We start from the raw sequence: 57,225 nt of genomic DNA on the forward strand, positions 1-57,225 counted from the left end.
ATAATTCCCAGTTATCCGAGCTCTTACCTCGGTAGTATTGCGCGCATCTTACAACATAAAGGGGAGCTCTCCAACCGGATTTTGATGATGTGGTCGTCACAGATCGCCTTCCTTGTACCGCTTCGTCGGAGAACCTCATCGACGGCGGCGGATGATGGTCGGCGATGGCGCCGCCGTCGGAGCGGATTTCGCGACGACGGATCTACCCGGATGCGGGCACGGTAGTGGCGTCGCCATGGATGAAGATCCGGGTCGCCCGATCCGTGCGCCCCATCCGGAGAAGGACGAGCCCGCTCTCCCTGTCGGATCGACCCAGCGTGGTCACTCCATAGCCATATCCCCGCGAAGACGCCTGGGGCTCCCGATCGCTCGGCAACGCCGTCCTCCGGTTCGGCCCGTCGAACTGCCCGTTGCCCGCGGCACGGTTCGCGTCGGGTTCACCCCGCACCGGACGGCGGGAACTCTGACCCGGGTTCGCATGGCGTCGCGGTCGTGGACATCTGAGCATTCCGACGTCCGGGCTCGTCGGGTTCCCCGACTTGCGGAGACTCGTGGAATTCGGATCCTGGTTCGCCGATGGATACATGTTGATGCCGGTCGGGGTGCGACGTAGGGTCGGGGCATGCAGACCAGACAGCTCTCCGTCACAGAACGCCTGCGCGAACTGATCATGGCGGGCGAATTCGAGCCCGGGTTCCACCTCCAGGAGATCCCGCTCGCCAAGTCGCTCGACGTGTCGCGCACCCCGGTGCGGGCGGCGCTGATCGCCCTCGCCCAGGAGGGGCTGCTGACCTATCGGCCGCAGCGCGGTTATCTGGTGCGCAAGGCGTCGCTCGACGAGATCCTCGACGCCTATACGGTGCGCGGCAGCCTGGAGAGCACCGCCTGCCGGCTGCTGGCCGGGAAGGGAGCCGACGCCGAAACGCTGAAGATCCTGAAAGGCTGCCTCGAGGAGGGCGACCGCATCCTCGCCGCCGGAAAATTGACCGACGAGGGCTTCCAGCCCTGGCGCGAGATGAACAACCTGCTGCATCAGACCATTCTGACCGCTACCGGCAACGACCTGCTGATCGATCTCACCGCCCGCACCCTCAACATCCCGCTGACCTCGTCGCGGGTGGTGCACTGGATCGACTTCACCGCCATGCGCCGCTCGCACGACCACCACTGGGTGATCGTCGAAGCGATCGAACGGCGTCAGGCGTCGCGCGCCGAAGCGATGATGACCGAGCACATCCTCGTGTCGAGCGACGTCATCCGTCGCAACTTCGGCCGGCCCTAGCGCCGCATCGCTTCTTCGGCTGCTCGTGGCCCCGCCACGCTCCCTTTCGCGCCGACCTCATCCGACGCCGCCGCATCGCGTGCCGTCGCACGTGCCGCAACGCCTGCCGAGGCACGGCGATGGCGATGCTTGCGTGAACGCAAATGTATACATGACGACTTGATACGGCGTGATTTTCACGTTAAGGAGGGTTCCAAAGAGGGAAAAGAATACATTCATACCGAGAGTGAGGAGAGCGCCCGATGTTGATCAAGCAGATCCACCACGTCGCCTACCGCTGCAACGACGCCGCCGAGACCGTCGCCTTCTATCGCGACAATCTCGGCATGGCGTTCCTCGCGGCGCTGTCGGAGGACCGGGTACCGTCGACCGGCGAGGCCGATCCCTACATGCATCTGTTCCTCGACGCCGGGAACGGCAACATCCTCGCCTTCTTCGAGATCCCGAACTCGCCGCCGATGGGGCGCGACCCCAACACCCCGGCCTGGGTCCAGCACATCGCCTTTCTGGTCGAGAACGAGGAGGCGCTGACGAAGGCCAAGGCCGATCTCGAGGCCAAGGGCATCGAGGTGATCGGACCGACCAATCACGAGATCCTCAAGTCGATCTACTTCTTCGATCCCAACGGCCACCGCCTCGAACTGACGGCCGCCTCCGGCACGCCGGAGATGATGGGCGAGCTCCATTCCGTCGCCGACGCCATGCTCGCCGACTGGAGCCGAACCAAGTCGACCCAGCGCCACGCGGCGTGGATCCACGAGAAGCAGTTCGCCGGCAACTGAAGGTGACGTGAACGATGAAGATCGGCATCCTGATGCTCGGGTTGGCGCAGGCCCTCCGCCTGCTCCGTCTGACCAACGCGACGTTCCGCGAACGCTTCCGTGAGAAGAACCTGGTGGTGCAGTTCAAGGTGCTCGACTGCGGCACCGCGCGCTCCATCACGTTCCACGACGGACGCGTCTCGTCGCGGGCCGGGGTCCATCCGGCCCCCGATGTCGTGCTGTCGTTCAAGAACGCCCGGGTCGCGGCGAAGCTGATGTCGCTGAAACCGGACCATCGATTCAACATCGACGCGATGAAGAACTTCACCATCGGTCTCGATGGTCCGGACGAGCTGACGGTGTGGTTCGCCGAGACCCTCAGCATGGTCAAGGCGTTCGGCTGGCGCTTCGGCACCCGGTTGAAGGGCGGCGTCACCCGCTACACCGGCAATACCAACGGCGGGCCGGTCTTCGTCTACGTCAAGGGCGGCCGTATCGTCCGCATCACGCCGATCGAATTCGACGCCGAGGACGGCGAGACCTGGAAGATCCGGGCGCGCGGCAAGAGCTTCTCGCCGCCGCGCATGGCCACGGTCTCGCCGCACACCCTCGCCTCGAAGTCGCTGGTCTATTCCAAGGACCGGCTGCTCTACCCGATGAAGCGGGTCGACTTCGATCCCCACGGCGAGCGCAACCCGCAGAACCGCGGCATCTCCGGTTACGAGCGGATCAGTTGGGACGAGGCGGCGGAGATCATCGCCGGCGAGATCCGGCGAGTGAAGCGCGACTACGGCCCGGGAGCGCTGGCCTTCAGTCACAGCGCCCACCAGAGCTGGGGCAACGTCAACTACCACCTGTCCTCGGGCTTCCGCTTCTTCAATCTCGTCGGCTTCACCAAGGTCCACTCCAACCCGTCGAGCTGGGAGGGCTGGTACTGGGGCGCCACCCATCACTGGGGCCACACCATGCGCCTCGGCAACGGCGAGGTGTTCGGCCAGGTCGAGGACTGCCTGCAGAACAGCGAGATGATCGTCTTCTGGTCGAGCGACCCGGAGGCCTGCAACGGCGTCTATGCCGGGTTCGAGGGCACCGTCCGTCGCCAGTGGGCGAAGGACCTCGGCATGACCTTCGTCCACATCGACCCCTACCACAACGAGACCGCCGCCTGGCTCGGCGGCAAGTGGATCGCGCCGCGGCCCGGCACCGACCCGGCGCTCGCCCAGGCGATCTGCCACGTCTGGATCAGCGAGGGCCTCTACGACAAGTGGTACGTCGAGAACCGCACCACGGGCTTCGACGAATGGGCCGACCACGTCATGGGCCGCAGCGACGGCGTGCCCAAAACGCCGGAATGGGCCGAGGCCGAGACCGAGGTCCCGGCGCGCGACATCCGGGCGCTGGCCCGCGAATGGGGGAGGAAGAAGACCTATCTCGGCGCCGGCGCCTTCGGCAACGGCTTCGGCGGCGCCTGCCGCACCGCCACCGGCGCTCAGTGGGCGCGGATGATGGTGATCCTGATGGCGATGCAGGGCTACGGCCGCCCGGGTGTCAACATGGGCAATCTACAGAGCGGCGCCCCGATCGACTTCAATTTCTGGTTCCCCGGCTATGCCGAGGGCGGCATCTCCGGCGATCTCCAGTTCACCGCCGACGGGCCGATCACCTATCAGCGCATCCCGCACATCATGACCATGAACAACGTGCGGCAACAGATCCCGCGCATCAACTTCCCCGAGGCGATCACCGAGGGTCAGGCGAGCGGCTATCCGACCGACGTCGCGGCCATCAACAGTCAGTTCGTGCCCTACCGCTATCCCTCGCCCGGCCACTCGCCGGTCAGGATGATGTACAAGTTCGGCGCCTCGCAGTTCGGCACGATGAACAATTCCAACCGCTGGATCCGCGCCTACCAGTCGCCGAACCTCGAATTCGTCGTCAACCAGTCGATCTGGAACGAGGGCGAGGTCAAGTTCGCCGATCTCATCCTGCCGGCGTGCACCACCTTCGAGCGCTGGGACATCGGCGAATGGGGGTCGGGCGGCGGCTACGCGCCGCAGTACTACACCCAGAACAACCACCGCGTCGTCGTCCTCCAGCACAAGTGCATCGAGCCGCTGGGGGAATCGAAGTCCGACTATCAGATCTACGTCGAGATCGCCAAGAAGCTCGGCCTGTCGGCGCTGTTCACCGAGGGCATGACCGAACTCGACTGGTGCCAGCGGATCTGGGAAGGCTCCGACCTGTCGCAGCACATCTCGTGGAAGAAGCTCCTGAAGCGCGGTTATTTCGTCGTGCCGACGGAGAAGGAGCACCTGCGCGTGGAGACCGCCTATCGCTGGTACTACGAGGGCCGGCGCAAGACGGTGCCCGAGCTGCAGCCGCTGCCGGCCGACTACTCCGAGAAGTTCCTCGAGGGCCTACAGCCGCAGAGCGGCAAGTTCGAATTCGTTCCGGAGAGCCTGAAGAAGGCCGGCGATCCCGATCGCCCGCCGGTCAACGTCTACATGCCCAGTTGGGAAGGGACGAAGAGCCACGATCTCCTCGCCAAATACCCGCTGCAACTCCTGTCGGCGCATCCGCGCTACAGCTTCCATTCGCAGGCGGACGGCAAGGACGGCATCATCAACGACATCGAGTGGCATCGCCGCGAGATCGACGGCTATCGCTACCTCATCTGCTACGTCAATCCGGCCGACGCGGCCGACCGCGGCATCCGCACCGACGACATCATCCGCCTCCACAACGACCGCGGCGAGGTGCTGTTCGCGGCCTACGTCACCGAGCGTATCCGGCGCGGCGTCATCCGCACCTACGAGTCCTCGGCACTCTACGAGCCGATCGGCCGGCCGGGCCACTCACCCGACCGCGGCGGCTGCGTCAACTTGTTGACCAACCACCGCTCGCAGATCCGCGGCGGCAGCTCGATGGCGCCCAACGCCTGTCTCGTCGAGATGGAGCGTTGGCGGGAGCCGGTCGCAACCGCGCCCGTGGCGGCCGAAATGGCCATGGCCGAGGCCTGAGGGAGTCCGGATCATGCTGAAGTGGAACATGATCGTCGACGTCGAGAAGTGCATGAACTGTCACAACTGCTTTCTCGCGACCAAAGACGAGTATGTCGGCAACGACTTCCCAGGCTACAGCGCGCCCCAGCCGCTGCACGGCCACAAATGGCTGCATCTCGTCCAGCATCAGCGCGGTCAGGCGCCGATGGTCGAATCCCATTCGATGCCGGTGATGTGCAACCAGTGCGCCAACGCCCCCTGCATCAAGGCGGCGCGTGACGGCGCCGTCTACGAGCGGCCCGACGGCATCGTCGTCATCGACCCGGTCAAGGCGAAGGGTCAGAAGCAGATCGTCCAGTCCTGCCCCTACGGGGCGATCGACTGGAACGAAGAGCTGCAATTGCCGCAGAAGTGGTGCTTCGACGCCCATCTCCTCGACGACGGATGGACCCGCACCCGCGCCGAACAGGCCTGCCCGACCGGCGCGCTGCGCTCGATCCGAGTGGCGGACGACGAGATGCGGGCGATCGCCACCCGCGACGGTCTCGAGGGGCTGCGCCCGGAGCTCGGAACCCGGCCGCGAGTGCACTACCGCAATCTTCAACTGATGCGGTCGGTCTTCGTCGGCGGCACGGTGGTGAGCCGCGCCGACGGGCTCGAGGATTGCTTCGCCGGCGTCACCGCGCGGCTGTCGAAGAACGGCGCGGTGGTCGCCGAGACGACCACCGACACCTTCGGCGAGTTCAAGTTCGATCGGCTGGAACGGGGCAGCGGCGCCCACGACCTCGAACTCGACGCCGGAGGCGCGCGTCGCAGCCGCCATCCGATCGTCGTCGACGACAGCCGCTACCTCGGCATCTTCGCGCTGTGACCCGTCCACGCACCCGGAGCGGATCCCGATGACCGATCCCACGACCGACGTCGACTGCGAGTGGGTCCACATCCAGTTCGACGAGAATCCGGCCTTCACCGAGACCTACGGCTTCTCGGGGAGCCAGGGCGCCGTCCATCTCGAGGGCATCCGCATGCGGTCGAGGGGCGTGGCGTCGCGCACGCTCCTGGTCTTCATGCATCCCGCCTCGACGCTGCAGCTCCTGCCGCTGCCGCGCCATCTCGCCGCCATCGGCTTCCATGTCCTGTGCGCCGGCAGCCGCTACGCCCGCAACGACACGGCGGCGATCCTGGAGAAGGTGCTGCTCGACCTCGGCGCCTACATCCGCCACGCCAGGACGGTGTGGGGCTACGACCACGTCGTGCTCGCCGGCTGGAGCGGCGGTGGCTCGCTGGCGCTATTCTATCAGTCGCAGGCGGAACGGCCGACGATCACCGCCACCCCGGCCGGCGACCCGGTCGACATCGTCGGTGCCGGACTGATCCCGGCCGACGCGGTGATCTTCCAGGCTGCGCATCTGTCGCGCGCCCGTATGCTCGCCGAGATGATCGACCCATCGGTGGTCGACGAGGCCGATCCCGACCGACGCACCCTCGAACTCGACATCTACGACCCGCGCAATCCCAACCGACCGCCCTACTCGGCCGACTTTCTCGCCGAATTCCGCGCCGCGCAGCTGCGGCGGGTGCGCAGGATCACGGCGGGCGTCGAGGAGCGCCTCGCCGATCTCCGGCGACGCGGCACCGGCGAGTTGGAACGCGGTCTCCTCACCCATCGCACCATGGCCGACCCGCGCTTTCTCGACCTGACGATCGATCCCAACGGCCGCCCGCCGAACTGGTGCTACATGGGTCGACCGGAGACGGTGAACAACGGGCCGGTCGGGCTAGCTCGCTTCTCGACTCTGCGCGCCTGGCTGTCGCAGTGGTCGATCGATCACAGCCGCATGGACGGCGAGGCCTGCGCCGCGGCGATCTCGGTCCCGTTGCTGACGATCGAGAACCAGGCCGACGACGTGGTGCCGCAACCGCACACCGGGATCGTCCACCGGGTGGCAGGAAGCCGCGACAAGACCTTCGCGGTCATCGACGGCGCCAACCACTACTACGCCGGCCAACCGCGCCAGATGACCGAGGCGAGCGATCTCGTGCGCCGTTGGCTCGAGCAACGAGGCTTCGGCGGCGCCTGAGGCGGCGGTCGCACCGAGGTTCGGAAGTCGAAAACACAAGAAGCACGACGGAGGAAACGATGAACTACAGGGCAATCATCCCCTTGGCGATCGGCACCTATCTGGCGACCCAGGGTGTTCCGGCCCAGGCCGGCTCCGATGCGGTGCGCATCGGTCTGCTCGGCGACTTCTCCCAGGTCGCCGCCGACGTCGGCGGCAAGGGCGCGCTGCTCGCCGCCGAAATGGCGGTCGAGGACTACGGCGGCAAGGCCGGCGGCAAGCCGGTGAAGATCCTCTCCGCCGACATGCAGAACAAGCCGGAGATCGCGCTGCAGATCGCCCGCAAGTGGTTCGAGGTCGACGACGTCGACACCATCGTCGATCTGCCCTCCTCCGCCGTGGCTTTGGCGGTCAACGAGCTCGCCCGCGACAAGAAGAAGATCCTGCTGATCACCGAGGCGACCACCACCGACCTCACCGGAAAGGCCTGTTCGCCCTACACCGTGCACTGGGCCGACGACGTCGCGGCGCTCTCCGCCGGCACCGCCAAGGCGCTGGTCAAGGCCGGCAAGACCAACTGGTACTTCATCTCGGTCGACTACACCTTCGGACAGGCGCTGGAGAAGGCGGCCTCTTCGGTGGTCGTCCAGAACGGCGGCAAGGTCCTCGGCGGCGTCAAGCACCCGATGAACACCGCCGATTTCTCCAGCTATCTCCTCCAGGCGCAGGCCTCCAAGGCCCAGGTGGTGGCACTCGCCAACGTCGGCACCGACACCACCACGGCGATCAAGCAGGCGGTCGAGTTCGGTCTGCCCGCCGGCGGCCAGAACGTCGCCGGTCTCCTCGTCTACATCTCCGACGTCCACGCCCTCGGCCTCGCCGCGGCGCACGGTCTGGTGCTCACCGAGAGCTACTACTGGGACGACACCGACAAGGGCCGTGCCTTCGCCAAGCGCTTCTTCGACAAGTTCGGCAAGATGCCGACCAAGGCACAGGCCGCGACCTACGCGTCGATCACCCACTATCTGAAGTCCGTCGACGCCGCCGGCACCGATCGGTCCGAGGAGGTGATGAAGCAGATCAAGACCCTGCCGGGCGACATGTTCGGCAAGCCGGCCCACGTCCGCGCCGACGGGCGGGTGATGTACGACCTGTCGCTGTGGGAGGTGAAGACGCCGCAGGAATCGAAGTCGCCCTGGGACTACTACAAGCTCGTCGGCCGCATTCCCGCCGAAGAGGCGTTCAAGCCGCTGTCGCCGAGCGAGTGCTCCTTCCTCGCCGCGAAGTGATGCGGGAGCCGGCGGAACCGACCGGTCGCCGCAAATGACGACGCGCGGGGTGGCGAGAGGCGGCGCGAACCGTCGCCTCGCCACCTCGTCGTCTTGTCACGCCCGCCGTTTCCTGAGCGGGATCGGGCGCTCGTCGCCGGCGCCCGCCGCCTCGCCGCCATCGAGGCCCTCCGGCGCCCAGATCGAGAAGTACCACATCATCAGATCGCGCTGATGGGCGACCTCGAGGCGCTGAAAGGCGCGGTTGCGGTAGGTCTTGACCGTCTCCTCGCTGACGCCGAGCTGGCCGGCGATGCGGGCGAAGGGCAGGCCGAAGAGGATGCGGGCGCAGACCTCGGTCTCGCGCCGCGACAACAGCTCGGTCGCCAGGATGCCGCGCTCGATGCACTCGACCGAGGCGAGCGCATGCTCCGGACGGAAGCGGCGCACCTCTTCGTGCTTGGCGATCGCCGAGATCAGGTCGCCGGAGAGCCCCGCCAGATTGCCGAGTTCGTCGCCGTTGAAGACGCCGCGCCGCGACGACCGCAGAACGCTCAGCCAATAGGTCGCCTGCCCCCGCCGCCCGCAGATGCCGACCCGTTCGGCGATGTCGGGATAGAGCATGCTGCGCAGGTCGCCCGGCATCTTGCGCAGATCGGCGCGGACGACGGCGCTGCGGTCGGGTTCGTCGACGGACCGGACTTCGCGGATGCCGGGATCGCGGCGCCAGTAGTCGCGGCCGGCGAAGCACGACGCCCGGTCGCGCGCCAACCGACCGTCGGCGACATCGGCGGACCCGAGCCCGCGCAACGTGTCCGGCTCCAGCCGATAGACGGCGCAGAGATCCGATCCGCTGACCTGTTCGAGCAGCGCCAGGAGATCGCTGTAGAAGTCGTCCCGACCGATGGCGTCGATCACCGATCTCGGGCGGAGCATCGTCGGGAAACCGTCCCCGGCAGCCGGAAGGGCCGTCGTCATCTTCGCGTTCCTCCGCCTCGCTTCGTTCTCGTCGGCCGCGCGCCTCCGTCAGGATCCGCAGGACGGAGACCGTGACCCGGTCAGGGCGGCGCGCACCCGTCCGCCGGCCGCCGCTCCGGGAATGACGGTGCCATCACATGCGATCGACAGCAACTCGTCGAGGTCGACGCCGGTCGAAATGCCCATGCGCTCGAACAGGAAGACGACGTCCTCGGTGGCGACGTTGCCGGTGGCGCCGGGAGCGAAGGGGCAACCACCGAGCCCGGCGAAGGCGGCGTCGAAGACGCGCACCCCCCGCGTCCAGGCGGCGTGGACGTCGGCGAGACCGAGGCCATAGGTGTCGTGGGCGTGGAAGGCCCAGCGCTCGACCGCGGGGAAGGCGGCGCGGACGCGATCGAAGAGCCCTGCGACATGATCCGGTGTCGCCCGGCCGGTGGTGTCGCACAGGCAGATCTCGGCCGTCGACCGCACCGCCACCAACGGCCCGAGCAGGTCGAGGACGGCGCTCTCGGCGACCCGTCCGTCGAACGGGCAGTCGAAGGCGGTCGCCAGATTGAGGCGGATGTCGACGCCCGGCGGACAGACTTCGATCAGCCGGATGTATTCCGCCACCGATTCCAGCGGGTGACGACGGACGTTGCTGCGGTTGTGCGCCTCCGACACCGAGACGACGAAGGCGAGGAAGTCGACGCCGGCCGTGAGCGCCGTCGCGCCCCAGCGGGCGTTGGGCACCAGGAACTGGGCGCGCAGACCCGGGATCGACCGGCTGGCGGCGAGCACCTCGGTGGCGTCGCCGAGCTGTGGCACGGCGGACGGGCTGACGAAGGAGCCGGCCTCGATGCGGCCGAGCCCCGCGGCGGCGAGGCGGCGGACGAAGTCGATCTTGGTCGCGGTCGGGATGAACGGGCCGATGCCCTGGAAGCCGTCGCGCGGCCCGACCTCTACCAGAGTGACGCGATCTCCGCTCGGCGTGGTCATGCGATCGTTCCTTCGTTGCGCAGGGCCGAGATCTCGGCGGGAGAGAGGCCGAGGAGCTCGGTGAGGACCTCGTCGGTATGGGCCCCGATCGCCGGGCCGGTCCAGCGGATGCTCCCGGGCCCCTCCGGCACGTGCGGGACGATGCCGGGGTGGAGGAGCGGCCCGAGCAGCGGATCGACCACCTCGCGCACCATGCCGCGGCGGCGGAACTGCGGATCGGTGGCGCAATCGGCCGCGGTATAGACCCGCGTCGCAGGGATGTCCTCGGCGGCGAGGAGACGCGTCACTTCGTCGGCCGGCAGGCTCCGCGTCCATGTCCCGATGATCGCGTCCAGTTCGCCGGCGTTGGCGACGCGCCCCCGATTGCCGCGGAAACGCTCCTCGGCGAGGAGGTCGGGCCGGCCGATCAGCCGTGCCAGCCGGGCGAACAACGGATCGGAATTGGCGGCGATGAGGATCCACACCCCGTCGGCCGAGAGGTAGGCGTTCGACGGCGCCGCCGTCGGGATGGCCGAACCGGTCGGCTGACGGATGGTGCCGAGACGTCCGTATTCGGCGAGCATGCCCTCCATCAGGCTCAGCACCGACTCGGTCAACGCCACGTCGAGGCTGCGGCCGCGACCGTCGCCGCCCATGCGGTCGCGCTGCCACAGGGCGCAGACGACGCCGAAAGCGGCGTAAAGGCCGGCGAGACTGTCGCCGATCGACACGCCGACCCGCACCGGCGGCAGATCGGACACCCCCGGCGGATGATCGGTGAGATGTCGCAGTCCGCCCATCGCCTCGCCGATCACCCCGAAGGCGGCGCGATCGCGATAGGGACCATCGAGACCGAAACCGGAGACGTGGGCGATGATCAGATCCGAGCGGGCGGCCCGCAGGTCGTCGTCCCCCAGACCGAGACGCGCCAGACCCCCGGGGCGGAAGTTCTCCACCACCACGTCGCATTGCGCCGCGAGCGAGCGGACGATCGCCGGCGCCCGCTCCGCCTTGAGATCCAGCGCCACCGACCGTTTGTTGCGGGCGTGGATCGACCACCACAGCGAATGGCCATCGACCTGGGCTCCCCATTGCCGTACCGGATCGCCGCCGGGTGGCTCGATCTTGATGACGTCGGCGCCGAGGTCGCCGAGCAGCCGGGCGCAGAACGGCGCGGCGACGAAGTGCCCGATCTCCAGCACCCTGAGTCCGCTCAGGGGGCCACCTGCGGTGGTCTGCATGGCGCGCTCTCTCCGATCGGCCGGCGTGGGGGACGAATGGGCCGGTCGCGGCGCGGCCTCCCGGTGGGGACCGGCGCGGCTCACGGCGCGAAGCCGTACCGGTGGCGGACGGGACGGCCGGGCGAGATCGCCTCGGCGGCCCGCAGGATCCCTTCCGCGTCGATGCCGTAGTGGCGATGCAGGTCGGCGAGCGTGCCGGTCTGGCCGAAGCGCTCCACCCCGAGCGCCCGCGTGCGATGGCCACCGACCGCGCCGAGCCAACCGAGCGTCGCCGGATGGCCGTCGACGACGGTGACGAGGGCGCAATGGTCGGGCACGCCGGCGAGCAGCCGCTCGACGTACGACACCGCTCGACCGTGGCCGGCCTCGCGGGCGCCCTGCGCCGCCGTCCAGCCGGCGTGCAACCGATCGGCGGAGGTGACGGCGAGCAGGCCGACGTCGCGCCGGCTCTCGCCGAGGAGCCCGACGGCATGGATCGCCTCGGGTGCCATGGCGCCGGTGTAGACCACCACGACCTCGGCATTGGGGCCGGGCCGCCGCATCCAATAGGCGCCGGCGACGATGTCGTCGCGCAAGTCGGCGGTCATCGGCCGCGCGGGCTGTTCGATCGTCCGCGACGACAGACGGAGATAGACCGAGCCGCCGCGCTCGACCGGCGGCCAGACGGTGTCGTCCGCCGCCTTGCCGTCGCGCTGCATGTGCTCGAAAGCCCAGCGCATCACCACCGCGAGTTCGTCGGCGAAGGCCGGCTCGAAATAGGCGAGCCCGTCCTGCGCCATGCCGACCAGCGGCGTACCGATCGACTGATGCGCCCCGCCTTCCGGCGCCAGCGTCACCCCCGACGGCGTCGCCACCAGGAGGAAGCGGGCGTCCTGATAGCAGGCGTAGTTGAGGGCGTCGGCGCCGCGATAGATGAAGGGATCGTAGAGGGTGCCGATCGGCAGCAGCCGTTCGCCGAACAGCGCATGCGACAGGCCCATCGCCGACAGCATGGTGAAGAGGTTCGACTCGGCGATGCCGAGTTCGAAGTGCTGGCCTCGCGGCGAGAATTCCCAAGTGTAGGTCGACGGAATGCGCTCGCGCTTGAAAAGGTCGGCGACCGCCTCCTCGGCGAAGAGGCCGCGGCGGTTGACCCAGGCGCCGAGGTTGGTCGAGACGGTGACGTCCGGCGAGGTGGTGACGATGCGCTGCGCCAGCGGCGTCTCGCCACGGCCGAGTTCGTTGAGGATCAGGCCGAAGCCGGCCTGGGTCGACAACGTCTTCTGGCTCGGCGCCGGCAGGGTCTCGGGAACCGGAACGGCTGCCGCCTTCGCCACCTTGCGGCGACCGGCGAAGGGAACGCGGGCGAGAAACGCCGCGAGTTCGTCCTCGCTCGGCGCCAGACCCTCGAAGCGGTCCCACTCGTGACCCGGACGGATGCGATGAGCGGCGCGCAGCGTCTCCATCTGCTCCGGCATCAAGAGGCCCGAGTGGTTGTCCTTGTGGCCGGCGAGGGGAAGACCGAAGCCCTTGATCGTGTAGGCGATGAAGCACACCGGGCGATCATGGGTCGCGGCGGCGGCGAAGGCGTCGCGCAGCGACGGCAGATCGTGGCCGCCGAGATTGCACATCAGCCGGGCGAGTTCGGCGTCGTCGCGGGCGTCGACGAGCCGGCGGGTGTCGGGAAGATGGCCGAGATCCTCCTCGAGCCGCCGCCGCCAGGCCGCGCCGCCCTGGAAGGTGAGCGCCGAATAGAGCTGGTTGGGGCAGGCGTCGATCCACTCGCGCAAGGCGTCGCCGCCCGGTTCGGCGAAGGCCGCCTTCATCAGCTCGCCGTGCTTGAGGATGACGACATCCCAGCCGAAGGTGCGGAAGATGCCCTCGAGCCGCTCCCACAGGCCCTCGCGGATCACCGCATCGAGGCTCTGGCGGTTGTAGTCGACCACCCACCAAGTGTTGCGCAACCCGTTCTTCCAGCCCTCGACCAGGGCCTCGAAGATGTTGCCCTCGTCCATCTCGGCATCGCCGACGAGGGCGATCATCCGCCCCTCCGGCCGCTTCTTCGCCCAGTCCTTGGCGCCGAGATAGTCCTGCACCAGCGAGGCGAACAGCGTCTGCGCCACGCCGAGGCCGACCGAGCCGGTGGAGAAGTCGACGTCGTCGACGTCCTTGGTGCGCGACGGATAGGACTGCGCCCCGCCGAAGCCGCGGAAGCGCTCGAGCTTGTCTCGCGTCTGGCGGCCGAAGAGATACTGGATGGCGTGGAACACCGGCCCGGCGTGCGGCTTGACCGCCACCCGGTCCTCGGGCCGCAGCGCCGAGAAATAGAGCGCCGTCATGATCGTGGCGATCGAGGCGCAGGACGCCTGATGGCCGCCGACCTTGAGCCCGTCGGTGTTGGGGCGCAGATGGTTGGCGTTGTGGATCGTCCACGACGCCAGCCACAGCACCTTGCGTTCGAGCGCGGCGAGGAAGCGGAGGTCGTCCGCCTCGACCGCTGCGGAAGTGTCGCTCGCCGTCCGTCGTGCCATCGTCCCCACCCTGCCCGCCGTTCTCGGAACCTCTGCGACAGAGGCTAACTGGAAGCCGTCGGCAGGTGCTTGCAAAGTCAGTCCACTGATGGTCCAATTTCGGCAGACTATGCCAATTATCGTCTGGAGAGGACAGAAGATGCCGAAGTTGCGCCTGGATCGGATCGACCGGAACATTCTGGCGCAGCTCCAGCAGGATGGTCGAATGACCAATCACGACCTCGCCGACAAGGTCGGGCTGTCGCCCTCGCCCTGTCTCAGGCGGGTGCGGGCGTTGGAGGAGGCCGGCGTCATCCGCAACTACGTGGCGCTGGTCGACCCGGTCGCCGTCGACCTCTCGGTCAGCGTCTTCGTCAACGTCACGCTCGAGCGTCAGGTCGAGGACCGCCTCGACGTGTTCGAAGCGACCGTGCGGCAATGGCCGGAGGTGCTCGAGTGCTATCTCATGACCGGGGAGTCGGATTACCTGTTGCGCGTCGTCGTGCCCGATCTGGCGTCCTACGAGCGCTTCCTCAAGCAGTATCTGACCCGCGTCCCCGGCGTCGCCAGCATCAAGTCGAGTTTCGCCCTGAAGCAGGTGCGCTACCAGACGGCGCTGCCGCTCGGCTGAAGCACGGCGAGCGAGGCGCGGCCGGGTCGGCCGCGCCGGTCAGCCGGCCATCAGCACCGGCAGCGTCATGTGATCGAGGACGTAGCGCGTGCCGGCGCCGCGGAAGAAGTGGAGATGCTGCGGACCGGGATGGGCGCCCATCACCAGGAGGTCGGCGCCTTGGTCGAAGGCCCGCGACAGCAACAGGTCCATCACCCCGATGTCCTCGCGCGGCAACACCTCGCAGCTCGCCGCGACGCCGTGGGCGGCGAGATGGTCGAGCAGATCCGCCGACGCGATCGCCGGCTCGGAACCGGCGCTCGGAACCGGATCGCCGACGGTGACGACTTCGACCGCGCCGGCGCCGACGATCATCGGCATCGCCGCGTGCAGCGCCCGCGCCGCTTCGCGGCTGCCGTCCCAGGCGATCACCACCGACGAGCCGACCATCGGATAGGCGCCGACCGACGGCAACACCAGCGTCGGCCGGCCGGAGCGTTGGATCACCTGGGCGATCAGGTCCTCTCGGGCGCTCTTGCCGGCATGATGCTGCCCGAGCACGATCAGGTCGGCGAGGCGGCCGTGGACGGCGATGTCGATGGCGTAGCGACCGCTCTCCGGCCGATCGTGCCGCCGCCAGCTCATCGTCGCCGAGCTCCCCGCCGTCGCTTCGGCGAACTGCGCCGCCGAGGCCTCGGCGTCGTCGCGGTCGTGGTGCGGCGAGGCGACGTAGAGCCCGGTCAGCCGGCCTGCGAAGCGTTCGGCGATGCCGCGCGCCGCGGCGATGCGCAGCGGGTCGCGGTCGCCGCCGTCGAGATGGACTAGGATGTCCTTGTACATGAGGTCGCCTCCTCGGCGGCGCGGATCGGCATCGTGGCCGACGGTCTGGGGACGACGCGGACGGTGACGGGATTCGTCGCGCCGCGGCGCGACGGCGGGATCAGACGATGATCCCGCGCCGCTTCATGAAGGGAGACGCCATGCCGACCAGCCCCTCGCGGAACGCCAGCACGCAGACAACGAAGATTCCGCCCTGGATGATCGTCACCCACGATCCGGCCCCGGCGAAATAGTTCTGGATCGTCACCACGACGAAGGCGCCGACGGTCGGCCCGAACAGCGTGCCGACGCCGCCGAGCAGCGTCATCAGCACCACTTCGCCGGAGGTGTGCCAGTCGACGTCGGTGAGCGAGGCGAGCTGGAAGACGATGCTCTTCAGCGATCCGGCGAGACCGGCGACCGCCGCCGACAGCACGAAGGCGATCAGCTTGTAGCGTTCGACGCGATAGCCGAGCGAGACGGCGCGCGGTTCGTTGTCGCGGATCGCCCGCAGCACCTGCCCGAAGGGCGAATGCACGATGCGATGCAGCAGGAACAGGCCGAGGCCGAAGACCGCCAGCACGAACCAGTACATCGGCATCATCTTCGAGAGATCGATCAGCCCGAAGAGATGGCCGCGTGGCACCGCTTGGATGCCGTCCTCGCCGCGGGTGAAGGGAACCTGCACGGCGAGGAAGAAGAAGAACTGCGCCAACGCCAGAGTGATCATGGCGAAGTAGATGCCCTGCCGGCGGATCGCCAGCCAGCCGGTCACCAGCCCCATCCCCGCGGCCACCGCGGTGCCGGCGAGGATGGCGAGTTCCGGCGTCGCGCCCCAGACCTTGAGGGCATGCGCGGTGACGTAGGACGACCAGCCGAAGAACATGGCGTGGCCGAAGGACAGCAGGCCGGCGAAGCCGAGCAGCAGATTGAACGACGAGGCGAAGAGCGCGAAGCACAAGCCCTTCATCAGGAACACCGGGTAGACCGCGAAGGGCGCCGCCGCCGCAAGCATCGCCACCACCAGGGCGAACCATCGCTGGCGTCGGACGCAGACTTCGGGCGACGGAGTGAGAGCGGTCGAAGAGGACGTCATCGGGTTCACGCTCCCTTGCCGAACAGGCCGGCCGGACGGATCAACAGAACGACGATCATGGCGACGAAGACGACGGTGGAGGCGGCTTCCGGATAGACCACCTTGGTCAGGCCCTCGACGAGCCCGAGCAGATAGCCGGTGACGATCGACCCGAGGATCGAGCCCATGCCGCCGATCACCACCACCGCGAAGACGACGATGATCAGGTTCGATCCCATCATCGGATTGACCGAGAACACCGGCGCCGCCATCACCCCGGCGATCGCCGCGAGCGCGACGCCGAAGCCGTAGGTCAGGGTGATCATCCGCGGCACGTCGACGCCGAAGGCGCGCACCAGGATCGGGTTCTCGGTGCCGGCGCGCAGATACATGCCGAGCCGGGTCTTCTCGATGACGAACCAGGTGCCGAGACACAGCACCATCGAGGCGACGACCACCCAACCGCGGTAGATCGGCAGATACATGAAGCCGAGGTTCCAGCCGCCGGCGAGTTCCTTCGGCACCGCATAGGGCATGCCCGAGATGCCGTAGAGCTGGCGAAACACCCCTTCGATGATCAGGGTCAGTCCGAAGGTGAGCAGCATGCCGTAGAGGTGGTCGAGCTTGTAGAGCCGCCTGAGCAGCGTCCGTTCGATCGCCATGCCGAAGAGCGCCACCACCACCGGCGCGGTGACCAGCGACACCCAATAACCGAGGCCGAGGTAGTTGAACCCGAGCCAGGCGACGAAGGCGCCCATCATGTACTGGGCGCCGTGGGTGAAATTGATGATGTTGAGCAGACCGAAGATCAGCGCCAGGCCGAGGCTGAGCATGGCGTAGAAGGCGCCGTTGATCAGCCCGAGCAGCAACTGGCCGAAGAGCACGCCGGTCGGGATGTCGAAGATCGAGGTCATGCCCGCACCTCCCTCCCCGTCGCCCGTCGCCGGCCGCCGCAGGTCGCTCCCCATCCGAAGTGGTCGCCATCACACACCGAGAAGCTCCTTCAGCTTGTCGATCTTTCCGGCGACCTCGCCGCTCGGGATCATGTCGACGATCCGCCCGTGTTCGACCACGTAGTGGCGGTCGGCGACCGCGGCGGCGAAATGGAAGTTCTGCTCCACCAGCAGAATGGTGAAGCCGCGATCCCTGAGGCGGCGGATGATCTCGCCGATGTGCTGGACGATCACCGGCGCGAGACCCTCGGTCGGCTCGTCGAGCAGCAGCAGCTCCGCCCCGGTCCGCAGGATGCGGCCGATCGCCAGCATCTGCTGTTCGCCGCCCGAGAGCTTGGTGCCCTGGCTGTGTTCGCGTTCCTTGAGATGCGGAAAAAGCGCGAAGACCTCGTCGAGCGTGAGCCCGCCCGGCTTCACCACCGGCGGCATCTCCAAATTCTCGCGCACGTCGAGCGATGCGAAGATGCCGCGCTCCTCCGGGCAGTAGCCGATGCCGAGCCGGGCGATGCGGTCGGAGGGACGGTCGATGGTCTCCGTGCCGGCGAAGCGGATCGAACCGCGGCGTTTCTCGACGATGCCCATGATCGATCGCATCGTGGTGGTCTTGCCGACGCCGTTGCGGCCGAGGAGCGTCACCACCTCGCCGCGGCGCACCTCGAAGTTCATGCCGTGGAGAACGTGCGACTCGCCGTACCAGGCGTGGAGATCGCGGACGTCGAGCAGCACCGGCGCCGTTTCAGCCATGACCGACCGCTCCGTGACCCATGTAGGCCTCGACCACTTCCGGATTGCGGCAGATCTCGTCGTAGCTGCCCTCGGCCAGCACACGGCCGAGCTTGAGCACGGTGATCCGATCGGAGAGGTCGGCGACCACCGACAGATTGTGTTCGACCATCAGGATGGTGCGACCGGCGGCGACCTTGCGGATCAGATCGGCGGTCCGTGCCACGTCCTCGCTGCCCATCCCCGCCATCGGCTCGTCGAGCAGCAGCATCTCGGGATCGAGAGCCAGGGTGGTGGCGATCTCCAGGGCGCGCTTGCGGCCGTAGGAGAGTTCGGCCGCCGCCGTGTCGCGATGGTCGGCGATGCCGACCGCCTCGAGCAGCTCGAGCGCCCGGCCGTCGAGGCGGCGCAGCAGCCGATCGGTCCGCCAGAACCGCATGGTGCCACCCTCGCGGCGCTGCAGGGCGACGCGGACGTTCTCGAGCGCGGTGAGGCGGCCGAAGACGGCGGAGATCTGGAAGCTGCGCACCATGCCCATGCCGGCGACGGTGGAGGCTTCGGTGCGGGTGATGTCGCGGCCGTTGAACAGGATCCGCCCCTGCGACGGCTCCAGGAAGCGGGTGATGAGATTGAAGCAGGTGGTCTTGCCCGCCCCGTTCGGACCGATCAGGGCATGGATGGTGTGGCGCCGCACCTTGAGATCGACGTTGGAAACGGCGACGAAGCCGCGGAACTGCTTGGTCAGTCCCCGCGTCTCGATGATGAATTCGCCGCCCATGACGCCTCCCCCGCGACGTGCTCGTTCGGCGCATTAGACGGAGGGCGGGACGGAATGTATGCCCCCGGAAGCGGGGACAGACGACGAACCGCCCGACACGGCGCCGGGCGGTTCGAAAGGCCTATGGTGACGACGGGCGAGCTGCGGATCACCGCGTCTCGTAGAAGCCGAGCTTCTTCTGCATCGGCGCGTCGTCGACGACGAAGAGATGCGCCGGGGTCGTGGCCGAGGCGTTCTCGATGCGCACCTCGGCATGGGTCGGGATCGCGATGGTGTCGAAGCGCTCGAAGCGTAGGCTCGTCCCGTCGATCTCGATCGTCCCGGCGCCGTCGACGACGTGGACCACCGAAGAGGCGGAGTGACGGGCCGGCCGCGTCGTCTCGCCGGGGCGCAGATGGACGGCCGAGAAGCCGAGGATCGGCATGCACTCGGCGCCGGTCTCGGGATTGATGTAGGCGAGGCGCACGATCTCACCGCGCGGCGTCACCGAGGCGAGGTCGGCGAGCGCCGCCTTCACCTCGCGCCAGGGGAAACGGATCAACGGATAGTCGGCACGCGGCCGGTTCACCGCGGCCCAGGGCACGAGACCGGCGCGGCGATACTTCGTCTGCGAGGCGTCGGCCTCGTTGCGGGCGACCTGCGGCGGTCCTTCGGTGCCGTAGGAGGCCTCGAGCGCGAAGACCGTCGGCAGATCGAGGGCGTCCATCCAGATCACCGGCCCGGACCCCGAGTGGCCGTGCTCGTGCCACAGGCCGGAGGGCGTGAGGATCAGATCGCCCGGCTCCATCGGGCACTTCTCGCCCTCGACGATGGTGTAGCCGCCCTCGCCCTCGACGACGAAGCGCACCGCCGAAGGGCTGTGCTTGTGGTTGGGGGCGGTCTCGCCCGGCAGGATCAGTTGCATGCCGATGTAGATCGACGGCGTCGCCTGCATGTTCTCGAGCCCGAGTCCGGGGTTGGAGAGCACCAGGACGCGGCGCTCCGCCTTCTCGATCGGCGTGAGGCGGCCGGCTTCCAGCAGCTGCGGCCGGATGTCGGCGTAGCGCCAGAGCGTCGGCCGGGTGCGGCGCGACGGCATGCCGAAGGGCAGCGCGGCGCGCAGCGACGGCCACAGCGGCACGAGATTGCGCGCCGTCAGCGCGTCACGGTAGTCGCGGGGAAGATCGTCCAGGGTTCCGAGTTCCGACATGGCCTGTCTCCGAGGGCGCGAGAGGCGCCTGCGCTCACCGCGTCGCGCGGCGGCTGGGAAGCGGGCGGGGAAGGAGCTCTCGCGGCGAGCCCCTTCCCCGGTGGTGAGACGATCGCCGGGACGCCGCGACGGAAACGGGCCGCTCGCGGCGTCGCGACGGTCTCATCGCGTCAGGCCGGTGCCGCCGTAGAGCCACTCGAGCCCGTCGAAGTACTGGCTCGGGGTCTTCGCCCCCATCACCTGATTGCGGATCAGCCGCTCGACACCCCGGGCGTGATAGACCTTGCCGAGCATCCGGCTCGACAGGACGACCCGATAGGCGCGCGGGATGCGGGCGGTCTGATAGGCCTGGAAGGCGGCCTCGAAGTCGCCGTCGTGGCGCTCGATCTCGGCGCCGAGCCGCACCGCGTCCTCGAGCGCCATGCAGGCGCCCTGGGCGAAATACTGGTGGGTCGGATGGGCGGCGTCGCCGAGCAGGGTGACGTTGCCGTCGGTCCAGTTCTCGATCGGATCGCGATCGCCGAGCACCCAGCGCCGCCAGGTCTTCGGCACCTCGAGCAGCTTGCGCGCCTTCGGCACGATGTGGCCGAAGCGGGACAGGACCTCTTCGGTGGTGCCCGGCTCGTTGACGCCGACGTCGGCGATGTCGGTGACGAAGGTGGCGACCAGATTGAAGGTCTTCCAGCCCTGCAGCGGGTAGTGGACCATGTGGCACTTCGGCCCGCCCCACAGCGTCACCGCGTTCCAGCGCAGATCCTCCGGCATGTCCTCGATCGGCAGGACGGCGCGGTAGGCGACGTGGCCCGACAGGCGCAGGGCGTCGCCGCCGGTCATCTGTTCGCGGATCTTGGAACGCACACCGTCGGCGCCGACCGCGGCCTCCGCCTGCCAGACGTCGCCGCTCTCGCTGCGGAGCTTCACGCCGCCGGCGACCCTCTCGTAGCCGACGACACGCTGGTTGTTGACCAGGGTGACGTTACCGTGGGCGACGCAGGCGTCGTAGAGCACGCCGTGCAGATCGGCGCGATGGATGACGGCGTAAGGGTTGCGGAAGCGGTCGCGGAACGGCTGGTCCACCGGGATGTGCGAGACCTCCTCGCCGCTCAGGCCGTCCATCAGGACCAGCTTGTCGATGTAGACCGCCTTGGCCCGGCCGGCGTCGCCGATCCCGAGCCAGTCCATGGCGTGGAAGGCGTTCGGGCCGATCTGGATGCCGGCGCCGATCTCGCCGAATACCGGCGCCTGTTCGAGCACGGTGACCTCGCAGCCTTTCGCGGCGAGCGCCAGCGCGGCCGAAAGACCTCCGATGCCGCCACCGGCCACCACGACACTGCGCTTTCTGCTGGTCATCGAACCTTCTCCTCTGATGTGTTTCCTCGACGTCGCTTCGGTCCGGCGGCTCGGACACGCGGGCTTCATCGGCGGCGTGGCGATCGGAGTCGCCATCGACACCGTCGGGTCGGGCGTCGGATCTCGCCGACCTTCGACCGGCGTCCCCGCCCCGCGCCCTCGCTCGAACCGACGGCCGGCTCTCCGTCCGGCGCCGCCCTTTCGAGCGACGACCGGGATCACAGAGCCGCTCCCGAGCCACGAACGGTGACCATCGGCCCCCGCCTCCCGCCCCGGTCCGCACCGCCGCCGCGACCGGGCGATCTCGGCGTCGACAAAATCGTCCGTATACTGATACTTTTTCACCGTCAAGCCGTCATCCGGCAATTTCGCCGCATCTGCAGGCGATGGTCGGCAGATCGCATCTCTCACAAAACTTGCAAGATCGGTGGAGGCCTTGGGGAAAAATAAGCTCAATTCGAAAATATCTCGATGAATCCGCGAATATTTTATCGTATTCGTCGATTTTATGACGTTAAATAACTTTTTATACAGAACGATTGCATACGGAAATTGACGTATTTTTGATGACGAAACTTGAGATTTATTCACGAACAACCGAAATTTCAATCGATTGTATCAAAGAACACGGAAAGATGCATCCGAAGCTCCGGAACGGTCAGAGGACGGATTGACAGTATAAGGATTGTTCCATATCAGGATCGGCGAAGCACGGCGTTGCGGGCCGCCGGCCGACGGCGCTCCGCGGCATCGGCGGCGGCCGTCGAACGCGCCATCACCCCACGCAGGAAGGACCCGGTCCATGCGCATCTGTCGATACGAGAACAACAGGATCGGACTGGTGAGGGGCGACCGGGTCCACGACGTGAGCCACCTGACCGGCCGATTGGGGACCTTCGGCCATCCGCTGCCGCGCCACGACCTCCTCGTCGCCGGCCTCGCCGAGCTCGCTCCCGAACTCGCGCGGTTCGAGCCGACCGACGAGGGAACGCCGATCGGCTCGGTGCGATTCGAGTCCCCGGTCGCCAATCCCGGCAAGATCGTCGCGGCGCCGGTGAACTACCGGAAGCACTTCGACGAGGCCGCCGCCGACCCCGTGACCTTCCCGTCGGTGCACGTGCGCAGCATCGCCGAGTCCGGTCTCTTCCTGAAGGCGACGTCGTCGGTGGTGGGTCCCGCGGCGGGCGTGACCCGTCGCTTCGCCGATCGCCGCACCGATCACGAGGTGGAACTCGCCGTCGTCATCGGCCGGGAGTGCTCGTTCGTCCCCGAAAAGGATGCGCTCTCGGTGGTGGCCGGCTACTGCATCGGCCTCGACATGACGTTGCGCGGCAGCGAGGACCGCAGCTTCCGCAAGTCGCCGGACGGCTACACCGTCCTCGGTCCGTGGCTGGTCACCGCCGACGAGGTCGGCGACCCCTCGGCGCTCGACCTGTCGCTCGCAGTCGGCGGCGAGATCCGTCAGCACGCCAACACCCGCGATCTGATCTTCGGCGTCCCCCGCCTCATCGCTCTGGCGTCGAGCTTCTTCACCCTCCATCCCGGCGACGTGATCCTCACCGGCACGCCCGAAGGCGTCGGCGAGGTCCTCCCCGGAGACGTCGTCACCGCCTCGATCGCCCGGATCGGCGTGCTCGAGACCCGCGTCCGCTGACGGCGTGAAGCCGCGCGGTGCGCTCGCACCGTGCGGGAAACGGAAGACCGGCCGAACGCTGCATCGCCCACCGCGGCGCGGCGTTCGGCGCGGTGACGCGGAACACGTCGACGTCTCGGATCGACGATCGCGTCCGACACCGAGAAGCCGTTGATTTCTCGGTCGCAGACCACGGAACAAGGGAGGAAAGCATGATCCGTACGTTCAGGGTACTGTCGTTCGCCACCGGCCTCGCCGCGCTCGCCACCACCGCAGCGGCACAGGAGACGCCGATCCGCATCGGCTTCATCACCACCCTCTCCGGACCGGCCGGCAGCATCGGTCAGGAGCTCTCCGACGGCTTCAAGCTCGGCCTCGCCAAGACCGGCGAGACCCTCGGCGGTCGCAAGGTCGCGGTCACTTTCGCCGACGATCAGGCCAAGCCCGACATCGGCCGCCAGCACGCCGACAAGATGGTCGAGAGCGACAAGGTCGACATCCTCACCGGGGTGAACTTCTCCAACGTTCTCCTGGCGATCGCCAAGCCGGTGCTCGATGCCGGCGTGCTCTACGTCAGCGCCAACGCCGGCCCGTCGCAGCTCGCCGGCAAGCAGTGCCACCCGAACTTCTTCGCCGCCTCGTTCCAGAACGACACCACCAGCGAGGCGATGGGCATCCACATGCAGGAGAAGCAGATCAAGGACGTCTACATCCTCGCCCCCAACTATCCGGCCGGCAAGGACATGGTCGCCGGCTTCAAGCGCCACTACAAGGGCAACGTCGCCGGCGAGGTCTACACGACCTTCAACCAGCTCGACTACTCCGCCGAGATCGCCCAGATCCGCGCCGCGAAGCCGAGTGCGGTGTTCTTCTTCTATCCCGGCGGCATGGGCATCAACTTCATCAAGCAGTACGACCAGGCCGGTCTGAAGCCGCAGATCCCGCTCTACACCGGCGCCTTCGTCGTCGATCAGTCGGTGCTGCCGGCGATGGGCGATGCGGCGATCGGCGTCCGGACGGCGACGCTGTGGAGCGAGGAGTTCCCCAACGCCGCGAGCCGAGAGTTCGCCGCCGCCTTCGAGACGACCTACGGCCGCATCCCGTCGCCCTATGCCGCCGACGCCTACGACACGGTGCTGCTGCTCGACGCCGCGATCCGCGCCACCGGCGGCCGGGTCGACGACAAGGCGGCGCTACGCAAGGCGCTGGAGAGCGTGAAGTTCGCCTCGATCCGCGGCGACTTCCGCTTCAACACCAATCACTTCCCCGTCCAGAGCTTCTATCTGACGACGGTCGAGAAGGACGCCAAGGGCCGCCTCTACAACAAGCTCGGCGAGCGGATCGTCCAGGATCTGAAGGACTCCTACGCCGCCACCTGCACCATGGCGCCGTGATCGACGCGCACCATCGAAAGGGCGAAAGGGGGCCGTCGTGCTGATCCTGGAGCAGACGCTGAACGGGGTTCAATTGGGTGTGATGCTGTTCCTGATTGCATCGGGCCTGACCCTCGTCTTCGGCATCATGAACTTCATCAATCTCGCGCACGGCTCCCTCTATATGGCCGGAGCCTTCACCGCCGCCTGGGTCCAAGGGGTGAGCGGCAGCTTCCTGCTGGCGATCCCGGCCGCGGTGGTCGTCACCGCGGCCCTCGGCGCGGTGCTGGAGATCGGTCTGTTCCGGCGCTTCTACGCCCGCAACCACCTCGATCAGGTCCTCGTCACCTTCGGCATCGTGCTGGTCGCCAACGAGGTGACGCGCATCGTCTTCGGCCCGGTGCCGTTGCGCATGCCGCTGCCGCCGGCGCTCGCCGGGTCGATCGAGATCGTACCGGGCCTGCCCTATCCGACCTTCCGGCTGGTGGTGCTCATCGTCGGTCTCGCCGTGGCGGCGCTCTTGTGGGCGATCGTCATGAAGACCCGAATCGGCATGTGGGTGCGGGCGGGATCGTCGAACCGGCCGATCGCCTCGGCGATGGGCGTCGACGTCGATCTCGTTTTCGCCGCGCTCTTCGCCGTCGGCGCCGCTCTCGCCGGTCTCGCCGGCCTGATGGCCGGGCCGATCCTCGCCGTGCAGGTCGGCATGGGCGAGCCGATCCTGATCCTCGCCCTGGTGGTCACGGTGATCGGCGGCATCGGCTCGATCAAGGGTGCCTTCGTCGCGGCGCTGATGGTCGGCCTCGTCGACACCTTCGGCCGCGTCCTGCTGCCTCCGGCCCTGGGCTCCATGGCGATCTTCCTGCTCATGGCGCTGATCCTCGCCTTCCGTCCGAAAGGGCTGTTTCCCGTCCATGGCTGAATCCGACCCCCATCGCCCCGCTCTCGTCGAACGACTGGCGCCGCTCGTCGTCGTCGCGCTGCTCGCCGCCGTTCCGCCGGTCGCCCAGATGCTCGGCGACCCCTTCCTGATCAAGGTGGCGACCCGCGTCGTCGTCTTCGCCATCGCCGCGGTGGCGCTCAATCTGATCCTCGGCTTCGCCGGGCTCGTCAGCCTGCTGCAGGCCGGCCTCTTCGGCGTCGGCGGCTACGCCGTGGCGATCGCGGCGCACCACGTCTTCGAGGCCGAGCCGATCGGGTTCTCCGCCCTCGCCTGGGAGGGCTCGACCGATCTGGCGCTGACGCTGCCCCTGGCGGCGGCGGTGGCGGGACTGGTGGCGCTGGTGACGGGCATGGTGTCGCTGCGCACGTCGGGCCCGTACTTCCTGATGATCACCCTGGCCTTCGACCAGATGCTCTACTACGGCGCGGTGGCGCTGCAGAAATACGGCGGCGACGACGGCCTGCAGATCCTCACGCCGCTCAGCTTCGCCGGTTGGGACATGTCCAACCGCTGGCGCTTCTTCTATTTCGCCCTGACGATGCTCGCCGTGGTCCTGCTGGTCGCGACCCGGCTCGTCGCCAGCCGCTTCGGCATCGTGCTGCGCGCTTCGGCCGAAAACGAACGCCGCGTCGCCGTGTCGGGCATCCCGCCCTACGCCCATCGCCTCGCCGCCTTCACCGTCTCCGGCGCCGTCGCCGGGCTGGCCGGTGGGCTGCTCGCCGCCGGCCAGCAATTCGTCTCGCCGGCGGACATGCACTGGGTCCGCTCCGGCGACTTCGTGGTGATGGCGGTGCTCGGCGGATTGTCGACCGTGTGGGGGCCGGTGGTCGGCGCCGCCGCCTTCGTCGTGCTCGAACTGCTGCTGTCCTCCTGGACCCAGCACTGGCAACTCGCCTTCGGGCTGATCATCGTCGCGGTGGTGCTGACGCTGCGCGGCGGTCTGTCCGACCTCGTCCATCTCGCCGGCCGATCGAGGGGCGCCCGATGACCAAGCGACCGCTCCTCTCCGTCCGCGGCCTGGTGAAGAGATTCGGCGGCCTTACGGCCACCAATCATCTCGACTTCGATCTCGAACACGGCGAGATCCACGGCGTCATCGGCCCCAACGGCGCCGGCAAGACGACCTTCGTCTCGCAGCTCCAGGGTCAGTTGACGCCGGACGCCGGTTCGATCGTCCTCGACGGTCGCGACGTCACCCGCGAGCCGGCGCCGGTCCGCGCCCGGCTCGGCATCGCCCGGTCGTTCCAGATCACCTCGCTGGTGCCGAGCTTCACCGTCCTCGCCAACGTCATGCTGGCGGTGCAGGGCGGCCAGGGACATTCCTTCCGGTTCTGGAAGCGCGCCTGGACAGACGCGACCCTCGCCGGCCCGGCGCACGTCGCCCTCGCCACCGTCGGTCTCGCTCACCGCGCGAACACGCTCGCCGCCGATCTCGCCCACGGCGAGTGCCGCCAACTCGAACTGGCGATGGCGCTCGCGATGAAGCCGCGGCTGTTGTTGCTCGACGAGCCGATGGCCGGTGTCGGACGCCAGGACGGGGTGGCGATGACCGACATGATCGCCCGCCTCAAGGGCGTCACCACCATCGTCCTCATCGAGCACGACATGGACGCGGTCTTCCGTCTCGCCGACCGCATCTCGGTGCTGGTCGCCGGCCGTGTGATCCGGACCGGCACGCCGGCGGAGGTGCGCGCCGACCCGGAGGTCCGCGCCGCCTATCTCGGCCATTCGCACTGAGGAGACGGCGATGCTCTTGGAAGTCCGCGATCTCGAAGCCGGCTATGGCGCCTCGAAGGCCCTCTTCGGCATTTCCTTCGACGTCGACGAGGGCGAGGTCGTCACCCTCATCGGCCGCAACGGCATGGGCAAGTCGACGACGGTGAAGTCGGTCTGCGGCCTGCTGAAACCGTTCGACGGCGAGATCCGCTTCCGTGGCCGGCGGATCGACGGGCGTGCGGCCCATCACGTCTGCCGGCTGGGTATCGCCCTGGTGCCAGAAGGCAGACAGATCTTCCCCAACCTCTCGGTGCGCGAAAATCTGGTGATGGCCGGGCGCGTTCGGCCCGAGGGGCGGGAACCGTGGACCCTGGAACGTGTCCTCGACTTCTTCCCCCGCCTCGCCGAGCGCCTCGGCAACGGCGGCGCCCAGCTCTCGGGCGGCGAGCAACAGATGCTGGCGATCGGCCGGGCGTTGATGACCAATCCCGATCTCCTCATCCTCGACGAGGCGACGGAAGGGTTGGCGCCACTGGTGCGCGACCACATCTGGACGTCACTCGACGCGCTCAAGGCGACCGGCCTCGCCATGATCGTCATCGACAAGGAACTCGACGCTCTCATCGGCTTCGCCGACCGCCACTTCGTCGTCGAGAAGGGCGAGATCGCCTGGCGCGGCAGTTCGGCCGAACTCGTCGCCGATCCGTCGATCCAAGAAGCCTATCTCGGCGTCTGAACGCGGGTTGCCGAAACCGGACCCCGCTGCCGCCCGGCCCTGCCGAACCGCACTCCGAACCGAGGCCTCGCGACCGTGAAGAAGACAGACGAGTCCGCACTTTTTGCCCTTCCCCCTGCTCCGACCGTCGTGGTGGAGGGCAGCGATCGCCGGTATCCGGTCCATCGCATCTTCTGCGTCGGCCGCAACTACGCCGACCACGCCGCCGAAATGGGGGTCGAGGTCGATCGCGAGGCGCCGTTCTACTTCCTCAAACAGGCGGGCGCGATCGTGCCGTCCGGAGCGACGATTCCCTATCCGCCCGGGACCCGCGACTTCCACCACGAGATGGAGTTCGTCGTCGCCCTCGGCGCGCCGGCCCACAGGGTGACGATGGCGGGGGCGATGGACGTCGTCTTCGGCTATGCCTGCGGTCTCGACATGACCCGCCGGGATCTACAGCTCGAAGCTCGCGCCAAGGGACGGCCGTGGGATCTCGGAAAAGACTTCGAACGATCGGCGGTGATCGCTCCGATCCTACGCAAGGAGGCCTTCGGTCCGATCGGCCCGCAGCGGATCGACCTCCGTGTCGACGGGGTGCCGCGGCAGGGTGCGAAACTGTCGGACCTCGTGTGGAACGTCGCCGAACTCGTGTCGCACCTGTCGCGCTACTACCATCTCGGGCCGGGCGACTTGATCTACACCGGCACTCCGGCAGGGGTCGGCCCGGTCGGGCCGGGCGACCACATCACCGGATCCATCGACGGACTGCCGCCGATCGCCCTGACGATCGGCGATCCGGAGTCCCTCTGACCTCGCGTTTCCCGTCGCGGCGGCGGCCCTCGGCCGCTTCCGCTTTTTTTCGGCCTTGCGAGCCGGATCGGCGGCGAAGATCGACGACCCGCGGCGACGGGTCGTCTCGGCGAAGTCGTCATGGCCGGTTCGCCGGTCTCGCTCGTCGACGGACCATCGCGAAAGAGCCTTCGACGAACCGCCATCCACCGTTTCTTCCCGACCAATGCCGCCACGATTGGCACTGCACGCCGCGATCGTTTCGGGCGCCGGATCATCCGCTGGACCCGCACGCTCCAACGGCCAGATACATCGAATGTTCTCAATGTGATAGGCTATTTGCGAGAGGTATGGAGACCGTGATATAGCCATCGACGATCAATTCGCCCCGATCGAGTATTCCTCGCGGCGCTTCGGCGCCCCTCCCGAACGAGTGACGTGCCATGCAGAGCCGACGGATGGCGGTGAAGAGCGACTCGTTGCTCAAGCTGAAGGGCGTCTACGAGACGCCGGGGCACCTCATCCGGCGGGCTCAACAGATCGGCGTGGCGATCTTCATGGACGAATTGGCCGAACACGGCATCACACCGGTGCAGTTCGCCTCCCTGATCGCCATCCGCGACAATCCCGGGATCGATCAGAAGAGCCTGGGGCGGTTGATCGCCATCGATCGGTCGACGGTGGCCAACGTCCTCTCGGGTCTCGAGAAGAAGAAGCTCATCTGTCGGATCGTTCCGGCGCACAATCAACGGATCAAACAGCTCTTCACTCTGGCGGCCGGCAATGAACTCCTCGCCAACGCCCAAGAAGCGGTGCTCCGCGTCCAGGATCGCATTCTGGCTCCGCTGACGGGAGACGAGGCGGAGATTTTCCTGCGCCTGCTCAACAAGATCGTCGTCGGCAACAACAACGTGAGCCGGGCGCCGCTGAGTTCGGAATGAGGCGGGAGCATGGGATCGGGTGTCCCGGTCCGCGGCCGCACGGAGCGACGCCGCTACGAGAACCGGGTGGCGCAGGTGGTCGCGTGGAAGCGTGTCGCCACCGGTTCTTCCACCGATCGGGAAACCCCTTTCGGTCGCCGCCGAAGCGATGACCCATCGCTCGTCGATGCGGCCGACCGATCCCCGGGCATCCCTTGGCGACGCGACCGGCGGCGACCTCACGAAAACGCCGGGGGGCATCGGCCTCCCCGGCGTTCGACCTGGATCCTCTCGGTTCGTGTCACGGCTCTTCGGCGGTGATCGGCGAGGCGAGATTGTCGATCCGCTCGTGGAAGTCGGCGGACGGGGGCGTGGTTCGCGACGCGCGCCACGCCGCATAGAGCTGCAGCCCCACCAGCGCGACACTCATGGCGAGGAAGACCGCGCTGATCGGTCGCTCGACGAAGACGGTGAGATCGCCGCGCGACAGGATCATCGCCCGCCGGAAATCCTCCTCGAACCGCGGGCCGAGGACGAAGCCGAGCAGGATCGGCGCCGGGTGGAAGTCGAGGCGCAGGAGGGCATAGCCGAACAGGCCGATCACCAGCGTCGCCGCCACTTGGAACAGACTGCCGTTGGTGGAATAGACGCCGATGCAGATGAAGAACAGCGCCGAGGGATAGAGGATGCCGTAGGGAATGCGGAGCATCCTGATCCACAGGCCGATGAGCGGGACGTTCAACACCATCAGCATGATGTTGCCGATCCAGAAACTGGCGATGAGGCCCCAGAACAAATCGGGATGCTCGCTCATCAGCAACGGGCCGGGGGTGATCCCCTGGATGATCAGTGCGCCGAGCAGCAGCGCCATCACCGCGTCGCCGGGAATGCCGAGGCTCATGGTCGGAATGAAGTCACCCTGCACCGCGGAATGGGTGGAGGCTTCGGGGCAGGCGACGCCTTCGATGGCGCCGTGGCCGAACCGTTCCGGCGTCTTGGAGATCCGCTTCTCGGTCGCGTAGGAGACGAAGGAGGCGATGGTCGGGCCGGTGCCGGGGATGAGCGAGCACAGGCTGCCGATCAACGTGCCGCGCAGGATCGGCCAACCGGCGGCCCGCAGCTCCTCGCGGCTGGGACGCATGTCTCTCAGCCGAACGCCGGCACCGGAGATGTCGACCGGTTTGACCGCGTTGACGCTCTTGATGAACTCGGCGATGCCGAAGAGCCCGAGCGCCAGCGCGATGATCTCGATGCCGTCGTAGAGTTCGTGGATGCCGAAGGTGAAGCGCGCCGCGCCGGTGTTCACGTCGGTGCCGACCATGCCGAGGATGAGGCCGAGCAGCGTCATTGCGATGCCCTTCAGCGGCGAACCACGCGCCAACGTCGAGCCGACCAGCAGGCCGAGCAACATCAGCGCGCAGATTTCCGCCGGCCCGAACTCGAGCGCCACTTTGACCAGGACGGGCGCGAAGAACACCATCATGGTGATGCCGAAGGAGGCGCCGACGAACGAAGCCAGCATGGTGATGCCGAGAGCGCTGCCGCCTCGCCCCATCTTGGTCAGCGGATAGCCGTCGAGGCAGGTCACCGCATGCGGCGGGTGACAGGGCAGGTTGAGCAGGATCGAACAGATCGCCCCGCCGTACTGCGCCCCGTAGTAGATGCCGGCGAGCATCAACAGCGCCGAGACGTGGTTCATGCCGAAGGTCAGCGGCATCAGGATCGAGATCGCCGACATCACCCCCATGCCGGGAAGGACGCCGACGAGGTTGCCGACGAAGACGCCGACGAAACACCAGAGCAGATTGTGCGGCTGCAGAGCCACGCCGAACCCGTACCACAGGTCGGTCAGAGCGGTCGTGATCATGGGATCTCACCAGCGGAACAGGGGGAACGACACCTTCAGACCGAAGGAGAAGAGGCCGACACCGAGGACGGTGACCACGGCGGCGAGGGTCAGTGCGCGACGCCAGCCGTGCGAGCGATCGCCCAACGCGGCGATCAGCACGCAGGCGAAGGTCGCCGGCACCAGACCGGCCCAGGCGCCGAGGGCGATGAAGGCGAGGACACCGGCGACGATCGCGGCGCCACCGCGCAGGTCGAGCGGGCCGGCGACCGTGTGTCCGGGTCGGTCGGAGGTATGGACGTCGATCCGATCGCTCGCCCATGCCCTGAGGGCGATGACCACCCCGATCCCGGCGAGGACCCCACCGAGGACGACGGGCAGGTAGCCCGGCCCCATGCGGGTCAGCGAGCCGATCTGATAGGTTCGAGCCTCGAATACGACGGCGAGACCGATGACGGTCATCGTCGCTCCGGCCAGGACGTCACGCAGACGCCCGGTGGTTTCGGTCATGTGATCCTCCTCGGATCTCGGTCGAGTGTCGATCGAAAGGGAGGCCGCGTCGGTTCGCGCGACTTCGCTCCCTCCTGCCGGGAAGGGGCCGGAGATCACCTCGCAGGACGACACCTGTCGGCGGTACCGCGGGGGCCGTGGACTGCGGGATGCTCCGGCACCTCTCGCCGCGATCAGCCGGGTGCGCCGAGGCTGATGTTCTTTTCCTTGATGACGCGCGCGAAGCCGTCGTACTCGCGGGCCACCAGGGCTTCGAGGGCGGCGGGGCCGAGAGGTTCGGGTTCGAAGCCCGCCGCGCGCATCGCCTTCACGGTGTCCTCGTCCTTCAACGCGTCCTGGAGCGCCGCCTGCAGGCGGGTGAGCGCCGGCGCCGGCGTGCCGGCCGGCGCGAGGAGCGCGAACCACGACCGCGCTTCGACGTTCACACCGGTCTCCGCCAACGTGGGCAGGTCGGGCAGGGCCGGCAGACGTTTGGCGCCGGTCACGGCGAGGGGGCGCAGACGCTCGCCTTGGATCATCGGCAGCGCGCCGTTGGGCGTCTCGATGACGACGTCGACCTCGCCGGCCATGAGTGCGGTCAAGGTCGGAGCCGAGCCCTTGAACGGCACATGGGCGCCGGTGAGGCCGGTGGCGCCGAAGATCCGCTCGAGCGAAAGGTGCTGCACCGTGCCGACCCCGGGGGTCGCGTAGTTGAGTTTGCCCGGGTTGGCCTTGCCCCAGGCGATCAGCTCGGCGAGCGTCTTGTAGGGCGCATCCTTGTTCACCAGCAGGATGAACGGGGCTTCGGTGATCATGCCGATCGGGGTGAACGACTTGAACGTGTCGTAGCGCAGATTGCGATAGAGATGCGGGGCGATGACGAGCGCGCTCGACGTCGCCAGAAGCAGGGTGTAGCCGTCCGGCGTCGACCCGGCGACGCGACCGGCACCGAGGGTCGAGCCGGCGCCGCCGACGTTCTCGACCACCACGGTCTGACCGACGACGCGCTCGAGACCACGGGCGACGATGCGACCGGCGGAATCGGTCGGGCCGCCCGGCGCGAACGGAACCACGACCGTGACGGAGCGGCTGGGAAAGGTCTCGGCCGCAGACGCGCCTCCCCCGGCGACCGCCAGAACGGCGGTCAGCACACAAGCCAGAATTCTCTTCATGACGTCCTCCCGGATGGCCCGGACGAAGTGGTCACGGGCGTGCCCTCGAAGTTTCTTTTGGTTCGTTCGGATACGGCCGGATCCCCACCTCTTCGGATGGGCTTCGCATTCGACGTTCGACGAATGCCGGCCGGATCAAAGTGACAGCCGGATTTCGATCACACAATTTCATGTTCGCGATCGCAATCATCTCATTCCGGCATATCTCCGGCCGATCGCTATTTTTAAGTCTTCCTGATATCGTGCCGCAGCCGTGATCGGTTCCCTCGCGCACACCGGATTCGACCTCGATGCCGCCTCGCACGATCTACCTTTTGTCTCGTCTTCACTACATGCTTCGACAGAAGATCGATCGTCTTCTGGCGGACACCGGCGTCACCGCCGTTCACTATACGATCTTGAGCATGCTCCAATCGCGAGACACACTTTCTTCTGCGGAAATCGCTCGACGTTATTACGTGACTCCGCAATCGATGAACGAGATCATCTCGTCTCTGGAGCGCCAAGGACTGGTGTCGCGCATGCCCAGCCCGGAGAATCGGCGGATCCTTCTGGTGCGGCTGACCGAGCGGGGCAGCGAGCTCCTCGCCCGTTGCGACGCCATCGCCGATGAGGTCGAAGGCGAGTTGACGTCGGTGCTCCCGCCGGATCGGCGGGCGGCGTTTCGCGACATGCTGCAGGAGATCTGGCGTCACGCCGTGAAGGAGAAGCATGCCTGACGCCGGGGCGTCCGGTTCACGACCGACCGACCGTTCGCGCCGCGGTTCTCGCCTCACCCGTCGACGCGCGGGCGGCGACCGGCGGTGAGCAGGGTGCCGCGCCAGAAGCGGCGCTCCACCAGGACCGCAATCTGATCGAGGATCAGCGCTTTCACTTCCTCCATGGCGCGAGACGAGCGCGACGACTTGCGCCGCACCATCGAGAGCCGCCAACTGGCTCGCGGTTCCAGCGGTATCGCCCTCACCCGGCCGGCTTCGATGTCGCCGACGATCTCGGCGTGGCTGAAGATGGTACAGCCCAGACCGGCGGCGACCATGGCGCGGGTCGTTCGTATGCCGTCGACCTCGTGGACGATGTTGGGCTGAAAGCCGTTGTCGGCGGCATAGCGCTCGACCACCGGACGCAGGCTGTGCGGACGCGCCGGCAGGATCAGCGGCAAGCCGGCCAGATTGCGGGCGGGAAAGACCAGATCGTTCTCCACCGGCAGGGCGATGGGTGTGATCACGCACAGCGGTTCGTCGACGAGCGGCACGATCTCCAATTCGGGCGCCATCTCGGGGCTGTAGAAGACGGCGATGTCGACTTCGCCCGCCAACACCCAGCCGTGGATGATGCCGCTGAAGCCCTCGCGGATATGCAGCGAGATGCGCGGAAACTTCTCCCGGCAGGCCATCACCAGAAGCGGGCTCAGCACCTCGCTGGTGGCCGGCGGCAGTGCCACTCGGACGTGGCCGGTCGGTTCCTTGGCCAGGCTCTGAACGTCGGCCTCGACGGCCGAGAGTTCGCGCATCAGCGCCTCGGATCGTTCCAGGAGGACATGACCGGCATCGGTCAGACGGACGCCGCGGCCGTGTCGGGCGAGGAGCTTGGCGCCGAGTTGATGCTCCAGACGATCGACGCGGCGGCTCAGCGCCGATTGGGCGATGCGCAACTGGGTCGCCGCACGCGAGAAACTCTCCTGGCGCGCCACCGCGACGAAGGCTTCGAGATCGCGAAAATCCATCGACCCATCTCCAAATTAGATGAATGGTATGCTCGCAATATAATTGTGTCAATTCTTCAGTTCGGACACTCTCGCCGGCGACAAGCTCAGTGCGCTCTGCGAAGGGGGGTTCGCATGAAATTGATCCGCTTCGACGGCGGTCGTATCGGTGTCACCGATGGAAATAAAGTAGCCGACGTCACGAGATACTGCGGAACTTCCGAAGAATGGCCGCCGGTTGCGATGAACCGCCTGATCCGTGACTTCGAAGTCCTACGTGAAGAGCTGAAAAAAGCTCTCGAAGAGCAAGGTAACATCGACTTCTCGCAAGTCCGGCTGGAAACGCCGGTGCCTTGGCCGAACAAGCTGTTGGCGTTTCCGGTCAACTATCACGATCACGCCACCGAGATGGCCTCGACGGGTCTGGCCAACATCCAGGGCTTCTTCCTGAAGGCCAATTCGTCGCTTTCGGGCGCCGGGGAGCCGATCGAGTTGCCCGACCTGCCCGGCCGACCGGTCCACCACGAGTGCGAACTCGGCGTGGTGATCGGCAAGGCGGGCCGTCAGATCCCGGTGGAGCACGCTCTCGAACACGTCTTCGGTTACGCCTGCCTGATCGACGTCACGGTGCGGGGGCGGGAGGAGCGCGTCATGCGCAAATCCTACGACACGTTCACGCCGGTCGGCCCGTGGATCGTGACCGCCGACGAGATCGGTGACCCGGGGGCGCTCGACATGAAGCTGTGGGTCGGCGACGAGCTGCGCCAGCATGCCAACACGCGCGATCTGATCGTGTCCCTTCCCGAGATGATCGCCGTGGCCTCGTCCGCCGCGACGCTCCACCCGGGCGACATCATCGCCACTGGTACGCCCGCCGGCGTCGGCCCGATCGAGGACGGCGACAGCGTCCGCATCGCGATCGAGCGCGTCGGCGAGATGACGGTGCGCGTCGTGCGCGGCGCCCTCGGGCGCAACGTCGTCTTCGAAAAACCCTACGAATTCAAGCGGGCCGGCACCCAGGGAGGACAATCATGAGCGACTCGATCCGAGCCGGAATCGATGCCGCACGCGGTCTCGACGATCTCTACCCGGTCTTCGCCGAAGGCCGCCTCACCGCCGGGTGGCACAAGAAGCGGCCGTCGCTGTGGCGCGAACCGCGCACCGAATTCAGGCCGCGGCGGTGGCGTTACGCCGAAGCCGCGGCCGCCATGGACAAGGCCGGCGAATGGATGAGCACCGAGGACGCCGAACGGCGCAACCTCTTGATGTTCAACCCGGTCGGCGACAACGACTACGACACGGTGCGCACCATCGTCTCCGCCTACCAGATGATCCAGCCGGGCGAATACGCCCGCACGCATCGCCACACCGCCAATGCCATGCGCCTCATCCTCGACGGCGAGCCCGGCGTCTACACGGTGGTGAACGGTCTCAAGATTCCGATGCGGCCCGGCGACTTCCTGCTGACGCCGAACTGGTACTGGCACAGCCACTACAACGAGGGGGCGGCCAAGGCCTATTGGATCGATTTCCTCGACGTTCCCCTGGTGCATCGCCTCGAGCCGATGTTCGCCGAGGATCTTCCGGCGGTTCATCAGACCGTCGAGGCCGAGCCGGATCCCGACACCTGCCCCTTCGTCTTCACCCGCGCCCGGGTGATCGCCGAGCTGGGCTGGCAACCGAAACGGAGCGGTGGGGGCAAGCGACTGCTCCTGCCGACGCAGGCGTACATCCCGACCGTCGCGGTCAGCTATCTCCAACTCCCCGCCGGAACGAGCGAGGCGGCCGGTCGCACCACCGCCAGCCGCATCTTCGCCGTGACCTCCGGCGAAGGCCGGGCGACGCTCGGCGGCGAGAGCTTCGACTGGGGTCGCGGCGACGTCTTCTGCCTGCCGTCCTGGCACGCCTTCGAGATCGAGGCCTCGTCGGATGCGCTCATCCTCGAGGTCTCGGACGAGCCGACGCTGCGCAAGCTCGGCTTCTTCCGCGAAGAGCCGTCGGCCAGCTGACCGACGCCCGCGATCGGCGCGACGCGTCGGTCGCGGAAGGCCGTGTACCGAAGAACGAACGAACCACCAGACGAACCCCGTTCGCGGGGTCGAGGGAACAGTCATGGGCAAACCACACGTGATCATCGCCGGTGGCGGCATCGGCGGAATGGCGGCGGCGTTGTCGCTGCTGCGCAAGGGCATCGACGTCGACATCTACGAACAGGCGCAGGAATTCCGCGAGGTCGGCGCCGGCATCCAGATCAGCCCGAACGGCAATCGGTGCCTCGATCATCTCGGGGTCTTCGAGCAACTGAAGGTTCTGTCCTGCGACGCGGACGGCAAAGAGATCCGGCTGTGGAACAGCGGACGGACGTGGAAGCTGTTCGATCTCGGACAGGAAGCGGTGGCGCGCTACGGCTATCCCTATCTCACCGTCTACCGGCCGGACCTGCTCCAGGTGCTGACCGACGCGGTGCGGGCTCTGAAGCCGGACGCGTTGCATCTCGGCGCCAAAGCGAGCGACTGCACGCAGAACGGCGGCGAGGTGGTGCTCCATCTGGACGGCGGCGCGAAGGTCACGGGCGACGTCCTGATCGGTGCGGACGGCGTCCATTCGCGGATCCGCAACGTGCTCCACGGCGAGAGCAAGGCGCGCTTCTCCGGCATGATGGCGTGGCGCGGCGTGATCCCGATGGAACGCCTGCCGTCCCACATGACACGACGCGTGGCGACCAACTGGGTCGGCCCGGGCGCCCATGTCGTCTGCTACCCGTTGCGCGGCGGCAAGCTGATGAACTTCGTCGCCACGGTCAACCGTGACGACTGGCAGATCGAATCCTGGAGCACCGAAGGGTCCGTCGACGAGTGCCGCAAGGATTTCGTCGGTTGGCACGAGGACATCCAGACGATGATCTCCGCGGCGCCGTCGCTCTTCAAATGGGCGTTGATGGGGTGGCCGCCGATGGACCGGTGGACGATCGGTCGGACGACGCTGCTCGGCGACGCCTGCCATTCGACGCTGCCCTTCCTGGCGCAGGGCGCCGTGATGGCGCTCGAGGATTCGGTCGTGCTCGGGCGGGCCTTCGAGGCGTCCGGCGACGACGTTGCGCAGGCCCTCGCCCGCTACGAGAAGGCGCGCATCGACGTCACCCGCCGCAAGGTGCTCGGCGCTTCCGCCAACACCGAGCGCTTCCACAATCCGGCTCTCGCCACCGAAGAGGGCGCGAAGGCCTACATCGACGAGCAGTGGAGCCGCGAAGCGATCCTGCAGCGTTACGAGTGGATCTTCACCGACGACGTCACCCGGAACCCGATCTGACCGGTCGGCGACCCGCCGCCCGCCGAAGCGCATGCGCCGCGGCGGGCGGGGCCGGCGGTCCCTCTCCCGAGTTCGCCGACCCGACAGGGGCACCTCGACCATCGCCGACGCGGACCGTCCGGCGATGGTCGTCTTTTCGTGCCGATGCGCCGTCCGACCATCACCACCGCGAACACCGGACCGCGGTCGTCGCCGGGCCCGCACCGGACACGCGGCAAATCCTCCCGCCACTCGGTCGTTTCGGCGCGGGCCGGCACGGGGCGTGGAACGCCTCGATTTCCGATCGGAGGCGTCGTCCCCGTGAGCCGTCCGGATGCAACTCGAGTCGCCCCCCTCGACGATCGCGATGTCGACGGCGCTTCTCCACCCGCCTATCGATCGGAGGCGGCGCTGGCCCGCGAGCTGGCGATCGATCCTCGGCGCCTACGGGTCCTGCGGGAGATCGGCCTCACCTCTCCGGTGAATCTCGCCGGTCGCCACGTCTACGATCGCACCGAGGCACGCCGCTGCGCGGTGCTGCTGCGGTTCCAGCGGCGAGGTGTCGGTCTCGATGAATGCGGCCGCCTCTTCGGTGATGAACGAGACGGCTGAAGGCGGATCTCCCCCCGCTGCCGCGAGCGGCCCGCCGAGGTTTCGGCGGGCGAACGTCGATCGACCTCGAGGATGCCACCGCAACGGGCGTCGCGCCGCGCGCCGCTTCTTTCCGACCCGCCGGAAGTGGTTCGCGGATCGCACCGCCGAAGACGGGATAAAAGAGGGGATCGGGCGGTGTCGACGACGATCACGTCCGCGCGCGGTCACGTCCGAGTGCGGCGAGGACGAGGAGGGTGGCGATCGACAGGGTCAGCATCGCGGCCGTGTACCAGAGACTGGCCGAGAAGTTGGAGGTGAGATCGCGTAGACGACCGATGACGATCGGCGCCGTGGCCGAACCGACGATGCCGGCGGCGTTGATGAGGGCGGTCCCGGCGGGACGACCCTTCGGCGACAGATGGAGCGGCGGCACGGTCCAGAACACGGTCATCGCCGTCAGCGATCCCATCGAGGCGAGACAGAGACCGACGACCCGCACCTGGATGATGCTCGACAGCGCGACCAGTCCCCAGCCGGCGACGGCGATCGCCATCGGCACGACGATGTACCAGGTCCGCTCGGTGCGTCGATCGGACAGGGCGCTCCACAGCGGCATCATGATGCCGGCGCAGACCGCGGGAACGGCCGTCATCAGCCCGACCACCAGATAGTCGCTGGTGAACCCCTTCAGCGCCTCGTTCATGATCTGCGGCGTCCAGCTCGAATTGGTGGTCAAGGACACCACCAGTCCGAAATAGGCGAGGCACAACAACAGGACCGAAGGGCTGCGGAGTTCCGCCCAGACGCCGGTACGGCGGTGTCCGTCGGGGGATGCGTGCAACCCCTGTTCGGCTTCGATCCGCTGCTGCAGCGCCGATTTTTCCTCATCGCTCAGCCAGCGAGCCGTCTTCGGTCCGTTCGGCAGGAGGTACAGGGTGACGAAACCGAGAGCGACCGACGGGAGGCCCTCCAGCAGGAACAACCACTGCCAGCCCTCCAAGCCGCCCAGGCCGTCCATCTTCAGGAACAGGCCGGAGACCGGACTGCCGAGGGCGATGGTCACCGGTTGGGCCAGGAAGAAGAGCGCGATGGCGCGACCGCGGTGCGACGGCGGGAACCAATAGGTCAGATAGAGCAGGACGCCTGGCAGGAAGCCGGCTTCGGCGACGCCGACCAGGAAACGGAGCCCGTAGAGACTCCAGGCGCCGACCGCGAACATGGTCGCCGCCGAAGCGAGGCCCCAGGTGATCATGATCCGCGAGATCCAGAGGCGTGCTCCGAACCTCACGAGAAGCAGATTGCTCGGCACCTCGCAGAGTATGTAGCCGATGTAGAAGATCGCGATCGACAGCCCGAACTCGGCCGCCGAGATCTTCAGGTCCTTGTTCATCTCGAGCGCGGCGAAACCGATGTTGATCCGGTCGAGGAACGAGGCGACGTAGAGGACGAAGAGCAGCGGTATGAGTCTGCGATAGGCCTTGGCGATGGCGCGTTCGTCGGCCGTGGTCGTGATCGTCATGCGACACGCTCCTCCCTTCGGCGGACCGGTTCGGCCTCTCGCCCCGAGAAAACGGGACGGCACCCGGACGCGACCGCTTCTTCATTCGCCCTCACGGGGCGTTTCGGACGGACCCACGCCGCGGCGCTCTCGCCGCCGCCACGTGGCCGTCCCGGTCAGGTACGACGGCTCGCCGGCTTGAGCCCCATGAGCCCGGCGATGAGATTTCGCAGCGTCTCCGACGTTCCCGCGGCGATCGTGGCGCTGCGGGCGTCGCGGTAGTGGCGTTCCATGGCGTATTCGGCATTGAGGCCGAAGGCGCCCATGATCTGCACGCCCTGGTTCGCGACGCGCGCGTAGGTTTCGGAGGCGAAGAGTTTGGCTTCACTGATCTCGCGCAGGGCGTCGCGATCCTTCGCCACCAGCCAGGCCGCCTTCATCGTGAGGAGGCGGGCGGCGTCGACGGCAGTCTGCATCTCGGCGACGGTGTGGCCGATCGCCTGGAACGAGCCGATCGGCTGGCCGAACTGGCGACGCTCCTGGGCATAGGTGCGAGCGAGATCGACCACCGCGCGGGCGCCGCCGCAGCTGCTCGCCGCGGAGACCGCCCGCTCCAGTTGGAGGCCGGACATCAGGCAGTCCCAGCCACCGCCTTCGCCACCGACGAGGCGGTCGTCGGGAACGAAGACGTCGGCGAAGAAGACCTCGTAGGTGCCGGTCGAGCGGCGCCCGAGCATGTCGAGCTTCCGCAGTTCCACGCCGGGCGCGTCGTTGTCGATCAGCAGCATCGACAGACCCTGCCGGTAGGGAACGGTGCGGTCGGTCTTCAGATAGACGGAGAGCACACAGTCCGGCAGGCCGGCGCCGGTGTTCCAGAGCTTCTGGCCGTTGACGATCCATCCGCCCTCGGTGCGCACCGCATGGGTCTTCATCGCTCCGGCGTCCGACCCGGCGTCGGGTTCGGAGATCGAAATGGCGAACTTGACCCGACCGTCCATCAGGCGCGGCAGCCAATGGTGCTTCTGGGCCTCGGTTCCCTTGCGCAGGATGTTGAGCCCGCAGAAGATCGAACTCGAATAGGACATGCACAGATCGGCACTGTGGCGCGACAGTTCCTCGACCAGCAACGCGACGTCGACGGCGTCGCCACCGAGCCCGCCGTATTCGACCGGAAACGGCATCTGATAGAGGCCGGCCTCGGCCCAGGCACGATGCAGCTCCTCGGGAAAGACGCGTTCGCGATCCCATCGTCGCAGCCGTTCCGGCGGCGCCTCGCGCTCCATCAGCCGGGCGACCGAGTCGCACAGGAGTTCCTGTTCCTCGCTGAGGTCGAAATCCATCACCCGCTCCCTCCAGAGCGGATTCCGACCCGATCGCATCGGCTCGAAATCCGCTTCCGTTCCATGGTCGAGCAAGTTCTTCTCGATCAGGTTGGTTCAACCTGATCGGAACATGCTCTAGCGCACCCGCATCAGCGCATCGAGCGCCAGCACACCTTCGCCCTCGGCGTAGACGACCAGAGGGTTGACGTCGATTTCCGCCACTTCCGGATGGGCACGGACGAAGGCGCCGACGGCGCGAACCGCGGAGACGACGGCCGCGACGTCGCGCGGCGGCGCTCCGCGGAAGGCGCCGAGCAGGGCCGCACCGGCGAGCCGGCCGAGTTCGTCACGGATGCGATCGTCCGACGCGTCGGCGGGCAGGATGCGGCTGTCGTGCAGAGCCTCGGCGAGGACGCCGCCCATGCCGACCATCAGCACCGGACCCCATTCCGGATCGGTCTTGGCGCCGAGGATCAGTTCGACGCCTCGAGCGGCCATCGGTTCGACGAGCACACCGTCCAGTACGACGCCGGGAGCGGCAGCGGAGACCGCGTCGTGCAGCAGCCGCCATCCGGCCTCCAGCCCGACGCGATCGGCGAGACCGAGGACGACGCCGCCGACGTCGCTCTTGTGGGAGAGCTCCGGCGATTGCGCCTTGAGGACGACCGGCCAACCGAGCTGCTCGGCGGCGGCGATCGCCTCGTCGAGCGAGGCGACGAGACGGCCCGCGGCGACCGGCAGCCCCGCCGCGCCGAGGTGACGTTTGGCGAGGTATTCCGGTACCACACCGGGCGCCAGCGGTTCCGCCGGGGTGGTCGGGAGCGGCGTACCGGCCGACGCGATCGTCGCAGCGTGGCGCGACAATCGGGCGACCGCCCGCAACGCCCGTTCCGGCGAACGGAAATAGGGGACGCCCGCGGCGCGGATCTCGTCGACGAAGCTCTGAGGGATCGGCGCGTCCTCGCCGAGCATGGCGAAGACCATGGTGCGCCGGTCGGCGTAGCGGCGGACGGCGTCGATCACCGGCGGCATCTTGATCCGCGCCATGTCGGCCGACGACAGGATGATGCAGAGCACGATGCTGCCGAGCCGCGTGTCTTCGAGCAGCGGCTCGATGGTCTTGGCGTAGAGGCCCGGATCGACCAACGGCTGCGCCGTGAGGTCGAGCGGGTTGGTCGCCAGGACGAGACCGGGCGCGGCGGCGGCGATCGCCTCGGCCACCGCCCCGGTCGGCTGGGGCAGCGGCAGGTCGAGGTCGCGGCAGTAGTCGAGCATCATCGCCTTGAAGGCGCCGGACTCGCCGAAGATCGCGGTGCCGCCGTGCGGCAGGACCCGGCAGCGCACCACCATCTCGGTGACGTCGACCAGTTCCTCGAGCGTGTCGACGACGATCGCTCCGGCGCTCTCCGCCACCGTGCGCATGACGTCGTGGTCGCCGGCCATGGCGCCGGTGTGGGTGGCGGCCGCGGCGCGCGCTTCGCTCGACTTGCCGGGATGGAGGAGGACGATCGCCTTGTCGAGCGTTCGCGCCCGCGCGACGAGGCCCAGGAAGCGCGCCGGATCGCGGATCTGTTCGGCCACCAGAGTGACGGCGCGAGTGAAGGGGTCGGCGAGGAGATGATCGAGAAAATCCTCGATGCCGTCGGTCGCCTCGTTGCCGGTGGAGACCGAGAAGGAGACGCCGATGTCGCGGCCGTGCAGGGCGGCGCGTAGCATCGCCGCCATGGCGCCACTCTGCGAGACGACGGCGACGCCCGGTTCGGCGAGCGGCCGCGGATCGGTGGCGCTGAAGGTCAAGGGTACGCCGTCGACGTAGTTGAGCATGCCGAGGCAGTTCGGACCCTCGATCACCATGCCGGAGGCGCGGGCGATCTCGGCGATCCGCTCCTGGGCGGCACGCCCCTCCGCTCCGGTCTCGGCGAAGCCGGCGGAAAAGACGATCACCCCGCCGACGCCGCGCTCGGCACAGCCCTCGATCGCGGCGAGAACCGCGTCGCCCGGCACGGCGAGGACGACGCAGTCGACACCCTGCGGCAGGGCGCGGGTGTCGGGTACGCAGCGCCGCCCGCGGATCTCGGCGCGGACCGGATGGACGAGGTGGATGCCCCCGGAGAAGCCGAAGCGCTCGAGATTGTCGAGCACTTTGCCGGCGAGCGACGACGAGGTCGCCGATACGCCGGCGAGGGCGACGGACCGCGGCCGGAGCAGGCGGCTCATGGCATTCCGGGGTGCGATGGCGTCGGTCACGATGACGTCTTCCTCTCGACGGGATCAGAACGGGTAGGTTCGCGGCGTCGACTGCACCGTGACCAGGTGGTCGGTGGTGAATTCCTCGAGGATCCACTCGCCGCCGAAGCGACCGAGCCCGCTGTTCTTCTCGCCGCCGAAGGGACAGTTCGGCGCGGAATGGACGGTGGCGTCGTTGACGTGGGTCAGACCGACGCGCAGCCGGCGGGCGAAGGCGACACCGCGTTCGAGATCGCGGGTGAAGACGGCACTCGACAGACCGTATTCGGTATCCTCGGCCAACCTGAGCGCGTGCTCCTCGTTCTCGGCCCGGATCAACCCCACCACGGGGCCGAACTGTTCGGCCCGGGCGAGTTCGGCGTCGGCGGGAACCTCGGCGAAGACGTGGGGCGGCAGCACGAGCCCCTCCGGCCGCCCGGCGAGCAGGCACTCGTAACCGGCCTCGTGCGCCACCTCGATCCCGCGGACGAGGCGGTCGAGCTGACGCCGGTTGATCAGCGGGCCGATCACCGTCGCCGGATCGGAGGGATCGCCGACCCGCAACGCCGCGACACGGGTGCGGAACGCCGCGGCGAAGTCGGCATGGAGCGTCCGGTCGACGATGATCCGGTTGGTGCTCATGCAGATCTGACCGGCGTGCAGGAAGCGGCCGTAGACGGCGGCATCGACGGCCCGGTCGAGGTCGGCGTCGTCGAGGACGACGAGCGGAGCATTGCCGCCGAGTTCGAGGGCCACGCCCTTCAGCCGCCGGCTCTCCGCCGCCAGCCGCGCGATGCGGCGGCCGACCGCGGTGGAGCCGGTGAAGGAGACGAAGCGCGGCACGTCGTGGAGGGTGAAGGCATCGCCGATCACCTCGACGGCGCCGACCACGACGTTGAGGACGCCGGCCGGAAGCCCCGCCTCCTCGTAGAGGCGGGCGAGGAGCAGACCGCCGGTGATCGGCGTGTCGTCGGCCGGCTTCAGCACGACCGTGTTGCCGAGGGCGACGGCGGCGGCGACCGAGCGGTTGGAGAGCGACAACGGCCAGTTCCACGGACTGATCACACCGATCACCCCGAGCGGTTCGCGATAGACGCGGTTCTCCTTGCCGGGCACGTCGCCGGGAAGGATCTTTCCGGTCATGCGATAGGCGAGCGAAGACGCTTCGATCGCCTGGGCGCGGACGGCCCGCCACTCCATCTCCGCCTTGAGCCGGGTGCTGCCGGCTTCGCGCACCAGCCAGTCGACGATCTCGTCCCGCCGCCTTTCCAGGACGTCGAGGAAGGAGGTGAAGAGCCGGTGCCGTTCCGACGGCAGACTGCGGGCCCAGGTCCCCTGGGCGCGCTCGGCGGAGGCGTAGGCGTCGTCGAGATCGTCGAGCGATGCCTGAGGGATCTCGGCGACGGTCTCCCCGGTGTAGGGGTCGCGGTCGACGAGCACCGTGCCCGCCCGCCCGCGCGACCAACGCCCGCCGATGAACTGATCGAAGGGAACGGACCACTCCATCATGGCTCGCCTCACCGGTCGTAGGCGCCGAGGCCGGGCTTGTAGGTCTTGTCGTCGAGGAACTGCTTCATCCCCTGAGCCCGTCCGCCCTCGGGATCGGCGTTGGTCGTCTGGTCGCCCTTGGCGGTCAGATACTCCGCCGCCTCCTCCCAGCCCATCTCGAGGATGTGCTTGTAGGAGATCTTGGTGGCGCGCAGCACCATCGGGTTCTTGCCGAGCAGGTTCTTCGCCAGCCGGCGGGTCTCCTCGACGAGATCGGCCTTGGGGAAGGCCTTGTTGACGATGCCGAGGTCGGCGGCGATGCGGCCGTCGAACTTTTCGCCGGTCATCATGTAGTAGAGACCGAGGCGATGGTTCACCAGCGTCGACATCGCCTTGGGCACGACGCCGCCGGGAATGATGCCCCAGTTGATCTCCGAAAGCCCGAAGACGGCGTCCTGGTCGGCATAGGCGAGATCGCAGCAGATGAGCGGCGTGAAGGCACCGCCGAAGCACCAGCCGTTGACCATGGCGATGGTCGGCTTGCCGTACCACATCAACTTGCGCCACTGCCAGTTGCGGTTCTCGCGTTGAGCGCGACGACGGTCGAGATCGCTCATGGCGTCGGTGGTGCGGAAGAAGCCCTGCAGATCCATGCCTGCGGAGAAGGCCTCGCCCTCACCGGTGAGCACGACGACACCGCAGCGATCGTCGAGTTCGAGCGCGTCGAGAACCTCGTTCATCTCGATCGCCATTTCGAGACTCATGGCGTTGCGTTTCTCCGGACGCGCCAGACGTACCCAGGCGATACCGTCTTCCAGTTCCACCTTCACGGTGTTGCCGCCGGGAAGCGGTGCGGTCGAGGTGCTGTTCGGATCGTAGTCGCTCATCGGTCGGCTCTCAATGTTTAAGGAGTCCTGATATAAGGTAACCTGTCATAATCGTTTCGAGCTGTCAACACCCCGAGGGGCGGCGATCGAGAAGCGCTGCTCGGCCCACGCGGAGCGCAGATCTGTTTCGGCGCCACCGGCCGGCCCGAGGAGGCGCCGAAACCATGAACGCATCCCCTCTCATCGCCCAGTGTGACCCCGGGCGAGAGAGTACGCTTTCGCGGTGGTCGCCACCGGCGAGGGGTTCGGCCGGGGTCGTCGAAGGCACGCTTTCCCTGATCCGGAACACGTGTCAGCATCACGGAAACCGCCCGGCCCGGCCGCGTCTTTGGCAGCACTGTTCGCACTCGAAAATCGACAGGTGTCGAAACCCACGCGCTCGGAGACACGGACTTCGCACCAGTGGGGACGGCTCATCTCGAAGGCGGCGCGCATCACATCTTGGGATTGCGCCACTCTCACCGCCCTTGGGAAACGGTACTGGGCACACGCCCATTTGACGGTCAAAACTGGCCCATAGGTCGAAGTTGGAGCCGACCGCGCTCGGCTTTACAAACGCACGGCCTTACCGCTTCGCCGGCCGACATCGTCGTAATACCGCGCAGCCTGCTGCACCGAGCGATGCTGCGATTGCGCCATCGCCTCGGGCAGCGACACCCCCTGACGCGCCGCCTCGGTCAGATACCCCGAGCGCAGCCCGTGCGCCGAGACCTTCTCCGCATCGAGCCCGGCGAGCCCGGCCCGCTTCTTGACGATGGCGTTGATCGTCTGCGCCGTGAGCGCCCCGCCGTCGAGATTGCCCCAGCGGTCGATCCCACGAAACACCGGCCCGGCCTCGATCCGCGCCGCCGCGAGCCGGGCCTTCAGCGCCTCGACGGGATGCCCGGCGATCACCGCGAAACGATCGTCGTCGGCCGAGCTGGTCTTGGTGCGCCCGAGCCGGATCGTCATGCACGGCAGAAGCTCGGAGGCCGGGTCCGTTGGATCGGCCGGCACCAACTCCTCGTCGTGCAGGTACTCGACGCGCAGCCCGGCGAGCTCGGAGCGCCGACGGCCGCCGGAGGCGAAGCCGACCAGCAGGATCGCCCGATCGCGCAGATCGACGAGCGATGTGGTCGAACAGGTCGCGAGCATCGCGTCGAGCACGTCGCGCGTGACGGCGGTCGCGCTCTTGCGTCGGGGAGAGCGATCGGCGGCGCGGACCGCCAGCCGCATCGCGGTCTTCAGCGACGGCGAACCGAACGGCCCGTCGAAGCCCTTCCAGCGATGCAGCGTCGACCAACTGGCGAGCCGCCGCTGCACCGTCTGCGGCGCATGCGGCCCGGCCGACCGCAGGACCCCGTCGACGCGCAGCCGGCTCGCTACCTCCTCCGGCATGCCGTGGTCGGGATCGACGGCACGCTCGACCGGATCCCACAGGTGGTGAGCGACGAACTTCAACACCAGGCTCTCCGGCGACGGCCACGGCAGCGGCGCGCCGACCGCCACCCGGCACCAGGCCTCGAGATAGGCGAGATCGGAGGCGAGCGCCCGCAACGTGTTGTCGCCGATGCCGCGCTTGGCCAGATGCCGCAGCGTGGCGACGTCCTCGTCGGAGAGGACGGTGGCGAGACGATCGCGACGATCGGCGGGAAGGATGGCGGCCAGCGCATCGAGGGCGAGGGCGCGTTGAGCCTCGGAATCGGACGTCGGTCTCGGCAGATCATGATCCATGGCTGCTTCCGCCCCGTTCAGGGCCCCACCCACATCGATCAGCGCGGCGATCCGCTCTCGTCATAGAAGTCGCCGTGCTCGAACGTGGCGCCGGGCGACGCCTCCTGCCTCCCTTCGATCGCGAGGTCCCACACCGTGTCGATGCCGGCCTCGCCCGTCGCCATCTTCGATCGGGCATCGCCGGCCACCGGCGCGGAGAGCACTGCGATCGGCTGGTCACCCCGGCAGAGGAGAACCTCGTCGCCGCGACGCGCGAGCTCGATCAACTCTTCCAGCCGTTCGGCTGCCTCTTCGACGTCGACGAGAAGGCGCATCGCTCCCCTCACCAGATCCGTTCGAGCAAGACGGCGTCGAACGCGCCGTCCAAGGACAGGAAGCCGCAATGCTCGAGCCGCGCTTGGGCCGCCAGGATGCGATCCCACGGATCGCGGTGATCCCAGTCGAAAGACGCGGCGAGCTCGGCGTGGAGATCGGTGATGGGAAGCGTCTGCAGGCCGCTCTCGGCGACCGCGGCGCGCAGCTCTTGCGGGCGCAGATCGAGCTTGCCGAGCCGGACCTTGTTGTCGATCTCGTAGAACGAGACGGCGCTGACCAGCACGACGTTGGCCTTGTCGGCGATCAGCGACCGGGCCTTCGACGACAGGCGTTCGCTGCCGATGATCCACCAGTAGAGCGCATGAGTATCGAGCAGCAGCTTCATGTCGACGAGCCGCCGCGAGCGGGGCCACCCTGCCAGATGCCCAGATCGTCGTTGCCGTCGCCGGCGTCGATCGCCGCTTGTTCGGGATCGGGATGGTCGAAGAGATCGTCGGGCAGGCGGCGTGCCCGCAGGAGTCCGAAGGGACGCTTGCCCTCGGGGGTCGCCGGGCCGATGCGGGCATAGACCTCGTTGCCGCGCAGGATGACGATCTCCTCGCCCTGATTGGCGCGTTCGAGCACCTCGGCGAAGTTCTTGCGCGCCTCGCCGATCTTGTAGGTGGTCTGCGGCATCGGAGCCTCCGGGGGATGCTGAAAGGGAGGATAGCACCCGGTCGCAGACCTCACAATGCGCTTGTACATATCACCATCGATAAGAGGTACTTATCGATGGTGAGATCCACCCGCCGTCGCCTGTCCGAGTACCGGAAGCAAATAGCACCTTCACTTCCGTTAACCGATCGTTCACCATGTCTGCCAGCATGATGAGATCGCTCCCTACCCGCCTCGACGCCCTCCCCTGGCACCGTCTCGCGCCGGCGCTCGCCGCGGCCGAAGACGCACTCGCCCGTCTCGACGAGCGCATCGCGCGAAGCCCGATCCGCGACGGCTGGTGCGAACGGAATCGCTTCACCGAAGCCGCGTCGAGCCTCCTCCTCGACGGCACGCTCGTCCAGCTCGAGGATCTGGTTCTCCACGACGCCGGCCTCGACGCTCGCGCCCCCTCGCCCGAACTGACCCGGGCACACGCCCACCTGCGCCGCGCCCGTCGCCTGGCCACCCTCCCTCCCGGGGCAACTCTCGACGTCGCCGGTCTGCTCGCTCTCGTCGGCCGCGGCGCACCGAAGTCGGCCGGGGCGGAGCCCCCTCCCCTCGCCGACGGGGCTGAGAGCGAGGGCGACGACGCTTGGGCCACGACCCTGGGCGAGGTCGATGCCCTCCTCGCCCGCACCGACCGACTGCTCGCCCGTGCCACCCTCCCCTCCCCCGATGAGCCGACGGGATGGGTTCGGCCGGCGCGCCCCGACCGCGACGAGCGTCTCGCTCGGTGGGTCGTCGAGATCGAGGCGATCCGCGATTGGCCGGCGACACTCGCCGCCGCCCGCGCCCTCGTTGCCTGGGAGATCGCCGATCCGCTCCCGGAGGAAGACGGTCTCGGCCGGCTGCTCGTCGCCGACCTGCTGCGCGCCCGGGGCAAGGTGCGGTCGCATCTGGTGGACGTGGCATCGGGCCTCAGGGCAGTGGCGCCGGAACGGCGCCGTCACCGTGATCCGCTCGTCCGCCTGCAGGCGGTGCTCGACGGGATGGCGCTCGGCGCCACCCGTGCGCTCGAGGATCACGACCGCCGCCTGACGGCCCGCGACGCCCTGCTGCGCCGCATCGGCCCGCGACGCACGAGTTCACGTCTGCCGCAACTGGTCGAGTTGGTGATCGCCGCGCCGCTGGTCACCACCGAGACCATCGCCGACACCCTCGGCGTTACGCCGCGCGCCGCCTCCGGCATGGTTGCGGAGCTGGGCCTGCGCGAGATCACCGGACGCGGACGGTTCCGCGCCTGGGCAGTCGGGTGAGGATCATGCACGGCTCTTGACGAAGCGCCTCGTCGCGTCGGTCTTCTCGACCCACGGTGTGACCCAAGGCGAACACCCCATCACCTCGTAGGAGCGAACCACCTTCCGGGTTTCGAGCCAGGTCGCAGCCGCATTAAAGCGTCGAGGTGACCAGCCATAGCGTTCCGCGATCTCCGCCGACGCCGTCGGCATCTCCGGGTCGTTCATCAGGTCGGTGGCGAGGCGCAGTGCGTCCTGATCAGGCTTCCATTCTTTGAAGAATCCATCGAATGCCGCATAGAGTTCGCTCTTCGCCATGACGTTCCCAAAGCTCTCGGAGACGTGGTCGCGCAGCTCGTACAAGGCGTCCTCGATGTCCTCAGCGGAAACGCCGATGCTCGCTGCGAGATCGTCGACGTCCTGCTGAAAGTCGCCGAACTCGCCATTGGGGCTTCCTTCGACGAAGCTCTTCGCGACCGCTGTCGCGGTCGGCGAAAAGTCCGTCTTCGGCAAGGTGGCTGCCGACGGCGCCGGACCTAGCGCCGGCTTGCGAGTAACTTCGTGAATGTCGTTGACCAGGTCCCGCACGCTGCGCTCGAAATCCTCCCCGATCTCCGGCGACAACATACCCGACAACAGGGGTGGCAGATCGCGGGCCGGAAGCCCGGCGCGCAATGCGATGAACCGGGCCTCCCCCGCGATGCGGCGGACGAGACCGGCATCCATCTCCTGCTGGACCCATGGCTTCAGGAGAGCGCTCGGGGTCAGCAGCACGATGAAATGGCTGCAGCGCTCGAGACCCTCGTCGATCTTCTGGCGCAGACTGTCGCCGGCGCGGATCTCCCATTCTGCCCACCAGGCGTCGACGCCGCTCGCCGTCAGCTTCCGAGCGACCCGCTCGGCCAGATCCCGATCTTCGAATGAATAGCTGAGAAAGGCCCTCGGAGGGCCGACACGTTCCATCGGCATCAGTGTCGCCGCCTTTCGTTCGTCGTCACTCATTCGTGCAGCCACGCACTCCAGAAGTGCCTGCGACCCCTCGACGGAGAGACGCAGATCGTCGAGTTCGTCGCCGAGAACCCGGACCGTCGGAAACTCGCCCGTCTCCGGATGCCGAATGGCTGCGAAGCGATGATACATTTCGCTCTTCACAGCTTCGCAGGTTGCGCGCATGAGTTCGCGTTCGAAATCACCGGCTCGGAAGGGGCGCCCGTTGAACGTGATCGAAGATCCCATCCCATCGAGTCTCCGCGAAAAGAACATAAGACGAACATTCTTGATTGATAAACCTCGAACCACGGCTCGTCAACGGTTCGGTGGCAGCGGGATTTGCTGAGCTCGATCGGTCGCGCTCAAGGGTTTCGAATCTTCGCCAAACCCGCTGGTCCGTAACCTTTCGCCGGCCATCCACGACGGTGGGCAGAATGATTTTTGGCTACTTATATATGGTCATGCAGTTCCAATATGGACATATATATGTGGTTTTATGGAATTGAAATATTCACTTATATGTGTGACTGTACCCGGAACTCGGACATGCATGTATGAACAGAAATCAGACGACCCTTGCACGCAAGCAGCTCGATAAACGTCTCACTCCGCTGCGCGCGGCCAAACCCGCCTTGCCACCCCGCGGTTGGCTGCGCGCCATCCGTGAAGCCTTGGGCATGACCGCTCGCCAGCTCGCCGCGCGGATGAAGGTCGCTCCGTCGCGCATTTCCGCGATCGAGAAAGCCGAGGTTTCCGGAACCACCACGATCAAGACGCTGCGCGAGGCGGCAGCGGCGCTCGACTGCACCTTCGTCTACGCCTTCGTTCCCAACAAGCCGCTCGAAGAAATCTTGCGTGATCGAGCGGCGCAGAAGGCCGCTCTCGACGTCGCGCGGCTCGATCACACCATGCGCCTCGAAAACCAGGCGCTCTTGAAGTCGGACCTCGACGACGAACGGCGCCGCGTGGTCGACCTCATCTTGTCGGGCTCATTGCGCGGGCTCTGGGAGGACGACTGAACCATGCCCGACCCATTGTTCCAAGACGACGACGAAGCCAACACGCCTCTCACTCCGGAAGAGCGCGAGCAACTCATCCCCTCCTATATCACCCTGAGACACGAACTGAACGAAGCCGAGCAGGTGAACATCGGCCAAGCCCTACGCTGGGCGACGGCGCGCAAGCGTGACTTGCTCGACCCGGATCTTCTCAACGTTCTTCATGCACGTATGTTCGGCGATGTCTGGCGCTGGGCCGGGCAGTATCGGACGACGGCCCGCAACATCGGTGTCGACGCCTACCGGATCCCGACGGAGGTGCGGCAGGCCGCCGACGATGCTCGATACTGGGTCGAACACCAGACCTTTCCGCCCGACGAAATCGCCGTGCGCTTCAGCCATCGACTGGTCGCCATCCATCCTTTCCCGAACGGCAATGGACGCTTCTCCCGCCTCGTCGGCGATTTGCTCGCTCGCCAGCTCGGGCGGCCACCATTCAGTTGGGGGCGCGCCAACTTGGTCGACGCCGGAGAAACTCGCGCCCACTACGTCGAAGCCCTCCGAGCGGCCGACGCGTATGACATTCAGCCCCTCCTCCTCTTCGCCCGGTCCTGAGCGACAAACGCGACCCACCATCCCACAGCTCCTCCCCAACGGAGAAAACGTTTCCACCTTCGACTTTCGCATCATTGGGCAAATCGGATATCGAGCCTCCCCTCGATCGTGACCAGCCGGGTCTCGACGCACCCAGCTTCCGGAACTCAATGTCCCAGCCCTCCCCTACCCTTCGCCGCAAGATCACCGACTACTGCCGCATGCGCCTCGCGCCCCTCCTGCCTCCACGCGAGGTCGCTTGCCCGTCTCGTTCTGATCGACGACGAAGGCAGGCTTTCCGGCGTCCTTCGCCGCTGATGGCCAACGAGGCTTTCGACGACCCGGGAAGATGATCGGGCCCGCGCGCGGCGGTTTCTTGCGGACTATACCGCGGCCCGGCCCGAGCGGGTTAATGACACCGGGTGATATCGTGTTCTGATGGATAGGCCGAAATTTTTACCCGCCGCGCGGCCGGAGCCTCGTCGCTGTGCGAATGTCTTGGGCCATCGCGTTGCTCGCCTGAAGCCACTGGCGCATTTCCTGGAAGACCGGTCTGCTCCCCTCTGGGTCCTCCAGAGTCATAAGAACGGCAAACGGCACGCCTTCGGCAGGGAATTGGGCTTCAGCGCGAACGAGGCTTGTCACTTCCAGCCGCCATTGCGGTGACGTTCCATTCTCGTCGAACGTTGTTTCATACTGCTTGGCCGGCCACCATTTCAGACCATGGTCAATCAATGCCTTCTCGGGTATCGCAAGGCTGGTCGACTTCGGCAGGTAGCGGGCCGCAATTTGGTTGGTGAAGCGGACGCTGCCATCGGAGGCCGGCTCCGCCTGACGCTGCTTGAGCGAGGCTTCGAGATTGACGCGCACGAACTCGGCACCGAAGGCGGGATCGAGCGGGGGCGCATAGACGAGTGTGATCCTGGCACGGCCGAAGCAGCGCCCATCCGTCACAAGGCTCTGCGGCCATGTGAACGGAAACCGGAGGATGACCGGCTTCTTCTCGCCGATGCTGAGACGACTCTGGAACAGCAATGTAATCTGATGGTCGTCCGTTTCCATCATCGTGCTGACGGCCTGCGGTTTGCCAAAACCAACGAATTGACGGCCGATTTCCTTGAGCCCGCGCTTCGTCAGAGGTGCCGGCACTGCCGTATGGTGCAAGAGCATGGCCCGTAGTGCTTCGACCGACAGACCGCCCTCAGTCGCAGTATCAAGGCCGGCCAGTGTGCGCGCGACGAGCGGCGCAGCGAAACTGGTACCAACGACGTTCTGCTTTTCGCCCGTGAGTGACAACGACGAGAGTCCTGTCGGCTTTCCCGGGCCACTTCCTCCCGTGCCGCCATAGCACGCGACGTCCGGCTTCACGCCAACCTGGAGGCCGGGACCTCGCGTCGTATAGACGGTTGGGGCATCCGCAATCTGATCTGTATTCGGCGGATTGAGTGCCCCGACAGCAATCGACCTGACGCTCTCGGCAGGCTTGAAGATCGTATCGGGCGACGTACGCGACGCAAAATAGTTGATCACGTCGATCGGCCGCTTCTGCCATGGCGAGCGGGCCTGGGCGGGAGGCAGATTGCCAGCGGAATTGACGAAGATCACCCCATAGGTATCCGCAATCTGATCGAGCCGGGACGCATAGATACTGTACCGGTGCCGGTCGACGGGCGAGACCGCATTGATGGAGAGATTGAAGATTCTGACGCCGCGCTCAGTTTTCGCTTCGGCGACCGCCTGCTCGATCTCCTCCAGGAAATCGGAAAAGCCACGGCGATAGCGCGCCATGAAGGGCCCGCTCGGATAGAGCGGGATATCGTAGAGATGACAGCCATTCGCTTCCGGCGCGATGGCGTTGCCGTTGAGGGCTTGGCCGATGGTCAGTAGCCCGGCGACATTCGTCCCATGCACCGCATCATAATCACCTGGCGAAAGATAATCGAACCGGCCGGCGACCCAATCGTCGAGAACCGGCGCGACGCCGGAGTCGATGACACCCACGATCGGGTAGGTGGACTGGTTCTGAGGAGCGGGGATGGTGATCGGTCCTGTTGCGGCGACAGCACCGGACATTGAACGATCATCCGTCAGTTCGAGCAGAACAGGCGGAAGGATCGCGCGCACCAGAGGATGCTTCTGGAGCGCATTCAGGGCGGCTTCGTGCCGCTCGGGATTGCGATCCATGAAAGATAAGCTGATGTCATGGCCGGAATCGCTTCCCGCCACGCCGGTCCGATTGTCGATCAGGGCTTCGACCGGCTGCGTCGTCAACTGCACTTCCAGGACAGGGGTCCGCCCCAACTCGAAGGCGAGATAGCTGCGCGCACCCAACCCCAGCGACAGAAGCAACCGCTCAATCGATCGCCGCAAGGCGATGCGTCCGAGCGGATCATCGGCGATCACTCTTTCGGACGGCGTCTCGAAGAGCTCCACCTGATAACCGGAGACCACGCGGGGATCGTCGAAAGCGGCGAGGGCCACCGCTGTCGAGAAGGAGCGCTTCTGCTCCGCCGGTGCGATCTCGATCGTTTCGATTGCCCCCACCTCTGCACGTGCGATGGTCGGTGCCTTGTACGGCTCGTTGTCCACCCGCCGGTGTTTGATTTCGACTGATGCCTCGGCCTGCCCGATCCGCTGACGCAGCGCCTTCAAATAGATCAGAGGCGCCCGGAAATAGAGCGTTCCGACCGCGTCAGCTCCCACGCATGGGAACTGGTCGGACTTAAACAGCCACCAGACGGGCCGATAGGACTTCGCCAGCGCCTCGTTGCGCATTTGGACTTTGAGATAGGCGGCCGGACCGTAGGGGCTCTTGCGAATTTCGTCGATGATCCCGTCGATCGTGGCCAAGAGCGAATCCCGGTGTGCGACGAACGCTTTGTCGGCTCCATCGAAGAAGTCCTTGTTCCGCGGAGGCTGCCCGGGGTCGGGCGCCTGATGGAAGTCGCGGTCGTTCAGGATGATCTGGACGGGATTATTGGGCATGCGACGCCTCCAGGAGCTGCAAATGCCGCTTCGCCTTCTTCAGGTCGCTCACCCGGGACTGAACGTAGCCGGTCGCCTCACCGATTTCGGTTTGCTTGATCGAGAAGGTAGGGTCATTGGCGATCAGGCTCACGAACGCCTCCTGATCGGCGGCAAGAACCCGGGCGGGAACATGATCCTGCCGCGGCGTGCGGGCCAGGACCGCACTCAATGCACGGAATAATCCCGGACCGTCATGGGATTCGCTGCTGAGCGCCAACGTCCGCTTCGCGGCTGTGCAAATGCGCTCGATATCGGCTCCGGTGCGTCCGGCCAGACAATAGGAGAACACCCTCAACGTCGATATGGGCGCGTCGATCGGCTGCAGGAAGCGGGCGATCAGACTTTCCCGGGCGCTTTCGTCCGGCTCGCCCAACTGAAGATGCGTCTCGAAACGACGCCAGACGGCGGGGTCGAGGAGCCGGTCATGGTTCGTGATGGCGATCGTGATGCCGAAGCCGCGCCGTAGATCGAGATTCTGCAGCAGAGTGTTCACCACGCGCTTGATCTCGCCGATCTCCTGCGGGTCGTCCCGGAGCTTTGCCAATGCGTCAAACTCGTCCAGCAGCAGAACGCTGGCGTAGCGGTTGGCGAAGTCGAAGAGGTTCGCGATGTTGCGGGCGGTCGTTCCCAGGAATGACGATATCAGACCGTCGATACGTGCCGTGACCAGGGGCAGCCCCAGCCGTGCAGCGATGTAATGTGCAGTGAGCGTCTTGCCCGAACCGGGTGGCCCGTAAATCAGCAGCGAGCGCGTCGGCGCCACGCCGACCGCCTGCAGCGCGGCCTCGCTAGTCCATTCCTGCAGCAATCCCTCCACCGACTGCGAAACACCAGCCGGATAGACGGGGGCCCGCCCGTTCCGGCCCGGAAACTCGATCGAGCACAGCCGGGCGCCGGTTTCCCGGTCGATCGGCGGGTTGATGCCCGGCTCAAGATATTCACCGGCGATCTGGCTGCGCGACATCTCGACCCGGCTGGGAGCCAGATCCTGCGTATCGCGCGCAGCCGCACGCAATCGCTCCAGAGTGGCAGCCTCTTTCGTGTTGCCCGCCTTCTCGAGGCGTTCGCGAAGGCGGAGCACCTGCGCGTCCAGAGCCTCGCGGTCTCCGGCTAGGCCGGCCCGAATGATGCTCTGAATGACTGCAAAGTGCTCCATATCGGCTAATTCCCTATTGATATCGACTTTTTTCGATGATGATCGATAGTAAGGCGATTTGTCAAGACGTGTACTTGCCAAATATCGTCTCAATCTCGAATCGTATCGCCTCAAGGCACATCGGAATCGCGCCGGCGCCGCGCCGAAAGCGGAAGCCGGCATCACGGCCTCGGCCTGCCGCACGGTTGGCCGACTGGATCGCACCGATCTGTCCACCGATCTCGCTCGTTGCAAGCGCCGTCTGGCTGTTCGTGCACGGCCGAGACGATCGTGCGATGGCTCACCCAACACCATCCAGAATACCGAAGCGAGTTCGAAGCAATGGCCGGCACAGAGAGCTTCACCGACGGAAAACTCGCCGC

50 protein-coding genes and 1 pseudogene are annotated in these 57,225 nt (G+C 67.1%); 23 read left to right on the plus strand and 28 right to left on the minus strand.

Annotation, left to right across the window (positions count from 1 at the left end):
• Positions 1-622: 622 nt before the first annotated feature.
• The 6 genes from V7Q42_RS10005 (at position 623) to V7Q42_RS10030 (ending at position 8,394) form a co-directional block, all read left to right on the plus strand.
• Positions 623-1,282: a GntR family transcriptional regulator gene (locus V7Q42_RS10005; protein WP_333823885.1), complete on the plus strand. Its 660-nt coding sequence runs from the start codon at positions 623-625 to the stop codon at positions 1,280-1,282.
• A gap of 242 nt (positions 1,283-1,524) precedes the next feature.
• Positions 1,525-2,064: a VOC family protein gene (locus tag V7Q42_RS10010; RefSeq protein WP_333823886.1), complete on the plus strand. Its 540-nt coding sequence runs from the start codon at positions 1,525-1,527 to the stop codon at positions 2,062-2,064.
• Positions 2,065-2,078: 14 nt separating this feature from the next.
• Positions 2,079-5,063, plus strand: coding sequence for a molybdopterin-dependent oxidoreductase (locus V7Q42_RS10015; RefSeq protein WP_333823887.1), 2,985 nt, complete (start codon positions 2,079-2,081; stop codon positions 5,061-5,063).
• Positions 5,064-5,076: 13 nt separating this feature from the next.
• A complete protein-coding gene (locus V7Q42_RS10020) occupies positions 5,077-5,916 on the plus strand; it encodes a 4Fe-4S dicluster domain-containing protein (protein ID WP_333823888.1) in 840 nt (279 codons plus the stop codon).
• 28 nt (positions 5,917-5,944) lie between these two features.
• On the plus strand, positions 5,945-7,126 hold the full coding sequence (locus tag V7Q42_RS10025) for an alpha/beta hydrolase (protein WP_333823889.1): 1,182 nt from the start codon (positions 5,945-5,947) through the stop codon (positions 7,124-7,126).
• Between the two features lie 59 nt (positions 7,127-7,185).
• Positions 7,186-8,394 (plus strand): ABC transporter substrate-binding protein, encoded by a 1,209-nt coding sequence (locus tag V7Q42_RS10030; RefSeq protein ID WP_333823890.1) that lies wholly within the window; start codon positions 7,186-7,188, stop codon positions 8,392-8,394.
• Positions 8,395-8,490: 96 nt separating this feature from the next.
• Here V7Q42_RS10030 and V7Q42_RS10035 read toward each other — a convergent pair whose 3' ends face one another.
• From V7Q42_RS10035 to V7Q42_RS10050, 4 genes are all read right to left on the minus strand, one after another.
• On the minus strand, positions 8,491-9,309 hold the full coding sequence (locus V7Q42_RS10035) for a helix-turn-helix transcriptional regulator (RefSeq protein ID WP_333823891.1): 819 nt from the start codon (positions 9,307-9,309) through the stop codon (positions 8,491-8,493).
• A gap of 90 nt (positions 9,310-9,399) precedes the next feature.
• On the minus strand, positions 9,400-10,329 hold the full coding sequence (locus V7Q42_RS10040) for a hydroxymethylglutaryl-CoA lyase (RefSeq protein ID WP_333823893.1): 930 nt from the start codon (positions 10,327-10,329) through the stop codon (positions 9,400-9,402).
• On the minus strand, positions 10,326-11,549 hold the full coding sequence (locus tag V7Q42_RS10045; protein ID WP_333823895.1) for a CaiB/BaiF CoA transferase family protein: 1,224 nt from the start codon (positions 11,547-11,549) through the stop codon (positions 10,326-10,328). Before V7Q42_RS10045 ends, V7Q42_RS10040 begins: the two co-directional genes overlap by 4 nt.
• A gap of 80 nt (positions 11,550-11,629) precedes the next feature.
• Positions 11,630-14,059 (minus strand): transketolase, encoded by a 2,430-nt coding sequence (locus V7Q42_RS10050; RefSeq protein ID WP_333823897.1) that lies wholly within the window; start codon positions 14,057-14,059, stop codon positions 11,630-11,632.
• Between the two features lie 139 nt (positions 14,060-14,198).
• Between V7Q42_RS10050 and V7Q42_RS10055 the strand changes: the two genes are divergently transcribed.
• Entirely contained in the window at positions 14,199-14,669 is a 471-nt protein-coding gene (locus tag V7Q42_RS10055; RefSeq protein WP_333823898.1) for an Lrp/AsnC family transcriptional regulator, read from the plus strand.
• Positions 14,670-14,708: 39 nt separating this feature from the next.
• On the opposite strand, the gene V7Q42_RS10060 is transcribed toward V7Q42_RS10055, so the two are convergent.
• The 7 genes from V7Q42_RS10060 to V7Q42_RS10090 all read right to left on the minus strand — a co-directional run bounded on the left by V7Q42_RS10060 (position 14,709) and on the right by V7Q42_RS10090 (position 21,535).
• Complete coding sequence (locus V7Q42_RS10060; RefSeq protein ID WP_333823900.1) at positions 14,709-15,488, minus strand: universal stress protein; 780 nt, start codon at positions 15,486-15,488, stop codon at positions 14,709-14,711.
• 100 nt (positions 15,489-15,588) lie between these two features.
• Positions 15,589-16,563, minus strand: coding sequence for a branched-chain amino acid ABC transporter permease (locus V7Q42_RS10065; RefSeq protein ID WP_333823902.1), 975 nt, complete (start codon positions 16,561-16,563; stop codon positions 15,589-15,591).
• Between the two features lie 5 nt (positions 16,564-16,568).
• Positions 16,569-17,456 (minus strand): branched-chain amino acid ABC transporter permease, encoded by an 888-nt coding sequence (locus V7Q42_RS10070; protein ID WP_333823905.1) that lies wholly within the window; start codon positions 17,454-17,456, stop codon positions 16,569-16,571.
• Between the two features lie 69 nt (positions 17,457-17,525).
• Entirely contained in the window at positions 17,526-18,239 is a 714-nt protein-coding gene (locus V7Q42_RS10075; RefSeq protein WP_333823906.1) for an ABC transporter ATP-binding protein, read from the minus strand.
• Entirely contained in the window at positions 18,232-18,996 is a 765-nt protein-coding gene (locus V7Q42_RS10080; RefSeq protein WP_333823907.1) for an ABC transporter ATP-binding protein, read from the minus strand. The genes V7Q42_RS10075 and V7Q42_RS10080 overlap by 8 nt, the downstream gene beginning before the upstream one ends.
• A gap of 148 nt (positions 18,997-19,144) precedes the next feature.
• Positions 19,145-20,185, minus strand: coding sequence for a cupin domain-containing protein (locus V7Q42_RS10085; RefSeq protein WP_333823908.1), 1,041 nt, complete (start codon positions 20,183-20,185; stop codon positions 19,145-19,147).
• Between the two features lie 162 nt (positions 20,186-20,347).
• Positions 20,348-21,535, minus strand: coding sequence for a 3-hydroxybenzoate 6-monooxygenase (locus tag V7Q42_RS10090; protein ID WP_333823909.1), 1,188 nt, complete (start codon positions 21,533-21,535; stop codon positions 20,348-20,350).
• An 802-nt stretch (positions 21,536-22,337) separates the two neighbouring features.
• Here V7Q42_RS10090 and V7Q42_RS10095 point away from each other — a divergent pair.
• The 8 genes from V7Q42_RS10095 (at position 22,338) to V7Q42_RS10130 (ending at position 29,648) form a co-directional block, all read left to right on the plus strand.
• Complete coding sequence (locus V7Q42_RS10095; RefSeq protein WP_333823910.1) at positions 22,338-23,189, plus strand: fumarylacetoacetate hydrolase family protein; 852 nt, start codon at positions 22,338-22,340, stop codon at positions 23,187-23,189.
• A 191-nt stretch (positions 23,190-23,380) separates the two neighbouring features.
• The gene (locus V7Q42_RS10100) at positions 23,381-24,562 is read left to right on the plus strand and encodes an ABC transporter substrate-binding protein (RefSeq protein WP_333823911.1); all 1,182 of its coding nucleotides are present in this window, start codon (positions 23,381-23,383) and stop codon (positions 24,560-24,562) included.
• 37 nt (positions 24,563-24,599) lie between these two features.
• Positions 24,600-25,463, plus strand: coding sequence for a branched-chain amino acid ABC transporter permease (locus V7Q42_RS10105; RefSeq protein ID WP_333823912.1), 864 nt, complete (start codon positions 24,600-24,602; stop codon positions 25,461-25,463).
• Positions 25,456-26,472 carry a branched-chain amino acid ABC transporter permease gene (locus V7Q42_RS10110; protein ID WP_333823913.1) on the plus strand — a complete coding sequence of 339 codons (1,017 nt, stop codon included), beginning with the start codon at positions 25,456-25,458 and terminating at the stop codon, positions 26,470-26,472. The genes V7Q42_RS10105 and V7Q42_RS10110 overlap by 8 nt, the downstream gene beginning before the upstream one ends.
• A complete protein-coding gene (locus V7Q42_RS10115; protein ID WP_333823914.1) occupies positions 26,469-27,221 on the plus strand; it encodes an ABC transporter ATP-binding protein in 753 nt (250 codons plus the stop codon). The genes V7Q42_RS10110 and V7Q42_RS10115 overlap by 4 nt, the downstream gene beginning before the upstream one ends.
• Positions 27,222-27,231: 10 nt before the next feature.
• Positions 27,232-27,936 carry an ABC transporter ATP-binding protein gene (locus tag V7Q42_RS10120; RefSeq protein WP_333823915.1) on the plus strand — a complete coding sequence of 235 codons (705 nt, stop codon included), beginning with the start codon at positions 27,232-27,234 and terminating at the stop codon, positions 27,934-27,936.
• A 75-nt stretch (positions 27,937-28,011) separates the two neighbouring features.
• Positions 28,012-28,728: a fumarylacetoacetate hydrolase family protein gene (locus tag V7Q42_RS10125; protein WP_333823916.1), complete on the plus strand. Its 717-nt coding sequence runs from the start codon at positions 28,012-28,014 to the stop codon at positions 28,726-28,728.
• Positions 28,729-29,150: 422 nt separating this feature from the next.
• The gene (locus V7Q42_RS10130; RefSeq protein ID WP_333823917.1) at positions 29,151-29,648 is read left to right on the plus strand and encodes a MarR family winged helix-turn-helix transcriptional regulator; all 498 of its coding nucleotides are present in this window, start codon (positions 29,151-29,153) and stop codon (positions 29,646-29,648) included.
• Positions 29,649-29,928: 280 nt separating this feature from the next.
• Here the strand turns inward: V7Q42_RS10130 and V7Q42_RS10135 are convergent, their stop codons facing one another.
• From V7Q42_RS10135 to V7Q42_RS10145, 3 genes are all read right to left on the minus strand, one after another.
• Entirely contained in the window at positions 29,929-31,494 is a 1,566-nt protein-coding gene (locus V7Q42_RS10135; protein WP_333823919.1) for a tripartite tricarboxylate transporter permease, read from the minus strand.
• Between the two features lie 6 nt (positions 31,495-31,500).
• A complete protein-coding gene (locus tag V7Q42_RS10140) occupies positions 31,501-31,983 on the minus strand; it encodes a tripartite tricarboxylate transporter TctB family protein (protein ID WP_333823920.1) in 483 nt (160 codons plus the stop codon).
• Between the two features lie 173 nt (positions 31,984-32,156).
• Positions 32,157-33,134, minus strand: coding sequence for a Bug family tripartite tricarboxylate transporter substrate binding protein (locus V7Q42_RS10145; protein ID WP_333823921.1), 978 nt, complete (start codon positions 33,132-33,134; stop codon positions 32,157-32,159).
• Positions 33,135-33,424: 290 nt separating this feature from the next.
• Here V7Q42_RS10145 and V7Q42_RS10150 point away from each other — a divergent pair, with 290 nt between their 5' ends.
• A complete protein-coding gene (locus tag V7Q42_RS10150; protein ID WP_333823922.1) occupies positions 33,425-33,853 on the plus strand; it encodes a MarR family winged helix-turn-helix transcriptional regulator in 429 nt (142 codons plus the stop codon).
• Positions 33,854-33,906: 53 nt separating this feature from the next.
• Here the strand turns inward: V7Q42_RS10150 and V7Q42_RS10155 are convergent, their stop codons facing one another.
• Complete coding sequence (locus V7Q42_RS10155; protein ID WP_333823923.1) at positions 33,907-34,644, minus strand: LysR substrate-binding domain-containing protein; 738 nt, start codon at positions 34,642-34,644, stop codon at positions 33,907-33,909.
• Between the two features lie 87 nt (positions 34,645-34,731).
• Positions 34,732-34,857 (minus strand): annotated as a pseudogene (locus tag V7Q42_RS21445) (LysR family transcriptional regulator); the annotation flags it as partial.
• A gap of 222 nt (positions 34,858-35,079) precedes the next feature.
• Here V7Q42_RS21445 and V7Q42_RS10160 point away from each other — a divergent pair.
• The 4 genes from V7Q42_RS10160 to V7Q42_RS10175 all read left to right on the plus strand — a co-directional run bounded on the left by V7Q42_RS10160 (position 35,080) and on the right by V7Q42_RS10175 (position 38,736).
• Positions 35,080-35,871, plus strand: coding sequence for a fumarylacetoacetate hydrolase family protein (locus tag V7Q42_RS10160; protein WP_442958181.1), 792 nt, complete (start codon positions 35,080-35,082; stop codon positions 35,869-35,871).
• On the plus strand, positions 35,868-36,845 hold the full coding sequence (locus V7Q42_RS10165) for a cupin domain-containing protein (protein WP_333823925.1): 978 nt from the start codon (positions 35,868-35,870) through the stop codon (positions 36,843-36,845). Before V7Q42_RS10160 ends, V7Q42_RS10165 begins: the two co-directional genes overlap by 4 nt.
• A 103-nt stretch (positions 36,846-36,948) precedes the next feature.
• The gene (locus V7Q42_RS10170) at positions 36,949-38,145 is read left to right on the plus strand and encodes an FAD-dependent monooxygenase (RefSeq protein ID WP_333823926.1); all 1,197 of its coding nucleotides are present in this window, start codon (positions 36,949-36,951) and stop codon (positions 38,143-38,145) included.
• 300 nt (positions 38,146-38,445) lie between these two features.
• Entirely contained in the window at positions 38,446-38,736 is a 291-nt protein-coding gene (locus tag V7Q42_RS10175) for a hypothetical protein (protein WP_333823927.1), read from the plus strand.
• Between the two features lie 190 nt (positions 38,737-38,926).
• On the opposite strand, the gene V7Q42_RS10180 is transcribed toward V7Q42_RS10175, so the two are convergent.
• The 9 genes from V7Q42_RS10180 to V7Q42_RS10220 all read right to left on the minus strand — a co-directional run bounded on the left by V7Q42_RS10180 (position 38,927) and on the right by V7Q42_RS10220 (position 48,842).
• Complete coding sequence (locus tag V7Q42_RS10180) at positions 38,927-40,237, minus strand: MFS transporter (protein ID WP_333823928.1); 1,311 nt, start codon at positions 40,235-40,237, stop codon at positions 38,927-38,929.
• A gap of 155 nt (positions 40,238-40,392) precedes the next feature.
• Positions 40,393-41,556, minus strand: a complete 1,164-nt coding sequence (locus V7Q42_RS10185) for an acyl-CoA dehydrogenase family protein (RefSeq protein ID WP_333823929.1) — start codon at positions 41,554-41,556, stop codon at positions 40,393-40,395.
• A 117-nt stretch (positions 41,557-41,673) separates the two neighbouring features.
• The gene (locus V7Q42_RS10190; protein ID WP_333823930.1) at positions 41,674-43,785 is read right to left on the minus strand and encodes an acetate--CoA ligase family protein; all 2,112 of its coding nucleotides are present in this window, start codon (positions 43,783-43,785) and stop codon (positions 41,674-41,676) included.
• Between the two features lie 24 nt (positions 43,786-43,809).
• Positions 43,810-45,273: an aldehyde dehydrogenase family protein gene (locus tag V7Q42_RS10195; protein ID WP_333823931.1), complete on the minus strand. Its 1,464-nt coding sequence runs from the start codon at positions 45,271-45,273 to the stop codon at positions 43,810-43,812.
• 8 nt (positions 45,274-45,281) lie between these two features.
• Positions 45,282-46,139: a p-hydroxycinnamoyl CoA hydratase/lyase gene (locus tag V7Q42_RS10200; protein ID WP_333823932.1), complete on the minus strand. Its 858-nt coding sequence runs from the start codon at positions 46,137-46,139 to the stop codon at positions 45,282-45,284.
• 549 nt (positions 46,140-46,688) lie between these two features.
• Positions 46,689-47,852 carry a tyrosine-type recombinase/integrase gene (locus V7Q42_RS10205; protein ID WP_333823933.1) on the minus strand — a complete coding sequence of 388 codons (1,164 nt, stop codon included), beginning with the start codon at positions 47,850-47,852 and terminating at the stop codon, positions 46,689-46,691.
• 38 nt (positions 47,853-47,890) lie between these two features.
• A complete protein-coding gene (locus tag V7Q42_RS10210; protein WP_333823934.1) occupies positions 47,891-48,166 on the minus strand; it encodes a prevent-host-death family protein in 276 nt (91 codons plus the stop codon).
• A gap of 8 nt (positions 48,167-48,174) precedes the next feature.
• Positions 48,175-48,552 (minus strand): type II toxin-antitoxin system VapC family toxin, encoded by a 378-nt coding sequence (locus V7Q42_RS10215; protein WP_333823935.1) that lies wholly within the window; start codon positions 48,550-48,552, stop codon positions 48,175-48,177.
• Positions 48,549-48,842, minus strand: a complete 294-nt coding sequence (locus V7Q42_RS10220) for a type II toxin-antitoxin system Phd/YefM family antitoxin (RefSeq protein WP_333823936.1) — start codon at positions 48,840-48,842, stop codon at positions 48,549-48,551. Before V7Q42_RS10220 ends, V7Q42_RS10215 begins: the two co-directional genes overlap by 4 nt.
• Positions 48,843-49,018: 176 nt before the next feature.
• On the opposite strand from V7Q42_RS10220, the gene V7Q42_RS10225 reads away from it, so the two are divergent.
• Complete coding sequence (locus V7Q42_RS10225; protein WP_333823937.1) at positions 49,019-50,119, plus strand: RHE_PE00001 family protein; 1,101 nt, start codon at positions 49,019-49,021, stop codon at positions 50,117-50,119.
• A 3-nt stretch (positions 50,120-50,122) separates the two neighbouring features.
• Here V7Q42_RS10225 and V7Q42_RS10230 read toward each other — a convergent pair whose 3' ends face one another.
• Positions 50,123-51,334, minus strand: a complete 1,212-nt coding sequence (locus V7Q42_RS10230) for a TIR domain-containing protein (protein ID WP_333823938.1) — start codon at positions 51,332-51,334, stop codon at positions 50,123-50,125.
• 308 nt (positions 51,335-51,642) lie between these two features.
• Between V7Q42_RS10230 and V7Q42_RS10235 the strand changes: the two genes are divergently transcribed.
• Both V7Q42_RS10235 and V7Q42_RS10240 read left to right on the plus strand, forming a co-directional pair.
• Positions 51,643-52,107 (plus strand): mobile mystery protein A, encoded by a 465-nt coding sequence (locus tag V7Q42_RS10235; protein ID WP_333823939.1) that lies wholly within the window; start codon positions 51,643-51,645, stop codon positions 52,105-52,107.
• 3 nt (positions 52,108-52,110) lie between these two features.
• The gene (locus V7Q42_RS10240; RefSeq protein WP_333823940.1) at positions 52,111-52,701 is read left to right on the plus strand and encodes a mobile mystery protein B; all 591 of its coding nucleotides are present in this window, start codon (positions 52,111-52,113) and stop codon (positions 52,699-52,701) included.
• Between the two features lie 435 nt (positions 52,702-53,136).
• Here V7Q42_RS10240 and V7Q42_RS10245 read toward each other — a convergent pair whose 3' ends face one another.
• Together V7Q42_RS10245 and V7Q42_RS10250 are read right to left on the minus strand one after the other, a co-directional pair.
• Positions 53,137-55,665, minus strand: coding sequence for a S8 family peptidase (locus V7Q42_RS10245; protein ID WP_333823941.1), 2,529 nt, complete (start codon positions 55,663-55,665; stop codon positions 53,137-53,139).
• Positions 55,655-56,863, minus strand: a complete 1,209-nt coding sequence (locus V7Q42_RS10250) for an AAA family ATPase (RefSeq protein WP_333823942.1) — start codon at positions 56,861-56,863, stop codon at positions 55,655-55,657. The genes V7Q42_RS10245 and V7Q42_RS10250 overlap by 11 nt, the downstream gene beginning before the upstream one ends.
• Between the last annotated feature and the right edge of the window lie 362 nt (positions 56,864-57,225).

It is taken from the genome of Pinisolibacter sp. (assembly GCF_036782435.1).
GTDB lineage: Bacteria > Pseudomonadota > Alphaproteobacteria > Rhizobiales > Ancalomicrobiaceae > CALBKH01.

Coding starts and splice junctions, on each gene's coding strand:
- V7Q42_RS10150 (WP_333823922.1), top strand. CDS start 33,425: ATGCCGCCTCGCACGATCTACCTTTTGTCTCGTCTTCACTACATGCTT.
- V7Q42_RS10165 (WP_333823925.1), top strand. CDS start 35,868: ATGAGCGACTCGATCCGAGCCGGAATCGATGCCGCACGCGGTCTCGAC.
- V7Q42_RS10130 (WP_333823917.1), top strand. CDS start 29,151: ATGCAGAGCCGACGGATGGCGGTGAAGAGCGACTCGTTGCTCAAGCTG.
- V7Q42_RS10135 (WP_333823919.1), bottom strand. CDS start 31,494: ATGATCACGACCGCTCTGACCGACCTGTGGTACGGGTTCGGCGTGGCT.
- V7Q42_RS10095 (WP_333823910.1), top strand. CDS start 22,338: ATGCGCATCTGTCGATACGAGAACAACAGGATCGGACTGGTGAGGGGC.
- V7Q42_RS10080 (WP_333823907.1), bottom strand. CDS start 18,996: ATGGGCGGCGAATTCATCATCGAGACGCGGGGACTGACCAAGCAGTTC.
- V7Q42_RS10205 (WP_333823933.1), bottom strand. CDS start 47,852: ATGGATCATGATCTGCCGAGACCGACGTCCGATTCCGAGGCTCAACGC.
- V7Q42_RS10120 (WP_333823915.1), top strand. CDS start 27,232: ATGCTCTTGGAAGTCCGCGATCTCGAAGCCGGCTATGGCGCCTCGAAG.
- V7Q42_RS10195 (WP_333823931.1), bottom strand. CDS start 45,273: ATGATGGAGTGGTCCGTTCCCTTCGATCAGTTCATCGGCGGGCGTTGG.
- V7Q42_RS10075 (WP_333823906.1), bottom strand. CDS start 18,239: ATGGCTGAAACGGCGCCGGTGCTGCTCGACGTCCGCGATCTCCACGCC.
- V7Q42_RS10250 (WP_333823942.1), bottom strand. CDS start 56,863: ATGGAGCACTTTGCAGTCATTCAGAGCATCATTCGGGCCGGCCTAGCC.
- V7Q42_RS10085 (WP_333823908.1), bottom strand. CDS start 20,185: ATGTCGGAACTCGGAACCCTGGACGATCTTCCCCGCGACTACCGTGAC.
- V7Q42_RS10030 (WP_333823890.1), top strand. CDS start 7,186: ATGAACTACAGGGCAATCATCCCCTTGGCGATCGGCACCTATCTGGCG.
- V7Q42_RS10090 (WP_333823909.1), bottom strand. CDS start 21,535: ATGACCAGCAGAAAGCGCAGTGTCGTGGTGGCCGGTGGCGGCATCGGA.
- V7Q42_RS10160 (WP_442958181.1), top strand. CDS start 35,080: ATGAACCGCCTGATCCGTGACTTCGAAGTCCTACGTGAAGAGCTGAAA.
- V7Q42_RS10015 (WP_333823887.1), top strand. CDS start 2,079: ATGAAGATCGGCATCCTGATGCTCGGGTTGGCGCAGGCCCTCCGCCTG.
- V7Q42_RS10020 (WP_333823888.1), top strand. CDS start 5,077: ATGCTGAAGTGGAACATGATCGTCGACGTCGAGAAGTGCATGAACTGT.
- V7Q42_RS10070 (WP_333823905.1), bottom strand. CDS start 17,456: ATGACCTCGATCTTCGACATCCCGACCGGCGTGCTCTTCGGCCAGTTG.
- V7Q42_RS10065 (WP_333823902.1), bottom strand. CDS start 16,563: ATGACGTCCTCTTCGACCGCTCTCACTCCGTCGCCCGAAGTCTGCGTC.
- V7Q42_RS10245 (WP_333823941.1), bottom strand. CDS start 55,665: ATGCCCAATAATCCCGTCCAGATCATCCTGAACGACCGCGACTTCCAT.
- V7Q42_RS10200 (WP_333823932.1), bottom strand. CDS start 46,139: ATGAGCGACTACGATCCGAACAGCACCTCGACCGCACCGCTTCCCGGC.
- V7Q42_RS10025 (WP_333823889.1), top strand. CDS start 5,945: ATGACCGATCCCACGACCGACGTCGACTGCGAGTGGGTCCACATCCAG.
- V7Q42_RS10055 (WP_333823898.1), top strand. CDS start 14,199: ATGCCGAAGTTGCGCCTGGATCGGATCGACCGGAACATTCTGGCGCAG.
- V7Q42_RS10230 (WP_333823938.1), bottom strand. CDS start 51,334: ATGGGATCTTCGATCACGTTCAACGGGCGCCCCTTCCGAGCCGGTGAT.
- V7Q42_RS10010 (WP_333823886.1), top strand. CDS start 1,525: ATGTTGATCAAGCAGATCCACCACGTCGCCTACCGCTGCAACGACGCC.
- V7Q42_RS10060 (WP_333823900.1), bottom strand. CDS start 15,488: ATGTACAAGGACATCCTAGTCCATCTCGACGGCGGCGACCGCGACCCG.
- V7Q42_RS10240 (WP_333823940.1), top strand. CDS start 52,111: ATGCCCGACCCATTGTTCCAAGACGACGACGAAGCCAACACGCCTCTC.
- V7Q42_RS10040 (WP_333823893.1), bottom strand. CDS start 10,329: ATGACCACGCCGAGCGGAGATCGCGTCACTCTGGTAGAGGTCGGGCCG.
- V7Q42_RS10115 (WP_333823914.1), top strand. CDS start 26,469: ATGACCAAGCGACCGCTCCTCTCCGTCCGCGGCCTGGTGAAGAGATTC.
- V7Q42_RS10185 (WP_333823929.1), bottom strand. CDS start 41,556: ATGGATTTCGACCTCAGCGAGGAACAGGAACTCCTGTGCGACTCGGTC.
- V7Q42_RS10220 (WP_333823936.1), bottom strand. CDS start 48,842: ATGCCGCAGACCACCTACAAGATCGGCGAGGCGCGCAAGAACTTCGCC.
- V7Q42_RS10035 (WP_333823891.1), bottom strand. CDS start 9,309: ATGCTCCGCCCGAGATCGGTGATCGACGCCATCGGTCGGGACGACTTC.
- V7Q42_RS10045 (WP_333823895.1), bottom strand. CDS start 11,549: ATGCAGACCACCGCAGGTGGCCCCCTGAGCGGACTCAGGGTGCTGGAG.
- V7Q42_RS10005 (WP_333823885.1), top strand. CDS start 623: ATGCAGACCAGACAGCTCTCCGTCACAGAACGCCTGCGCGAACTGATC.
- V7Q42_RS10050 (WP_333823897.1), bottom strand. CDS start 14,059: ATGGCACGACGGACGGCGAGCGACACTTCCGCAGCGGTCGAGGCGGAC.
- V7Q42_RS10100 (WP_333823911.1), top strand. CDS start 23,381: ATGATCCGTACGTTCAGGGTACTGTCGTTCGCCACCGGCCTCGCCGCG.
- V7Q42_RS10145 (WP_333823921.1), bottom strand. CDS start 33,134: ATGAAGAGAATTCTGGCTTGTGTGCTGACCGCCGTTCTGGCGGTCGCC.
- V7Q42_RS10170 (WP_333823926.1), top strand. CDS start 36,949: ATGGGCAAACCACACGTGATCATCGCCGGTGGCGGCATCGGCGGAATG.
- V7Q42_RS10225 (WP_333823937.1), top strand. CDS start 49,019: ATGTCTGCCAGCATGATGAGATCGCTCCCTACCCGCCTCGACGCCCTC.
- V7Q42_RS10215 (WP_333823935.1), bottom strand. CDS start 48,552: ATGAAGCTGCTGCTCGATACTCATGCGCTCTACTGGTGGATCATCGGC.
- V7Q42_RS10140 (WP_333823920.1), bottom strand. CDS start 31,983: ATGACCGAAACCACCGGGCGTCTGCGTGACGTCCTGGCCGGAGCGACG.
- V7Q42_RS10155 (WP_333823923.1), bottom strand. CDS start 34,644: ATGCGCGAACTCTCGGCCGTCGAGGCCGACGTTCAGAGCCTGGCCAAG.
- V7Q42_RS10110 (WP_333823913.1), top strand. CDS start 25,456: ATGGCTGAATCCGACCCCCATCGCCCCGCTCTCGTCGAACGACTGGCG.
- V7Q42_RS10180 (WP_333823928.1), bottom strand. CDS start 40,237: ATGACGATCACGACCACGGCCGACGAACGCGCCATCGCCAAGGCCTAT.
- V7Q42_RS10235 (WP_333823939.1), top strand. CDS start 51,643: ATGAACAGAAATCAGACGACCCTTGCACGCAAGCAGCTCGATAAACGT.
- V7Q42_RS10210 (WP_333823934.1), bottom strand. CDS start 48,166: ATGCGCCTTCTCGTCGACGTCGAAGAGGCAGCCGAACGGCTGGAAGAG.